This window comes from Pseudomonas sp. NMI760_13, from assembly GCF_021283245.1.
Taxonomy (GTDB): Bacteria; Pseudomonadota; Gammaproteobacteria; order Pseudomonadales; family Pseudomonadaceae; genus Aquipseudomonas; species Aquipseudomonas peradeniyensis.
Genome location: NZ_JAJSRC010000018.1, coordinates 1 through 57671 on the forward strand (window position 1 = coordinate 1; position 57671 = coordinate 57671).

At 64.9% G+C, this 57671-nt stretch carries 35 protein-coding genes (1 of these 35 running past the window's edge); 16 read left to right on the forward strand and 19 right to left on the reverse strand.

All coding sequences use genetic code 11. The features are described from left to right. Positions 1-878: type VI secretion system tip protein TssI/VgrG (gene tssI, locus LU671_RS18230; protein WP_232856452.1), on the reverse strand; the 878-nt coding region annotated here is incomplete at its 3' end. 276 nt (positions 879-1154) lie between these two features. Between tssI and LU671_RS18235 the strand changes: the two genes are divergently transcribed. Further along, the gene (locus LU671_RS18235) at positions 1155-1370 is read left to right on the forward strand and encodes a hypothetical protein (RefSeq protein ID WP_232856453.1); all 216 of its coding nucleotides are present in this window, start codon (positions 1155-1157) and stop codon (positions 1368-1370) included. Between the two features lie 36 nt (positions 1371-1406). Here LU671_RS18235 and LU671_RS18240 read toward each other — a convergent pair whose 3' ends face one another. The 5 genes from LU671_RS18240 to LU671_RS18260 form a co-directional block, all read right to left on the reverse strand. Continuing rightward, the gene (locus LU671_RS18240) at positions 1407-2039 is read right to left on the reverse strand and encodes a LysE family translocator (protein ID WP_232856454.1); all 633 of its coding nucleotides are present in this window, start codon (positions 2037-2039) and stop codon (positions 1407-1409) included. Positions 2040-2322: 283 nt separating this feature from the next. Beyond that, positions 2323-3330 carry an aldo/keto reductase gene (locus LU671_RS18245; RefSeq protein ID WP_232856455.1) on the reverse strand — a complete coding sequence of 336 codons (1008 nt, stop codon included), beginning with the start codon at positions 3328-3330 and terminating at the stop codon, positions 2323-2325. A 94-nt stretch (positions 3331-3424) separates the two neighbouring features. Further along, on the reverse strand, positions 3425-3856 hold the full coding sequence (locus tag LU671_RS18250) for a hypothetical protein (protein ID WP_232856456.1): 432 nt from the start codon (positions 3854-3856) through the stop codon (positions 3425-3427). Further along, a complete protein-coding gene (locus tag LU671_RS18255; protein WP_232856457.1) occupies positions 3853-4554 on the reverse strand; it encodes a hypothetical protein in 702 nt (233 codons plus the stop codon). The genes LU671_RS18250 and LU671_RS18255 overlap by 4 nt, the downstream gene beginning before the upstream one ends. A 228-nt stretch (positions 4555-4782) precedes the next feature. Further along, positions 4783-6315 carry an FAD-dependent oxidoreductase gene (locus LU671_RS18260; RefSeq protein WP_232856458.1) on the reverse strand — a complete coding sequence of 511 codons (1533 nt, stop codon included), beginning with the start codon at positions 6313-6315 and terminating at the stop codon, positions 4783-4785. A 182-nt stretch (positions 6316-6497) separates the two neighbouring features. Here LU671_RS18260 and LU671_RS18265 point away from each other — a divergent pair, with 182 nt between their 5' ends. The 3 genes from LU671_RS18265 to LU671_RS18275 are packed head-to-tail and all read left to right on the forward strand — an operon-like array spanning position 6498 to position 12187. Continuing rightward, positions 6498-7640 (forward strand): MexC family multidrug efflux RND transporter periplasmic adaptor subunit, encoded by a 1143-nt coding sequence (locus LU671_RS18265; RefSeq protein WP_232856459.1) that lies wholly within the window; start codon positions 6498-6500, stop codon positions 7638-7640. Between the two features lie 15 nt (positions 7641-7655). Beyond that, entirely contained in the window at positions 7656-10784 is a 3129-nt protein-coding gene (locus tag LU671_RS18270) for an efflux RND transporter permease subunit (protein ID WP_232856460.1), read from the forward strand. Then, positions 10784-12187, forward strand: a complete 1404-nt coding sequence (locus LU671_RS18275; protein ID WP_232856461.1) for an efflux transporter outer membrane subunit — start codon at positions 10784-10786, stop codon at positions 12185-12187. Before LU671_RS18270 ends, LU671_RS18275 begins: the two co-directional genes overlap by 1 nt. A 216-nt stretch (positions 12188-12403) precedes the next feature. Here LU671_RS18275 and mobA read toward each other — a convergent pair whose 3' ends face one another. The 3 genes from mobA to LU671_RS18290 form a co-directional block, all read right to left on the reverse strand. Next, the gene (gene mobA, locus LU671_RS18280) at positions 12404-12979 is read right to left on the reverse strand and encodes a molybdenum cofactor guanylyltransferase MobA (RefSeq protein ID WP_232856462.1); all 576 of its coding nucleotides are present in this window, start codon (positions 12977-12979) and stop codon (positions 12404-12406) included. A 61-nt stretch (positions 12980-13040) separates the two neighbouring features. Next, positions 13041-16163 carry an efflux RND transporter permease subunit gene (locus LU671_RS18285; protein WP_232856463.1) on the reverse strand — a complete coding sequence of 1041 codons (3123 nt, stop codon included), beginning with the start codon at positions 16161-16163 and terminating at the stop codon, positions 13041-13043. Positions 16164-16174: 11 nt separating this feature from the next. Beyond that, positions 16175-17350, reverse strand: a complete 1176-nt coding sequence (locus tag LU671_RS18290; RefSeq protein ID WP_232856464.1) for an efflux RND transporter periplasmic adaptor subunit — start codon at positions 17348-17350, stop codon at positions 16175-16177. A 158-nt stretch (positions 17351-17508) separates the two neighbouring features. Here LU671_RS18290 and LU671_RS18295 point away from each other — a divergent pair, with 158 nt between their 5' ends. Together LU671_RS18295 and LU671_RS18300 are read left to right on the forward strand one after the other, a co-directional pair. After that, a complete protein-coding gene (locus tag LU671_RS18295) occupies positions 17509-18210 on the forward strand; it encodes a response regulator transcription factor (protein WP_050705882.1) in 702 nt (233 codons plus the stop codon). Between the two features lie 6 nt (positions 18211-18216). Beyond that, entirely contained in the window at positions 18217-19518 is a 1302-nt protein-coding gene (locus LU671_RS18300; RefSeq protein WP_232856465.1) for an ATP-binding protein, read from the forward strand. Between the two features lie 108 nt (positions 19519-19626). Here the strand turns inward: LU671_RS18300 and LU671_RS18305 are convergent, their stop codons facing one another. The 7 genes from LU671_RS18305 to wecB form a co-directional block, all read right to left on the reverse strand. Then, positions 19627-25362 (reverse strand): RHS repeat domain-containing protein, encoded by a 5736-nt coding sequence (locus tag LU671_RS18305; protein ID WP_232856466.1) that lies wholly within the window; start codon positions 25360-25362, stop codon positions 19627-19629. Then, positions 25359-30788, reverse strand: a complete 5430-nt coding sequence (locus tag LU671_RS18310; RefSeq protein WP_232856467.1) for a hypothetical protein — start codon at positions 30786-30788, stop codon at positions 25359-25361. Before LU671_RS18310 ends, LU671_RS18305 begins: the two co-directional genes overlap by 4 nt. 119 nt (positions 30789-30907) lie before the next feature. Continuing rightward, positions 30908-31999 (reverse strand): GGDEF domain-containing protein, encoded by a 1092-nt coding sequence (locus tag LU671_RS18315; protein ID WP_232856514.1) that lies wholly within the window; start codon positions 31997-31999, stop codon positions 30908-30910. A 132-nt stretch (positions 32000-32131) separates the two neighbouring features. Beyond that, positions 32132-32977 (reverse strand): DUF4434 family protein, encoded by an 846-nt coding sequence (locus LU671_RS18320; protein WP_232856468.1) that lies wholly within the window; start codon positions 32975-32977, stop codon positions 32132-32134. After that, positions 32977-35979: a phage receptor gene (locus tag LU671_RS18325; protein ID WP_232856469.1), complete on the reverse strand. Its 3003-nt coding sequence runs from the start codon at positions 35977-35979 to the stop codon at positions 32977-32979. Before LU671_RS18325 ends, LU671_RS18320 begins: the two co-directional genes overlap by 1 nt. Further along, the gene (gene nfrB / locus LU671_RS18330; protein WP_232856470.1) at positions 35976-38150 is read right to left on the reverse strand and encodes a cyclic di-3',5'-guanylate-activated glycosyltransferase NfrB; all 2175 of its coding nucleotides are present in this window, start codon (positions 38148-38150) and stop codon (positions 35976-35978) included. The genes LU671_RS18325 and nfrB overlap by 4 nt, the downstream gene beginning before the upstream one ends. Next, positions 38147-39301 carry a non-hydrolyzing UDP-N-acetylglucosamine 2-epimerase gene (wecB, locus tag LU671_RS18335; RefSeq protein ID WP_203647108.1) on the reverse strand — a complete coding sequence of 385 codons (1155 nt, stop codon included), beginning with the start codon at positions 39299-39301 and terminating at the stop codon, positions 38147-38149. Before wecB ends, nfrB begins: the two co-directional genes overlap by 4 nt. A 315-nt stretch (positions 39302-39616) precedes the next feature. Between wecB and LU671_RS18340 the strand changes: the two genes are divergently transcribed. Together LU671_RS18340 and LU671_RS18345 are read left to right on the forward strand one after the other, a co-directional pair. Continuing rightward, positions 39617-40054, forward strand: a complete 438-nt coding sequence (locus LU671_RS18340) for a PACE efflux transporter (RefSeq protein WP_232856471.1) — start codon at positions 39617-39619, stop codon at positions 40052-40054. Between the two features lie 644 nt (positions 40055-40698). After that, positions 40699-41451 (forward strand): AraC family transcriptional regulator, encoded by a 753-nt coding sequence (locus LU671_RS18345; protein ID WP_232856472.1) that lies wholly within the window; start codon positions 40699-40701, stop codon positions 41449-41451. Here LU671_RS18345 and LU671_RS18350 read toward each other — a convergent pair. Then, complete coding sequence (locus LU671_RS18350; protein ID WP_232856473.1) at positions 41421-42851, reverse strand: efflux transporter outer membrane subunit; 1431 nt, start codon at positions 42849-42851, stop codon at positions 41421-41423. The two genes, LU671_RS18345 and LU671_RS18350, sit on opposite strands and share 31 nt — an antisense overlap. Before the next feature lie 16 nt (positions 42852-42867). Continuing rightward, positions 42868-43620, reverse strand: a complete 753-nt coding sequence (locus LU671_RS18355) for a helix-turn-helix transcriptional regulator (protein WP_232856474.1) — start codon at positions 43618-43620, stop codon at positions 42868-42870. A gap of 418 nt (positions 43621-44038) precedes the next feature. Here LU671_RS18355 and LU671_RS18360 point away from each other — a divergent pair, with 418 nt between their 5' ends. Then, positions 44039-50377, forward strand: coding sequence for a non-ribosomal peptide synthetase (locus tag LU671_RS18360; protein ID WP_232856475.1), 6339 nt, complete (start codon positions 44039-44041; stop codon positions 50375-50377). Positions 50378-50497: 120 nt separating this feature from the next. On the opposite strand, the gene LU671_RS18365 is transcribed toward LU671_RS18360, so the two are convergent. Next, positions 50498-51142, reverse strand: a complete 645-nt coding sequence (locus LU671_RS18365; protein ID WP_203647100.1) for a helix-turn-helix transcriptional regulator — start codon at positions 51140-51142, stop codon at positions 50498-50500. A 310-nt stretch (positions 51143-51452) separates the two neighbouring features. Here LU671_RS18365 and LU671_RS18370 point away from each other — a divergent pair, with 310 nt between their 5' ends. The 7 genes in view from LU671_RS18370 to ribD are tightly spaced (at most 56 nt apart) and all read left to right on the forward strand, a layout consistent with a single transcriptional unit that may run on beyond the window. Beyond that, entirely contained in the window at positions 51453-52496 is a 1044-nt protein-coding gene (locus LU671_RS18370) for a methyltransferase (protein WP_203647098.1), read from the forward strand. Next, on the forward strand, positions 52496-53389 hold the full coding sequence (locus tag LU671_RS18375) for a VOC family protein (RefSeq protein WP_232856476.1): 894 nt from the start codon (positions 52496-52498) through the stop codon (positions 53387-53389). The genes LU671_RS18370 and LU671_RS18375 overlap by 1 nt, the downstream gene beginning before the upstream one ends. A 56-nt stretch (positions 53390-53445) precedes the next feature. Beyond that, positions 53446-54456 carry a formylglycine-generating enzyme family protein gene (locus LU671_RS18380; RefSeq protein ID WP_203647092.1) on the forward strand — a complete coding sequence of 337 codons (1011 nt, stop codon included), beginning with the start codon at positions 53446-53448 and terminating at the stop codon, positions 54454-54456. 34 nt (positions 54457-54490) lie between these two features. After that, positions 54491-55087, forward strand: a complete 597-nt coding sequence (gene ribA, locus LU671_RS18385) for a GTP cyclohydrolase II RibA (protein WP_028691687.1) — start codon at positions 54491-54493, stop codon at positions 55085-55087. A 23-nt stretch (positions 55088-55110) separates the two neighbouring features. Then, positions 55111-56802: a WD40 repeat domain-containing protein gene (locus LU671_RS18390; protein WP_203647087.1), complete on the forward strand. Its 1692-nt coding sequence runs from the start codon at positions 55111-55113 to the stop codon at positions 56800-56802. Between the two features lie 12 nt (positions 56803-56814). Further along, positions 56815-57474, forward strand: coding sequence for an SAM-dependent methyltransferase (locus LU671_RS18395; RefSeq protein WP_203647086.1), 660 nt, complete (start codon positions 56815-56817; stop codon positions 57472-57474). Then, on the forward strand, positions 57471-57671 hold the 5' portion of the coding sequence (ribD, locus tag LU671_RS18400) for a bifunctional diaminohydroxyphosphoribosylaminopyrimidine deaminase/5-amino-6-(5-phosphoribosylamino)uracil reductase RibD (RefSeq protein ID WP_232856477.1). Its footprint extends 714 nt past the window's final position; the window shows 201 of its 915 coding nt (coding positions 1-201); its start codon is at positions 57471-57473; the stop codon falls past the right edge of the window. The genes LU671_RS18395 and ribD overlap by 4 nt, the downstream gene beginning before the upstream one ends.

Consider the following 57671-nt stretch of genomic DNA (forward strand, 5'->3'; position numbering starts at 1 on the left):
ATGCCGACTTCGTCGCGCTTGTAGCGGCCGGGGTAGTCGAAGCGCTCGTAGTCGTCGGCCTGGTGCTGCAGGTCGCTTGCGTTGAATTCCTGCTGCAGGTGGTAGGCCGGGTGGGTGAAGGAGTAGTCGCGCTGCACCTGGCGAGCCGTGCGCACCTGTTCGCGGTAGTGCAGGCGGCGCAGGCAGGGGCGGGCCTGGTCGCCACCGCTGTTGGCGTGGTAGAGCACGGCCAGCGGGTCGGGATAGTCGTCGTCGATGAAACCTTCGTCGTCGTCATCGTCCTCGGGCTTGACCAGGCTGGAGCTGATCATGCCCAGGGTCAGCACGCGGTCGCTGACGAGCAGGCGGTGGCCCTTGGCGCTGTGGACGAAACGGTAGATGAAGCCTTCCTCGGCGGCCAGGCGAGTGATGAAGGCGAGGTCGGTTTCACCGGCCTGGACGCAGAACTCGCGGGGCGCGTGGGGAAAGCTGTGGCCCAGTTCGAAGTCGGTGATGCGCTGGGCCTTGAACAGGGTTTCGAGGATCTGCGGCACGCTTTGTTGCTGGAAGATGCGCCAGTTCGAACGCAGCCCGGCGCGGGCCAGCTTGGGCTCGATCACGGCCTGGTAGCGGGTGCGGCAGTTGCCGGTGTCGCCCTGGCTGAAGGCGCTGATCAGGCCGTGTACGTAGCGCATCGGGCGCTGGCCGCGCAGGATGGTGAACAGCGCGGGCTTGTCGAGCAGGTGGCCGAAGTCGACGTTGTCTTCGTAGCTGACCAGTTCGAGCACCAGCTTGAACGGGGTGCTGAGGGCTTCGTCGAGGGTGAAGGAGACCACTTCGAACGGGTCCTGGCTGGCCAGGGGCTCGAAGCGGTAGCTCAGGTTGGATTGATTGGGCATGAGAGGTCCTTCGGATACGGCTGTCCATGAACGAGACAGTGCTCGCCGTTGCCTGGCTGTTGCGGAATGCCCCCGTCGGTTACTGCTGCATGAGGGCGTTGAGAGCCTCAGGCAGAGCGACGGTGACGCAGACCTGAAACACTAGCGAGGAACGGATTCTGGGTGGTCGACAGGGCTTCCCAAATCCGCGTAGGACGTTTCTCTGATTTTCCTTTTCAGGGCTATTTGGCAGCATTCGCTTACAGTTCTTGGGAGAACCTGCCTGAGGATGCCCCCATGCCCGAAGCCCGCGAGCAGATCGACGCCTGCATCGCCAGCCTTGCCGACTGGCGTGGTTTGCGCCTGGTCCATCTCAGGGCGCTGATCCACCAGGCCGGGCTGCCCAATGCCAGTCTCAAGGGCGACACCCGCCGGGCCATCGACCTGCATGAGGACGAGTGGCTCGACGAGCAGGCGTTCATCGCGCTGGCGCTCAGCCTGGGTCAGCCCTGAATCACCACCCAGGCCTTGCGAGGGAGCAGGTGAGCGTCACACCGCCCGGGCGTTGAGCAGGCGCACGCCCAGGCCGATGAACAGCGCGCCGGTGGCGCGCTTGAACCAGGCGGCCAGGGGCGAAGCCTTCAGGCGCAGGCCGAAGCGCCAGGCGGTGAAACAGTAGAAGGAATGCACCAGGCAGACGATCAGCGAGCCGCTCAGGTACATCGCCGCGAACTGGCCGAAGATCGGCCGCCCGGGCTCGAGGAACTGCGGCAGGAAGGCGCAGAAGAACACCAGGGTCTTGGGATTGCTCACCGAGACCAGGAAGGCCTCCACGGCGATCCGCCATTGCGTCTGGGGTGGGGTCGCGACCACCTGGGTCGCCGGGGCGGCGGGGCCTCCTTTACTCAGCAACTGGCGCAGGCCGAGGTAGATCAGGTAGCCAGCGCCGGCCAGCTTCAGCACCAGGAACGCCGTGGGCAGCGAGATCAGCAAGGCGCCCACGCCCATCGCCACGGCGGTGATCGTCAGCAGTTGCGCGGTGAGGTTGCCGAACAGGGTCATGCCCATGCCGGAGGGGCCGTAGCGCAGGGCGTTGCGCACGGTCAGCAGGACGTTGGGGCCGGGGATCAGCGAGGTGAGCAGGTAGGCGAAGGAGAAGGTCAACCAGAGGTGCAAGGCCATGGGAGCGCGTCCTTTGCGCGGGGAAAGTCGAACAATGCCAGCAATCGGGACGGACTTCCATGGGGGGCTTGCGGACACATGAGCTGTCGATCTGCTGGGGATAGCGTGGGAGCGGTGGTGCGCCGATGCGACTGGTCCCGCGAACACCCGCGAAGCGGGCGCCAGGCATTGCGCAACCTTCATCGCGGGGCAAGCCCGCTCCCACGTTCTATGCTCTACGCCCTAGACCCAGACCCAGACCCAGACCCAGACCCAGACCCAGACCCAGACCCAGACCCAGGCGTCAGCGTGGCAGGCGTCCGCTGACGAAGTGCGCCACATCGTTGAACCCGGGCGTGGAGGCATGGCCCGGTGTCACCAGCGAGTCGATGAACGCTTCGTCCTCCGCCGTGATCTTCACCTCCAGCGCGCCGGCATAGGTGTCCCACTGCGCCTCGGTGCGCGGTCCGACGATGGCCGAGCTGACCAGGCGGTTGTTCAGCACCCAGGCGATGGCGAACTCGACGATGCCCACGCCCTTGGCCTCGGTGTAGGCATGGATCTTCTGGGCGATGGCCAGCGACTCCTGGCGCCATTCCACTTCCATGATGCGCTTGTCCTGGCGGCCGGCGCGGCTGCCTTGGTCCGGGGTCGAGCCGGGTGCGTACTTGCCGCTGAGCACGCCGCGGGCCAGCGGGCTGAACGGCACCACGCCCAGGCCATGGTAGGCGGCGGCGGTCAGTTGCTCGGGTTCGGCCTGGCGGTTGACGATGTTGTACAGCGGCTGGCTGACCACAGGCTTGGCCACGCCGAGTTTCTCCGCCAGGTTGCAGATCTCGGCGATGCGCCAGCCACGGAAGTTGGACACGCCCCAGTAGCGGATCTTGCCCTGGGCCAGCAGGTCGCCGATGGCGCGCACGATCTCTTCCAGGGGGACCGTGTGGTCCTCGCGGTGCAGGTAGTAGATGTCCAGGTAGTCGGTGCCCAGGCGCGTGAGGCTGGCCTCGATGGCATTGAACAGGTGCTTGCGCGACAGGCCGCTGCGGTTCGGCACGCCATCGACCGGACCGTAGCCGGCCTTGGAGGCGATGATCCAGTCGTGGCGGTTGCGCGCCACCGCCTCGCCGACGATCTCCTCGGAACGGCCGCCGTTGTAGACGTCGGCGGTGTCGACGAAATTGATGCCCTGGTCCCAGGCCTTGTCGATGATGCGCAGCGAGTCTTCGGTGCCGGTCTGCTCACCGAACATCATGCTGCCCAGGGTGAGGGCCGAGACGTGCAGGCCGGAGCGGCCGAGGGGGCGGTAGATCATTGCGAGTCATCCTTTCCTTACAGTGTGGGTGAACTTGTTTTACACAGTTCACCCCGGTATTGAAAGCTCGCGGTGGCAAAGGCAGGGCGTGCGCTCAGCGCGTCGGCAGGCCGAGCAGTTCGCGCCTTGTCTCCAGGGCAATGGTTGCATAACCCTTGCCGGTACCCCGGTTGCGCAACCCGTGGTCATGCTGGGCCGTCACGTCCTCCCAGCATTCGATCGACAGCAGCTGGCAGTAGCTGCTGTCGGTCTCGAGCTCGAAGTCTATGAAGCGTTCGGTATCGGTCAACAGACTGCCCGTCAGGCTGGCCATGCCGGGGAAGTCGAACTCAAGGTCCAGCAGCAGGGAGCGTGTCCAGTCGATCCCGTGGCTTTCGGCGACGCGCAGCAGGGCAGGCGGTACCTCACGGGTGAGCCAGGGGCGTGCCAACTCTCTGATGCGATGGGCAGTGAGCAGGTTCTGCTCCTGCACATTGAGTTGTCGCTTCCTGAGCAGCCGCTGGATATCCAGGGAGCGCAAGTTCATCCGTTGGCCCCGCCGCGGCCCAGGGCCTGCAGAAAGTCCTGTTCGCCGTCTGCCTGCCACCAAGGGATGCGAACCTGGCCGCCTTGTTGCCGAAGTTGGCGCAGCAGTGACAGCAGGGCGTCGATTCGAGGCGCATCCCAGTCAGGCCCCATGCGATAGTCCAGTGTCAGGCCGTGCTCGCAGACCATCACGCCCAGGTCAGGGAGGGGCTGGCCATCGATGTCGATGCCCTTGGCCAGTACATGAAACGGTTCGACAACACCGTCGCTGACACGTGAAGCATCCTGTGGGCCGGTAAAGGACGTTTCGCGCCCGCTTGCCTTGTCCCACAAGCTGCCGCAGTCCACCCTCGCACCGAGGGTGAACAGGCGTGCGAATGCGCTCGGCATATCCGCGCTCCGGGCAAAGTGGAGCTCGATTTCCGGCAGTGTCCCGTCGTCATGGCTGAAGTAGTCTGACAAGGGGTGTGCTTGTGGCGTCTCTACATGCAATACCAACTCGATCGAGTCTTCACGCAACTGCGCAAGTCCTTCGCTCTGAATTCTGCTGATGACGAATCGTGAGCCAGGGCGAGTTTCGGCAGGCATGGAAAAACCGTTGGCCAGCCGCTGCCTGAGCGCTTCGGTAAAGGTGATTTGAAGCATGTCTTCATGCAGTGCCAGGAACGCCTCTCGCCGATCACAGGAGACTCGCAACATCGTGCAGGTTCCTGTGGGAGAGCGAAGCGCGAGTTGCGCGTGGGTGCCAGGTCGGCATCGGCGCATTGTCCGTGCCAGGTTGTTGAATGCCTGGGTACTGGCAAAGAGGTGGGCCTGGTGTTCGTGCCAGTCGAAGTGCACTGGGTCAATCTCCATGCGCTGGGGCGAGTCTGCGGCGTACTGTACGGCGAGGAGCGCGCGGTTGCCACTCCCGGGCAACGCCAGGTCTCAATCCGCCCAGGCATCGATCAGGTCACGCGCCTCGCGGCTCGACAGCGGCCGCTTCAGCCGCTGCGACAGCACCGCCATGGCCCGCGCATGGCCCTTGGCGATCACCGCCTCGACCTGGTCGTCCAGGCACTGCAGGGCGATGAAGTCGCCCTGTTCCGGGGTGCCGACGTACTCGATGCGGTTCCAGCCGCTGGCATGCCCGAGCACTTCGTAGGTGCGCCCGTGCTGGTAGGTCCAGAAGAACGGCACGTCGTCGTAGCGGCGGCGCTCGCCGAGCATGTTGGCGGCGGCGATCACCCCATGCTGCTGGGCCAGGCGCCAGTGCTCGATGCGCACCGGGCGGCCGGCCAGGGGAAAGGTGGCGATATCACCGGCCGCCCACAGGCCGTCGGCGGCCTGCAGGTGGGCGTCCACCGTCAGCGAACGGTCCTCGGCCAGGGGCAGGTTTTGCAGGTAGCCGGTGGCCGGGCTGACGCCGGTGCCGAGCAGCACCAGCGGGGTTTGCAGGCGCTCGCCAGTGGCCAGCAACACGGCCTCGACCCGCTCCCGGCCTTCGAAGCCGCTCACCTCGGTCGGCCCGTGGAATACCACGCCCTTGCGTTCGTGCAGCTCGCGCAGGGTCTGGCCGATGCGCTCGCCCAGCTGCCGGGCCAGCGGGATGGCGTGGCGCGTGACTACATGCACCTGCAAGCCGTACTTGCGCAGGGCACTGGCGGCCTCGAGGCCGATGAACCCATCGCCGACGATCACCACCGGCTGGCCCGGCTCGGCCAGGTCGAGCAGCTGCGCGGCATCCGTGCGCGAGCGCAGCACGCAGATGCCGGGCAACTGCACGCCGGGGAGCTCGGGGCGCCTGGGTTTGCCGCCGGTGGCCAGCAGGGCGGCGTCGTACTTCAGCTTCTGGCCGTCGGCCAGGGTGATCACGCGCTTGCCGGCATCCACGGCGCGCACCTTGCCGTGCAGGCGCTGCAGCTGGCCGCGGCGCAGGGCGTCCGGGGCCAGCAGGGTCGGCACTTCGTCCACCGGCATCTGCCCGGCGATGACGAACTTGCTCAGGGCGGTGCGATCGTAGGCGTTCGGCTGTTCCTGGTCGATCCACAGCAGGCGCCCGGCAAAGCCATGCTCGAGCAGGGTGGCGATGGCGGCCGAGCCGGCGGCGCCGGCGCCCACCACGACGAAGGTGCGGGCGTCACTGTGGCGCGGCGGTGCTGTCTCGGGCAACGGCTGGTCGTCGACCCAGACCTGGCCATCCCTGAGCTCTACGGCATGGCGGCGCAGGCCGGTCAGGGCCGGCGGTTCGCAGACCGCGCCCTCGTCCACGGCGAAGGCGGCCTTGTGCCAGGGGCAGACCAGCAGCCCGCCACAGACCGCGCCCTCTTCCAGGGGCGCGCCCTCATGCGGGCAGTTGGCCTGGTAGGCCTTCACCAATTCGCCCTGGCGCACCAGGACGATGTCCTCGGTGCCGGCCTGGACGCGCAGGGGGCGGTGTTCCTCGAGCTGGTCGAGGCTGGCCACGGCGTGCAGGGTCATGGCGGATCTCCTCAGGCGTTGTGTTTCATTTGACGCCTGCCATGGGCCTGGACTGCGACGACCCGACGATCGGAGGTGGTCATTACAACTTTTCACAAAAACTTCAAATGAGACTAAATTGACTCAAATCGAATGTGTTAGTACCATTCGCGCCAAATTTAGTTAACGGCTCGGGTGAGTTCATGAGCAATTTGCGTGCAATAGGAGTGGCCAGCTGGCTGGCAGTGGCAGTAGCCCTGGCTGGCTGCGGGGCGGCCGATGAACAGCAGGTCGGCGCTGAAACGGCGTTTCCGGTGGAAATCGTGACCGTGGCCGCCGAGCCACTGGCCCTGGCCTCGACCTTGCCAGGCCGGGTCGAGCCGATGCGGGTGGCCGAGGTGCGTGCGCGGGTGGCCGGCATCGTCCTGCACAAGCGTTTCGAGGAAGGTGCCGACGTCAAGGCCGGCGATGTGCTGTTCCAGATCGACCCGGCGCCGTTCAAGGCCGCCCTGGCCCGCGCCGAGGCCGACCTGGCCCGGGCCCAGGCCGTGCAGCACGAAGCCCAGGCGCGGGTAAAACGCTATGCGCCGCTGGTGAAGATCGAAGCGGTGAGCCAGCAGGACTTCGACAGCGCCACCGCCGAGCTGCGCAGCGCCCAGGCTGCCGTGCGTTCGGCCCAGGCCGACGTGCAGACCGCGCGCCTGAACCTGGGCTATGCCACGGTCACCGCGCCGATCTCCGGGCGCATCGGTCGCGCCCTGGCCACCGAAGGCGCGTTGGTCGGGCAGGGCGACGCCACGCTGATGGCGCGCATCCAGCAGCTCGATCCGATCTACGTCGACTTCACCCAGTCCGCCGCCGACGCCCTGCGCCTGCGCCAGGCCCTCAAGGACGGCGCCCTGGGTGGTGGCGACGACAAGGCGCTGACGGCCCAGGTGGAAGGCACCGACTACCAGCGCCAGGGCGCGCTGATGTTCACCGACGTGGCGGTCGACCGCGGCACTGGCCAAGTCACCCTGCGCGGGCGCTTCGACAATGCCGACGGCATTCTCCTGCCGGGCATGTACGTGCGCGTGCGCACCCCCCAGGGCACCGACCAGCAGGCCATCCTGGTGCCGCAACGGGCGGTGCAGCGTGGCAGCGACGGCGAGGCGCGGGTGATGGTGGTCGGCACTGGCAGCCTGGCCGAGGCGCGCAGCGTGCGCACCGGCGTGATGCAGGGTTCGCGCTGGCAGGTCGTCGAAGGCCTGCGCGGCGGTGACCAGGTCATCGTCGGCAGCCCGGCCGGCCTGGCCCCGGGCATGCCCGTGGTGCCGGCACAGGCGCAGCCGGTCGCGGCGAAATAAGGCGAGGGTAGCGAGATGTCCAAGTTCTTCATCAATCGGCCGAACTTCGCCTGGGTCGTGGCGCTGTTCATTTCCCTGGCCGGCCTGCTGGTGATCCCGGCGTTGCCGGTGGCCCAGTACCCCAGCGTGGCACCGCCACAGATTTCCATCACCGCCAGCTACCCGGGCGCTTCGGCCAAGGTGCTGGTGGAGTCGGTAACCAGCATCATCGAGGAGTCGCTCAACGGCGCCAAGGGCCTGCTGTACTACGAGTCCACCAACAACTCCAACGGCGTCGCCGAGGTGCTGGTGACCTTCGAGCCCGGCACCGAGCCGGACATGGCCCAGGTCGATGTGCAGAACCGCCTGAAGCAGGCCGAGGCGCGCATGCCCCAGGCGGTGCTGACCCAGGGCCTGAAGGTGGAGCAGGCCAGTTCCGGCTTCCTGCTGATCTACGCCCTGACCAGCAAGGCCGGCGACCGTGGCGACACCACGGCCCTGGCCGACTACGCCGCGCGCAACATCAACAACGAACTGCTGCGCGTGCCGGGCGTGGGCAAGCTGCAGTTCTTCGCCTCCGAAGCGGCCATGCGGGTCTGGGTCGATCCGCAGAAACTGGTGGGCTATGGCCTGTCCATCGACGACATCAACAACGCCATCCGCGGCCAGAACGTCCAGGTGCCGGCCGGCAGCTTCGGCAGCACGCCGGGCGCCAGCGAACAGGAGCTGACCGCGACCCTGGCGGTGCAGGGCACCCTCGATACTCCCGAGGCCTTCGCCGGCATCGTCCTGCGCGCCAACCCGGACGGCTCCAGCGTGCGCCTGGGCGATGTCGCGCGCCTGGCCATCGGCAGCGAGAACTACAACCTGTCCTCGCGCCTGGACGGCCACCCGGCCGTGGCCGGCGCGGTGCAGCTGGCGCCCGGCGCCAATGCCATCCAGACCGCGACGCTGGTCAAGGAGCGCCTGGCCGAGCTTGCGCAGTTCTTCCCCGAGGGCGTCGAGTACTCGGTGCCCTACGACACCTCGCGCTTCGTCGACGTGGCCATCGAGAAAGTCATCCACACCCTGATCGAAGCCATGGTGCTGGTGTTCCTGGTGATGTTCCTGTTCCTGCAGAACGTGCGCTATACCCTGATTCCGTCGATCGTGGTGCCGGTGTGCCTGCTGGGCACACTAATGATCATGAAGCTGCTCGGCTTCTCGGTGAACATGATGACCATGTTCGGCATGGTGCTGGCCATCGGCATCCTGGTGGACGATGCCATCGTGGTGGTGGAGAACGTGGAGCGGCTTATGGCCGAGGAGGGCCTGTCGCCGGTGGACGCGACCATCAAGGCGATGGGGCAGGTGTCCGGGGCGATCATCGGCATCACCCTGGTGCTGGCGGCGGTGTTCCTGCCGCTGGCGTTCATGTCCGGTTCCGTGGGGGTGATCTACCAGCAGTTCTCGGTGTCGCTGGCGGTGTCGATCCTGTTCTCCGGCTTCCTCGCCCTGACCTTCACCCCGGCGCTGTGCGCCACGCTGCTCAAGCCGGTGCCCCATGGCCACCATGAGAAGGGCGGTTTCTTCGGTGCCTTCAACCGCGCCTTCGCCCGCGTGACCGAGCGCTACTCGGTGATGAACAGCGCTCTGGTGGCCCGCGCCGGTCGCTGGATGCTGGCCTACGTCGGCATCCTGGTGGTGCTCGGTTATTCCTACCTGCGTCTGCCGGAAGCCTTCGTGCCTTCGGAGGACCTGGGTTACAGCATTGTCGACGTGCAACTGCCGCCGGGCGCCAGCCGGGTGCGTACCGACCACACCGCCGAGGCGCTGGAGCAATTCCTGATGTCCCGCGAGGCGACGGCCAGCTCGTTCATCGTCAGCGGCTTCAGCTTCTCGGGCCAGGGCGACAATGCCGCGCTGGCGTTCCCGACCTTCAAGGATTGGTCCGTGCGCGGCCCCGAGCAGTCGGCCGAGGCGGAAACCGCCGCCATCAACGCCCAGTTCGCGGCCAATGGCGACGGCACCATCACGGCGGTCATGCCGCCGCCGATCGATGGCCTGGGCAACTCGGGCGGTTTCGCCCTGCGCCTGATGGACCGTGGCGGCCTGGGCCGCGAAGCACTGCTGGCGGCCCGCGACCAGCTGCTGGCCCGTGCCAACGGCAACCCGGTGATCCTCTACGCGATGATGGAAGGCCTGGCCGAGGCACCGCAGCTGCGCGTGCAGATCGACCGCGAGAAGGCCCGCGCCCTGGGCGTGAGCTTCGAAGCCATCAACAGCACCCTGGCTACCGCCTTCGGTTCGGCGGTGATCAACGACTTCACCAACGCCGGGCGCCAGCAGCGCGTGGTGGTACAGGCCGAACAGGGCGAGCGCATGACCCCGGAAAGCGTGCTGCGCCTGTATGCCCCTAATGCCGGAGGCGAGCAGGTACCGTTCAGTGCCTTCGTCACCACCAAGTGGGAAGAGGGCCCGGTGCAGCTGGTGCGCTACAACGGCTATCCGTCGATTCGCATCGCCGGTGACGCCGCGCCCGGCCACAGCACCGGCCAGGCGATGGCCGAGATGGAGCGCCTGGTCAGCGAGCTGCCGCCTGGCATCGGCTATGCCTGGACGGGCCTGTCGTACCAGGAGAAGGTCTCCAGCGGCCAGGCCACGGCCTTGTTCGCCCTGGCCATCCTGGTGGTGTTCCTGCTGCTGGTGGCGCTGTACGAAAGCTGGGCGATCCCGCTGACGGTGATGCTGATCGTGCCGATCGGCGCCCTGGGCGCGGTGTGGGCAGTGATGCTCACCGGCCTGCCCAACGATGTGTACTTCAAGGTCGGCCTGATCACCATCATTGGTCTTGCGGCGAAGAACGCGATCCTGATCGTCGAGTTCGCCAAGGAGCTGTGGGAGAAGGGCTACAGCCTGAGCGACGCCGCCATTGAAGCCGCGCGCCTGCGTTTCCGCCCGATCGTGATGACCTCCATGGCCTTCATCCTCGGCGTGGTGCCGCTGGCCATCGCCAGCGGCGCCGGCGCGGCCAGCCAGCGCGCCATCGGTACCGGGGTGATCGGCGGCATGCTCAGCGCCACCTTGCTGGGCGTGGTGTTCGTGCCGATCTGTTTCGTATTCGTGCTGAAGCTGCTCAAGCGCAAGCCGGCCCCCGTGCAACACGCTGTCGAGGTGACCAAGTGATGCTCATGCGCAATCTTGCAATTCCGTTCGCGCTGGCCGTCACCTTGGCCGGCTGCTCCCTGGCGCCGACCTACCAGCGTCCCGAGGCGCCGGTGGCGACCGCGTGGGGCGATGCCGCCGGCCATCACGGCAAGGTGGTGGAGCAGTTGGACTGGCAGGCGTTCATCGTCGACCCGTCCCTGCGCCAGCTGGTGGGCACCGCGCTGGACAACAACCGCTCGCTGCGCCAGACCCTGCTGGATATCGAGCAGGCCCGCGCGCAGTACCGCATCCAGCGCGCCGACCGGGTGCCGGGCTTGAATGCCGGGGCTTCCGGCAACCGCCAGCACTTGCCGGCGGACCTGTCGAGCAACGGTCGTGAGGGTGTCAGCAGTACTTACCAGGTGGGCCTGTCGCTGCCCGAATACGAAGTTGACCTGTTTGGCCGGGTGAAAAGCCTGAGTGACGCGGCCCTGGAACAGTACCTGGCCACCGAGGAAGTTGGCCGTGCCGCGCGCATTGCCCTGATCGCCGAAGTGAGTCAGGCCTACCTGACCCTGGACGGCGCCGAGCGGCGCCTGGCGCTGACCCGCCAGACCCTGGCCAGCCGCGAGGATTCGCTGGCCCTGGTCGGCCAGCGGCGTGGCGCCGGCACGGCCACGGCGCTGGATCACCAGGAGGCGCTGGGGCTGGTCGAGCAGTCGCGGGCCGAGCTGGAAGGCATCGTGCGCGAGCAGCGCCAGGCCTACAACGCCCTGGTGCTGCTGCTGGGCAGCGCGGACGCGGCGAAGGCGATCCCGGCCGAGCGCGGCGAGGCGCCGCTGGTCCTGCAGGACATCGCCCCGGGCGCGCCGTCGGCGCTGATCGAACGTCGCCCGGACATCCTCGCCGCCGAGCACCGGCTGCGGGCGCGCAATGCCGATATCGGCGCGGCGCGGGCGGCGTTCTTCCCGCGGATCAGCCTGACCGGCAGCTTCGGTACTTCCAGCGCGCAGATGTCCGGGCTGTTCGACGGCGGTTCGCGCAGCTGGAGCTTCATGCCGCAGCTGTCGCTGCCGCTGTTCGACGCCGGGCGCAACAAGGCCGGCCTGAGCCTGGCCGAGGCGCGCAAGGATTCGGCGGTGGCGGCCTATGAGGGCACGATCCAGACCGCCTTCCGCGAAGTCGCCGACGCCCTGGCCGCCACCGACACCTTGCGCCGCGAGGAAGCGGCGCGCCGGGCCCTGGCCGACACCAGCCGGGCGACCGTGGCGCTGGCCAAGGCGCGCTACGAGGGCGGCGTGGACAGCCACCTGCGCTACCTGGATGCGCAGCGCAGCGGTTATGTCAACGAAGCGGCCTTCATCGAGGCCAGCACCCAGCGCCAGCTGGCGTTGGTCGATCTGTTCCGCGCCCTGGGCGGTGGTTGGCCGGACGAGGGCTGAAAGACTCCTTTGGTTGGGGATTCCAACCGCTCGGCCCCGGGGGATCTTTGCCCGGGGCTTTTTTATTTGGGCTTACACAATCTGTGTAGGAGCGGCCTTGTGCCGCGAAAGGGCTGCACAGCAGCCCCAAGATCTCGTGGCGAAGCGCAGATTGCCGGGGCCGCTACGCAGCCCTTTCGCGGCACAAGGCCGCTCCTACAGAGGATCGTGGACAGGTTAATCCTGCAGCAGATCCGGGCTGTTGAAGTTACTCAATCGCGGATCGTCCTCGACACACTCCAGCCCCTGGACGCTCGCCTGCAGCAACGCCTTCTGCAAACTCCGCTCCCCCGCCTGCCAGGCCTGCTCCAGCAGCGGCAGCAACCGCCGCGGCAACACACTGAACATCGGCTGCCAGTACCCACCTTGGCGTACCATGGCCGCGCTGTCGCGGGCCACCGCCAGGGCCAGCAGGTCTTCGATCAAGGCCCGGTCGATCCGCGGCGCATCGCAGGCCAGCAGCACCACCCATTCATGCCGCGCCACCTTGAGCCCGCTGATGACCCCGGCCAGCGGACCGGGAAAATCTGCTTCGGCATCGCCGACAAGCTGGTCGGCATACGCCGCATAGGCCGCCTGGTTGCGGTTGCAGGAGATCACCAGGTCATCGCTGAGCGCCCGCACGGCACGTTGCACATGGGCCACCAGCGGCTCGCCGCGCCAGGCCACCAGGCCCTTGTCGCGGCCGCCCATGCGCTGGCCACGACCACCGGCGAGGATAAGGATGGAACAGGGGGGGAGGGCGTCAGGCATGAAAAAGGGTTCCGGGCGGTCAATGCCGGGAACCCTCCCATTTACCGCGGGGCTTGTCCAGTCAGGCCTCGTGGGTAGCTGCCTCGGCCGTCCTTGTCCGGCCACGCCCGGCCAGGCGCATCACCACGACGAAGAACACCGGCACGAACACCACGGCGAAGGTGGCGCTGAGCATGCCGCCGATCACCCCGGTGCCGATCGCCTGCTGGCTGGCCGAGCTGGCGCCGCTGGCGATGGCCAGGGGCACCACGCCGAGGATGAACGCCAGCGAGGTCATCACGATCGGGCGCAGGCGCAGGCGCGCGGCCTGGATCGCCGCGTCCACCGCGTCGTGCCCCTGGTCCACCAGGTCCTTGGCGAACTCGATGATCAGGATGGCGTTCTTTGCCGACAGGCCGATCAGGGTGATCAGGCCGACCTTGAAGAACACATCGTTGGGCATCCCGCGCAGGGTCACGGCGAGTACCGCGCCGAGCACGCCCAGGGGCACCACCAGCAGCACCGCGGTGGGGATCGACCAGCTTTCGTACAGCGCCGCCAGGCACAGGAACACCACCAGCAGCGACAGCGCCATCAGCAGCGGCGCCTGGCTGCCGGACAGGCGTTCCTGCAGCGACAGGCCGGTCCATTCCAGGCCGGAACCGGCCGGCAACTGGGCGACCAGGTGCTCGATCTCGGCCATGGCCTCGCCCGAGCTGTAGCCGGCCGCCGGCTCGCCGGAGATCGACACCGCCGGGTAGCCGTTGTAGCGGGTCAGCTGCACCGGTCCGGACTGCCAGTGGGCCGTGACGAAGGCGCCCAGGGGCACCATCTTGCCGCTGTTGTTGCGCACATGGATCTTCAGCAGGTCCTCGACCTGGCTGCGCCGGTCGCCTTCGGCCTGCACCACCACCCGCTGCATGCGGCCCTGGTTGGGGAAGTCGTTGACGTAGTTGGAGCCCACCGCAGTGTCGAGCACCGCGCCGATATCGGCGAACGAAACACCCAGGGCATTGGCCTGGCGCCGATCGATTTCCAGTTCCACCTGGGGGCTTTCGGCCAGCGAGGCTTCGCGCACATTGACCAGCACCTTGCTCTTGCGCGCCGCCTCCAGCAGTTGGTCGCGGGCCTCCATGAGCACGGTGTGGCCCATGCCGCCACGGTCCTGCAGGCGGAACTCGAAGCCGGTCGACTCGCCCAGGCCGTCCACCGGTGGCGGCAGCACCGCGTAGGCGATGGCGTCCTTGAGCTGGGTGAAGGCCAGGGTGGCGCGGTCGGCGATGGACTGCGCGCTGTCGTCGCCACCGCGTTCGGACCAGTCCTTGAGCGTGGTGAAGGCCAGCGCCGCGTTCTGCCCGCTGCCGGAGAAGCTGAAACCGAGGATCAGCGTGGTGTTGGCCACGCCTGGCTCTTCGCCGTTGTGCGCCTCGATCTGCTGCGCCACCTCGATGGTCCGCGCCTGGCTGGCGCCCGGCGGCAGCTGGATGTCGGTGATGGTATAGCCCTGGTCCTCGGTGGGCAGGAAGGCGGTGGGCAGCTGGCTGAAGCCGTAGCCGAGCACCGCCAGCAGCGCGGCATACACCAGCAGGTAGCGGCCGCTGCGGGCCAGGGCGTGGCTCACCCAGCGCTGGTAGCCGTTGCTCATGCCTTCGAAGCGGCGGTTGAACCAGCCGAAGAAACCCTTGCGCTCATGGTGCTCGCCCTTTTCCAGGGGCTTGAGCAGGGTGGCGCACAGCGCTGGGGTCAGGCTCAGGGCGAGGAACGCCGAGAACAGGATCGACACCGCCATCGACACCGAGAACTGCTGGTAGATCACGCCTACCGAGCCCTTCATGAAGGCCATCGGCAGGAACACCGCCACCAGCACCAGGGTGATGCCGACTATGGCGCCGCTGATCTGGCCCATGGCCTTGCGTGTGGCTTCCTTGGGCGGCAGGCCTTCCTCGGCCATGATCCGCTCGACGTTCTCCACCACGACGATGGCGTCATCCACCAGGATGCCGATGGCCAGCACCATGCCGAACAGGGTCAGCACGTTGATCGAGAAGCCCAGCGCGTTCATCACCGCGAAGGTGCCCATCAGCGCCACCGGCACCACCAGGGTCGGGATCAGGGTGTAACGGAAGTTCTGCAGGAACAGGAACATCACCGCGAACACTAGCACCATGGCCTCGACCAGGGTGTTGATCACCTGCTGGATCGAGACCTTGACGAACGGCGAGGTGTCGTAGGGGATGTCGTACTTCACCCCGGCCGGGAAGTAGCGCGCCAGCTCGTCGAGCTTCTGCTTGACCAGGCCCGCGGTTTCCATGGCATTGGCGCCGGGTGACAGCTTGACGCTGAAGGCGCTGGTGGCCTTGCCGTTCAGGCGCGTGCCGTACTGGTACTCCTGGGCGCCGATCTCGACCCGGGCGACATCACCGACGGTAACGGTCGAGCCGTCGGTGTTGGCGCGCAGGACGATGGCGGCGAATTCCTCGGGGGTGCTCAGCTGGCCCTTGACCACCACGTTGGCGGTGATCTCCTGGGTCGGCCGGCTGGGCAGGTCGCCGATGCTGCCGGGGGCGACCTGGGCGTTCTGCGCGGCGATGGCCTCGGCCACGTCGTTGGGCGTGAGGTTGAAGCCGACCAGCTTGGCCGGGTCGATCCAGATGCGCATGGCCCGCTCCGAGCCGTACAGCTGTGCCTTGCCGACGCCCTTGATGCGGCGGATCTCGTTCATCACGTTGCGCGCGAGGATGTCCGACAGGGCGATCTCGTCGAGGCTGCCATCCTCGGAGGTGAGGGTGGCCAGCAGCAGGAAACCGGTGGACACCTTTTCTACCTGCAGGCCTTGCTGGGTCACCGGGCGCGGCAGGCGCGACTCGATTACCTTGAGGCGGTTCTGCACGTCGACCTGGGCCAGGTCCGGGTTGGTGCCGGGCTGGAAACTGGCGGTGATGGTGGCGCTGCCCAGGCTGCTCTGCGACTCGAAGTAGAGCAGGTTGTCGGCACCGTTGAGCTCCTGCTCGATGATGCTGACCACGCTCTCGTCCATGGTCGCCGCCGAGGCGCCCGGGTAGACGGCGTAGATTTCCACCTGCGGCGGCGCCACGTCGGGGTACTGGGCCACCGGCAGCTGCGGGATGGCCAGGGCGCCGACCAGGAGGATGAACAGGGCGACCACCCAGGCAAATACCGGGCGGTCGATGAAGAACTGCGGCATGGATCAGGCCCTCATTGGCCGGTGTGTTGGGCGACCGCGGAGGCGCCCGGCTGCTCGTCGACCTGGACCTGGTCCCCGGCCTTGACGTGTTGCAGGCCCTCGACCACCACGCGATCACCGGGGGCCAGGCCCTCGCTGACGATCCAGCGATCACTCTGGGCGCTGCCCAGGACCACCTGGCGTTCGCTGATGCGGTCCTGCGGGTCGACCAGCAGCACCTTGGGCACGCCGGCGCTGTCGCGCAGGATGGCGCGCTGCGGCACGCTGATGCCCTGGGGCTGTACGGCCTGGTCCAGGCGCACGCGCACGTAGCTGCCTGGCAGCAGGTCGAGGTCGGGGTTGGGGAACTCGCTGCGCAAAGTGATCTGGTTGGTGCTTGGGTCGACGCTGATGTCCGAGAACAGCAGCTTGCCGGCCAGCGGGTAGGCGCTGCCGTCATCCTGGATCAGCGTGGCCTTGACCTGGCCCTGGCCGACCTGCTGCAGCTCGCCGGCGCGCAATGCGCGGCGCAGGGCATTGAGCTCGCGGGTCGACTGGGTGACATCGGCATGAATCGGGTTCAACTGCTGGATGGTGGCCAGCGGCGTGGTTTCGCTTTGCCCGACCAGCGCGCCCTCGGTCACCAGGGCGCGGCCGATGCGTCCGGAGATCGGCGCGGTGACGGTGGCGTAGCCCAGGTTCAGGCGTGCCCGTTCCAGCGCCGCCTTGGCTTCGCCGACCGCAGCATCGGCCTGGAGGAAGGCGGCGCGGGCGTTGTCGTACTCCTGGCGGCTGACCGCCTTGTCGTCGACCAGCTCGCGGTAGCGCTGCTCCTGCAGGCGGGCCTGGTACAGGGTTGCCTCGGCCTTGGCCAGGCTGGCGCGGGCGCTGTCGAAGTCGGCCTTGAACGGCGCCGGGTCGATCAGGAACAGCACATCACCTTGCTTGACGTCGCTGCCTTCGCGGTACACCCGCTTGAGCACCACGCCGGCTACCCGGGCGCGCACCTCGGCGGTACGCGGCGCGAGGATGCGGCCGCTGAGTTCGGTGCTGATCGCCAATGGCTGCACGGCCAGGGTCTCGACCCGGACCTGGGAAGGCGGGGCTTGTTCTTCCTGTTCGGCGGCGTCGTTGCAACCGGCCAGGGAAAGGGTCATCAGCGCCAGCAGCGCCAAGGGGCGCAGGCGCGAAGGGCAGGGAATGGACATACGGATCTTCCAGGTTTGATCCAGCGTATGCTAAAGCAGCCGTTCGGGTGGCGGCTGTTAAGCTGTGTTGGGCGTGTGTGAAAAAGTGTGAACAATCGGCGGTGGCCCGCCCAGGATTCTATATCCTGCCTTACTTCAATCTTTCGTCAAATCCCCTTATGCCGAACATTCTCCTGGTCGAAGACGACAGCGCGCTGTCCGAGCTGATCGCCAGCTACCTGCAACGCAACGATTTCCATGTCCGGGTGATCGCCCGCGGCGACCATGTGCTGGACGAGTTCCGCCGGCAGAAACCGGACCTGGTGATCCTCGACCTGATGCTGCCGGGCCTCGACGGCCTGCAGGTGTGCCGCTTGCTGCGCCAGGAAACCCAGGGCCTGCCGATCCTCATGCTGACCGCCCGTGACGACAGCCACGACCAGGTGCTGGGGCTGGAAATGGGCGCCGACGACTACGTCACCAAGCCTTGCGAACCCCGGGTGCTGCTGGCCAGGGTGCGCACCCTGCTGCGCCGCAGCAGTGTCAACGAACCGCGCCTGGACAGCGACCTGATCCAGGTCGGCGGCCTGCGCATCGACCTGGCCGAGCGCACGGTCAGCTGGCGCGGCGAGGAGGTGGAGCTGTCCAGCGGCGAGTACAACCTGCTGGTGGTGCTGGCGCGCAACGCCGGCGAGGTGATGAGCCGCGACCGTATTCTCCAGCAACTGCGCGGCATCGAATTCAACGGCACCGACCGCTCGGTGGACGTGGCCATCTCCAAGCTGCGCCGGCGCTTCGACGACAGCGCCGGCGAGGCGCGCAAGATCAAGACCGTGTGGGGCAAGGGGTATCTGTTCAGCCGGGTCGAGTGGGAGTACTGACAGGCCATGCTCAAGATCCTGGTGCGGCTGTACCTGGTGATCATCGTCGCCTATGCCGGGGCGATCGCCTTGATCCCCGACACCATCGTCGGGCTGTTCCATGAGCGTTTCATGGCCTACAACCTCGAGCAGGCCAAAGGCGTGCAGACCCTGATCGTGCGCCAGTTCCAGCAGGCGCCGCGGGAGCAGTGGCCGGCAGTGGAAAAAGACCTGGCCGGGGTGTTCAAGCCGCTGCAAGTGCGCCTGCTGCGCATGGACGAGGCCGAGCTGAGCAGCGAGGAAAAAGCCCGGCTCGAGCATGGCCTGTACGCGGTGCGCATGGCCGACTGGGGCTACTACGAAACGGTGCTGGCGCCGCTGGATTCGCAATGGCTGGTGCGCCTGCACTCGCCGGACGACCCGCTGGACATCAACGTGCTGTCCTGGGGCGTGACCGTGCTGATCGGCGCGGCCATGCTTGGCTGCCTGCTGCTGTGGGTATGGCCGCACTGGCGCGACCTCGAACGGTTGAAGGACACCGCCCGGCGCCTGGGGCGCGGCGAGATGTCCGAGCGCACGTCTATTTCGCCACGCTCGAACATCGGTGAACTGGCCGGGGTGTTCGACACCATGGCCAGCGACCTGGAGCGCCAGGTCAACCAGCAGCGCGAACTGCTCAACGCGGTCTCCCATGAGCTGCGCACGCCGCTGACGCGTCTGGACTTCGGCCTGGTGCTGTTGTTCGACGAGGTGCCGCCGGCCAGCCGCAAGCGCCTGCTGGGGCTGGTGGGGCACGTGCGCGAGCTGGACGAGCTGGTGCTCGAGCTGCTGTCCTACAGCCGCCTGGACAGCGTCGACCAGGCCCGCGAGCGGGTCGAGGTGTCGTTGCTGGAGCTGGTGGACAGCGTGCTCGGCAGTTTCGCCGAGGAGCTGGACAACCGTGGCATCCGTTGGGAGGTGCGCTGCGAAACCGACCTGCCGCGCTTTGTCCTCGACCCGCGGCTGACCGCCCGCGCCGTGCAGAACCTGGTGCGCAACGCCATGCGCTATTGCGATGAAAGCCTGCTGCTGCGCCTGCGCCGGGAAGAAGACGGCGCCTGCCTGGTGACCGTGGAGGACGATGGCATCGGCATCCCGACCGAGGAGCGTGAGCGGATCTTCCAGCCGTTCTATCGCCTGGACCGTAGCCGTGATCGCAATACCGGTGGGTTCGGGTTGGGGCTGGCGATCAGTCGGCGGGCCATCGAAGGGCAGGGCGGGACACTGACCGTGGCGCAGTCGGCGTTGGGTGGGGCGCAGTTCAGGATTCGCTTGCCTGGGTCGCTGTGATGAACATCGGTGCATGAGGTGAACAACTGCCGCCGCCCAAGTGATTCGATGCGGCAGCAGTTGATAGGTCGCCAGCTTCAGTTGATTACATTCCGTCAGATCCAATGCCTAAGGGATACGCTTAGGTCTGTAGTTGCTATAGGGTTTATTACTTTTAAGTACCGATAGATAAACGCTGGAAGCGTTTCTGCCCGCCTCGCGCCCGGCCTCCATGAGTGCAGCGTCCTGGGTCATGGTTAAGTAGGTAAGTTCATTGTGTAGTGTGTCGGCTTTGTGTTCTAAGTTTGCGACTATTTGCGGGCCTTTGGGGCCGAGATCATTTATTGCAAGCTTGTGGGTAAGGTAAGTGCTCTGGGCTTTTTGATAGTTTGTATGAGTGATCGAGCGCGTTTTGATGATGGAGTCGTAGTGGCTCAGGGAGTTTTCATAGTGCATTTCAACAATGGGGAAGAAACCAGCGTTGTTTCGGTTGCCTAGCTTTTCTACCAATTCACTCGTGAAGCATCCGGGGTTGCGAGAGTCAGGTACAAGGTCCCATGTGCCGGCTGATTCGATAAAGCCTGTCGAAGTGACACTGCCTTCATAGCCTTTTATGGGCGTTCCGGAGCTTGCGTGGAGTTCCCTCATTATTGACGAGTTGCCGCCCGTCGCCGAGTCGCACATGACCAATTCAATCTCGTCGAAGTGCTTTGGGTCAAGGTTGGATCGAATAAGACGGTCATTAAGGTCGTGGCCATCCCAATACTCGCTGTGGACTTTTGGTTCAAGGGCGTGACTTGCTGAAGTTTCTGGTGACGTATCGTGTAGTAACTTATGTGCGGCTCGCTTCTCGATGCTGCTTTCTACGCGTATCATATAGCGGGCTTTATGCCCGGGGGCGCTGACATTCGCCGTGTGGCCAAAAACCTTTAGCTTCAAACTGGGCATGGTTATTTTCGGTTCAAACGATCCTATTTTATGCAGGGATGCTGTACTTGCCCCCTTCGGCTCTAACTCGAAAGCCTTTGCGCCCCAACGCCTGGCAGCTGATCTATAGCGGTTAAAGGAGGCGATCTGGTGATCAAAAACTTCTTGCAGGACATTGGCCTTCAGGAGAAGTTTTTTATTGAGCTCTTGTAGCTCGCTAACGGCTAGAGCATGCCGGCGCGCGCAACTGTTGATCAGTTCGTGATGAATTCGTGTGTACAGATCGTGGTGCGATATTCCGGGTGTATTTTTTGCTTTGTTCAAAATAAGCGCTACATCGTTGCCGTCACCGATTAGTTTTGCCAGGGAAAGCAGGTGGTCCGTTTTGTGTTGTCGTAGTGTGGCGGCGGCATCTGAGGTGAGGGTGGTTTTAAAATAGTTGTCCAGAAGTTGAGATTGTCTTAGTTCTTCACCTGTGTGTGGAGAAATTATCTTGTAGGGCGTGTTCCTCAGATCGGTTATTGCCAGTGATTCGAGGCGTGATGTTGCCGTTCTTATCTCTGTGGCAATGGCAGAGGATTGTTCCAGTGTGTCCATGAACTCAACAAGCTCGCCTTGCATAGCTTTGTGGCTATCTGGTCTGGCAATGGCCATCATTTCCTTATCGTCTGCCATGGCGGAGGTGGCACTTAAACGTCGGCCAAATGCCTGTTTTTCCGAGTTGCGGAAGAAGAATTCGCTGTGCTGTGTTCTAAGACCGACAAGCTCTTCATGAGCTCCTTTGAGAGTGGCAACTTGTTCAAATGCTTGATTGTGTTGCTGCTTCAGGGCGCAGAAGTTGTGATGTTCTGCGGTGGCGCGCAGGTTAATTCCCTGCATTTCTTTAACTTCCATTGATATCAGGGCTGCATCCTCACCAAGCGCCTGCGTGCCGCCAAGGGTTTTGGTGAATTTGTTGATCTCGTCAGATATTTTTTTCATGTCCTGAATTTCAGCAACGTTACTGGCCACCGTGTTGCCGATTCGAGACTGCTCCACAATGGCGTGTAGGTTGCCAGGGCCATGTGGATTAACGTTCAGTGGCGTGAAGAGCCTCTGCTGACCTGCCCATGTCGTGATGCCGAGTGGGTTCTCAAGTAGATGATTGACATCACCCGCCGCACTGCCCAGGTCGAACATATGGTCTACTTGATTCACAGCGTTTGCTGTACGTGATTTGCTCGCACTACTGCCAATGTTGTGCAACTTATCTAGATTATCACCACGCGATCCCAGGCGGCGAAAAGCGTTGGATAGGCCATTAAATTTAATGGCTGCCTTTATTTGTTTGGTCTGACGCGCAAGCCAAACCAATCCCTGGCCCAATTTCTTGATACCTGTTTTTGCGAGGTCGGCAAGGCCAACAGCGAGAGCCGCGTATCCCAGCGTCTTCGACAACCTGGGGTTTGTATGTCGGGTTGCCATGCTCGCGATATCCAACGCGGTACTGACGACCAGTAGCGTGAGGAGAAAGACCGCCATGGCGCCGCCTGTCATCAAGGCGGTGACGACACCTATCACGACGAACACGCCTAGAAGCACCCACTCCCACCACGCCGCTCGTTCATGAACTGGAGGAGCTGTCTTGCGAATCATCTCATCGAGGCTTGCCAGTTGGCTCGCAGCACCTTGGCGACTGATCATGAAGTGGCCACTAGGGTCCTGCCAGTTCACGGGATCACCTGAGCAGTAGCCGCGGTCATTCAGGCCGCCCAAGCCGAACGGGCTCCAGTCATCAGGTTGCTGGAAGTGCTTTTCGCTGGGGGCATAGCTTCGGTAGCCATTACCCAGGTGGTAACAGCCGGTGATCGGGTCGACGCGTTGTCCGTTGTAGCCGATACCTTCAATATTGTCGAACTGCTCGAGGCAGGTTTCACCCCAAGGGGAGAATGTTATGCCCGCCCGAACCCACTGGCCATCCTCAGCAAGGTGATACTGGTCGCCGCTGCCATCTTGAGGATCAAGCAGGTTGAACAACATCCTGCCGTTTGTGTCGCTGTCCGAGGAGTCGAAAACCTGGGCAAGTAGCCCAGTTTCCTCGTCCAGAATACGCCGCTTGATGATTGTGCCTCGCTTATCCTGCACGATCTCCATGCAAAGCCGATCACCGCTGTAGGCCAGCACATGACGCTGTTTTCGCACATGGTCCCACTGGCCGATCAGGCGATCATCGGCATCGTACTCATAGGTGGTGAGCAAGCCGGACGCATCGGACACTGAAGCCAGTCTGCCAGTCGGTGTATAGCTCTGGTTCTGGCCGCGCTCGTTAACTGACAAATTGCCATTGGCGTCATAGCCCAGTTGAACTTTGGACTGTGATATCTGCTTGCCTGCGCGGTCCAACAGCGTGATGGAGACACTTTCCCGTCGCGTCGAGTAGTGGGTGTGGTAGGTGTAGTCGCGAATTTCGGTCGTACCATCGGCCCGTTCACTGCGGCATTGGGTCAAGTTGGCGATCAAGTCATATTGATAGGATTGGCTGGACAGTACGTTTCCGCTGCTGTCCAGGACCTTGTCACCGTCCTTGGCATCAATCGACCAGCCTGTCAGCCATCCGCGTACTGCGTCGTATTTATAGGTCTGGGTGCTGGAAGGGGTGGTCCCACCGTCCCGATAAATGGATTTGCTGGTCAGCTGACCCGTCGGTGACCAAACCCGTTCATGGCGGACCACGGTTTCTCCGGCAAGGCGATACTCACGCGAGGACTCGTAACCGAAAGCATCGTATGTGCTGTTCATCTCGAGATCGTGGTCTGCGCTACTGCCTTTCACCTGCACCCTCTTGATTTCACCCAATGTTGTGTATTCGTAAAGATATTCCATACCCGCACGCTGTACGCGACGTACTTGCCCATTGGCGTTACGCCAAATCTGCTTGTGTACGCCACTGGCCAGGCGTACATGCTCAATTTCACCACGCAAGCTGCTATGAACCGTATGCCGGAGGCTTGCCCCCCGTGTCTGCTGCCGAACACTGTGTGTACCTACTACTGCAGCCGAGGTCGTCAGCTCGGTGTTGTAACCTTGATGTTCACCGAACGCATGGCGCTCCTTGCTAATTGCATGGGCGATTGGCGCTCGCTTGAAACTGAACAGCAGGGTTCTGCGTGGAGTTTTGCCGGCCTCGCACGGGTATTCGGTGAAATAGTCGACGCTTTCGCCATCTGCGTTCAGTTCTTTCACGATCTTCGAGCTGTCTGGAAGAACGGTACATTGCTCCTGGTACTTATAGGTGAGCCCTCCCTCGGTGGCAGCGTTGCCGCGGGTCATGGTCAAGACCTGCTCCCCTTTTAATCCCTTTTCTTTCAGGGTCCGGCTGCCTATTACACGGACTTCCTTGCCCTGGCGGACGGTTAGTTTTACCGGGCTCGTTGCGTACCCTTGATAGTCATATTCGATGGTCATGTCGCCAGGGCAGTGTTGTTTCGTTTTGCGGTTGAGGGCGTCATACTCCATGCGCCACAAACGGGTTGTGGGTTGAGATCCAGTTCCGTCCGCACTAGGGACCACTTCCGTCAATTCCAGCACGCGACCAAATGCATCAATTTTCTTTTTTGAGTCAATGCCTTGGGCAGTTTTTTCGGCTCCATGGCTGCTCCAGCGTTGTTGGTGCAGACTGAATTGACCATCTGCGTAGCTGGTCAAACTCTGTCGAACAGTGGAGTGTGTTTTTTGATTGATGCTGCCCAAGCTGTTCTCAGTAACTTGTGTTGTGTTACCGGTCGAATCGGTCGTGGTACTGGAGCTCTTGCCATGCCAGAACCAGTCCTTCAGGTTATTGGGCAATTGCAGGTTGCGCTGGCGACGACGCAAACCGCCAGGCAGGTAGTCATACAGGTTTTGCTCCACAATGTTGCCGCAGGCGTCATAATGGGTTTCGTGGAGCAGGCAGTAATTGTGTGCAGTCTGGTCGGCCCCAGGATACCGCTGCAGCTCATGGCGAACGGGACGCTGAAGGCCATCGTACAGCGTCCGGCCACAACGGCCATCCGGGCCGGTTACGGTTACCCAGGTCCCATTGCCCGTCTCTTCTCGGCGAACCCCTAAGTCCGTGGCTTGGCTGTTGACGCCTTCGGTAAAGGTTGTTGCGTCATACGCCGTAATGTAATTGCCGTTTTGACGACCCCTGATGTCATAGAGATGATGGAACTGCGAAACAGGGCGCCCCAATTCATCTTGGTGCGATTCACGCAGAAGCAGACCACTTAGCGCGCTGCGTACCTGCTGCGACAACACGGGTTGTAATTCAACGCCCTCTTCAACTAAATGGGTTGTGGTGCAGGACAGGTGGGTGTTACTTGCAGCATGGTGGCTGAATGTTTCATTGAGGGCGTGCGTGAGGCGTGTGCTGTTGTCGTTGTACCAGGTGGTAACCGTCTGTTGCGAACCGCTGTGATCCAACGCCCGAGTGCTTTGTTGCAGGGTAATTCGCAGACCTTCTCCGTCCTTCATCTTGCTGACGGTCCAGGGCGACGTCTTCGGATCTACTGCGATATTTTCCAGGGTAAGGACCGTGTTGGGGATCAGTATGCCTTTGCTATCGAGCGTTACCAGGTGATAACCGAACAACGTCATTTTGGCGGACAAGGCACTGCCGTTCGGCGCTCGGAAAAGCTGCAACAAACCCAGTAGTGGAGGTTGACGCGTGTCAGGGATGGACGGGCAGCAGAATTGCAAAGCATCGAGAAGCGCTGTGCCATCCGCCATTTTGAACTTGTTCAATAAACCATTGAGGTCTGGCACGGACTTGTCAGTGCCGCCGCCACCTGCGGTTGATGGCTTTAAGTAGTAGTAACTGTGGGTATCGCTTTCATCGCTGCAGGTGCGAGCAACCTGGCCCAGTGCATTGTATTCGAAGGCAGTCTTCTCCGTGACAACCGACTTTTTTTCAGTGCTCATGATTGCGGTTCCTCGTTGGCTTGCTCGCTCACATCTTCGTAAGTGATATCAGTGGCAATAGGCTGGCTCAGCAGTAACGACTTGATTTGGCTGTCGGTAGCCTCGGTGGTGTCCGGATAGGTGTTGGTGGTGGTGCGTCGAATGCTTCCGGGGGTTTCTTCCACGATCGCAAGTGGAAGCTCCATGCCGTTTTTCACGCCCCAGATTCGCTGGGTGAAGGGCGCCCCGTTCGGGGCATTCACCTCCAGTGTCTCGGTTGAAGTGAAGCGACCATTGCCATCGCGCGGGTCATAGTCGGCCCAGCGCCAACGGTGACTGATGGTTGCCTGGCCTGCCCCGGGAACCAGCGTGTGCCGCGCTACACGGGGCAGGGGTGTGGTGGGCGCCTCATTGGGCCAGAGCTGGAGATCTTCCGGGTCAGGTTCTTCGGTTCCAGGGTCACCTGATGTTCCTGTCTCCCAATCTTCTTCAGGGAGCTCTAACGAGTCATGGCGACGCCGCGGTTGTTTGCGTCGAGGCACCTGTGGCTCGTAGCTGACAACTTCCAGAGAGCCATCTTCTTCCCGAACGGAGCAGAGGACTCGATCCAGAGCTTTGTCAGGTTGGTAGCCGTATTGAACCTGTTGGATTGCCGAAGATTGTTCATCAGCCTTGCGCACGAGGGTCCTGAGCAGGCAGTCGTCTATCGTCAGCGTAACCTGATAGGCTTCATGAGTGCCTGGCCAAACATGAAAAGTGCTGGAATAACGACCTGATCTAATCGGCTGTTCGTGTACGGCGCGGAGCAAGCAGGTGGTTCCGCTCTGGACATTGAGCAGCCGAACATGGCCCTGCCAACCTTCCCATGTCAGTTCCAGTACCCCACCTTGTGGGGAGGTGATGCTATTGGTGGTGAGAATGAACGCTCTTCGTGAAAACTCCCAAAATTCTTTCTCGAGGTTGTCGCGCGAGCTCTTGAAATCGTCTTTCTGTTTGTCGGTAATTTCCTCGTTGTAGATCCAATGGTTCAGGTTGTTAAAGATACTGGATAGTTTTGCCCATACAGTCTCGCGGTACTTTTCGCCTGCCTCTTTGCCATCATGTACAGCCGGCTTGGCCAATACTTCCACGCGATGTGACAGGTAGGTGATCGTCAAACTGGACAAGCAGGTCCACTTACCGTAGAGCTTCCCGTCTGCGACACCGTGGCTGAGTCGACAGAATCCCTTGTCGAGTACCTTGTCGGGTTGAGTGCACAGCTGGTAAACGTCATCTGTTGTCAACTGGATGGTTTGGCCCGTACCGAGCGTGAGCATCCGTAGGCGGTTGTCGAACGAGGAGAAACGGAACGCCCAACCATCCCCCAGTGCGCCCTCGTTGGCGCGGCGTGCTGAATAGTGGATGTTCAGTTCCACCACGGGACCAAGTCCCTCCACACCTTGCAGCGTGGCGATGGGGTAATGGGCATGGAACAAGCCGGTTCGCGGGTCGACACCATTTTCAACGACGCCGCTGACGTCATAGACCTCCGACTGGACCGTGTTGCTGTAGTCGGCGCACAACGAGTCTTCTGGTATGAATGCCCGGCCGCGCAATGGCGTCTCGATACAGACTTGCCTGCCACCTTGGCTGAGTGCCTGGTCGGTGGTGAAGTCTGCCCACGCCAAGGGAGAGGGCCCAGTCGCTCCAAGACTGGGCCATGCCGGATAGTCAGGTAGATGCAGGCCAATGCTCAAGGCGTTCTCGCTGTCGGGTTCAACGTGACAGGAGAGTAGGCGCACGCCCGCCGCGAAAACGCCTGGCAGCAGCCTTAGCCTGAAGACCGTCTGCGATTCAGTGGTGACCACTGCAACTGAAAGTTCTCGGCCGCTGCAGTGCAGGGGTATCAGCGCGCGAACTGAATAATCGAATCCAAGCAGCCAACGATACGGCTCACTGAGCTGTTGCCCATCATCCAGGCTGAGGCGATAGTGCAGTGCGCCTTGAAGCATGCCTTCATCCAGCAGTTCCAGTGCGTCGCGTAAACGGATATCGCTATGCAGCTTTGGCAGTGGTTGCAGGCGCTCATGAAGGCCGCCGATGGTCATGGCCTCTCTTAAATTTACGAGCTTGGCATCGTCATCCATATTGCCTACCCGGTCATTAGTACGAACCAGTCCAACCAGGTCCCTGACCACCGCCTTGGATGCTTTGAAGTCCGAGCCCAGATAGGGCGTCCGTAAGGGGGCTATCCAGTTTTCCTTGTCTTGGCAGTTGAACCATTCGATGTTGCCCGCCAGAAAACTCCCTTGTTTTAGCAAGCGATCGTGGACCGGGTGAGGGTCGCTAAAGTCAGGGGTGGAAATCGAAGCGGGTGTAGTTGTGGTTTTGCTGTGCTGGAAGTACTCAAACTTCAGCATGCCAGAGCCCTGTCTCAGCCATATCTTGCAGGACTGGGGATCACTAAAGTCCCAGGTACTATGGCCGACAAGTGCAGGGCTGACGGCAATGAAGTCAAGTTCGCTCTTCAATGAGTAGCAGAACAGAACGTTGTATAGACCGCGAAGCCAACTGCGTTTGTCGGTGACGCTACCATCCGTGGCGGGTACATAAGTACATCGGCTGGGCTGACGGGCAGCAGTAGGGATAACCACGAGGGCGGTAGATGGTGACTTGTACCAGTCAGCTGGGCACACGGATGGACCACCGTACTCGCTAATGGCTTCTTCCCAATGAGAAGACAACATTGCAGGGTCGAAGGTGACGACGGTATCGGACGATTGATTTTGGAATCTAGCCGTGTAGGGGAGGTCAGTATCGGGAATATCGATGGAGATGCTATGCCCCCAAGCTACTGTCTTTAGGGCCTTGGTCAGCTCGTCGACCCATTTTGCTGGCTCTCTGTTCGTCGTTGTGCCTTTGAACTTGAAAGGTGAGCCCGGCAGCATTTGCCCTGTTGTAGAGTTCTTAGCAAAAATGAGGTACTCGCTATCCACTTTTAGCGGATTAACGTTGGCCTCTACCGGAGGCCACTGCCCCGTGTACTTCAGGGGCTTGGTCGGTACGCTGAGTAGGACAGTATCCATTTCCCCCTGGCGGGGCACCCACAATTTCCATTGTTCGAAAGGGCTGCCGGGCAGGTCCCATGCGTTCGCTTCTGGTCTATTCGCTGCAACGGCAACGCTGATGGGGTCCTGAGCACGCAGGCAGTTGTAAAGACCGCGTGTCCAGCTCTCCAGATCATGTGCCTGCCCATTGAGTTCAGGGGTGTAGGAGAGATACCTCCATGGCATTTGCGTTTTCCGGTCCCTGAGAATGATCTCCAGAGCACCGTAGGGTGCTTGGTAGAGCGAAGACAGTAAAAGCGGTTCGTCATCCTCGTTCATCACGCAGGTCCAATCCAACACGGCCCCCTGCGGGTCGTCGAACCAGATTCTCAATACCAAGTTCGGTGTCCACCACACACCTTCAGTTGCACTGTTGTCCAATACACCAGCGCCTGGTTCACTGGCGTTGCCCAGCCGAATGTAGTCCGCCAGTGGTGATGCCATCAGCGCTTTGGCGAGGGCTGCTGGCCAGGCAGTCTTGGGGCACTCCTTGACACTGGGTCTGAACACGAACGGCGATCCCGGCATCGGTTCGCCTGTGAATGGGTCGTGCACATGCAAGACCATGCGCTGTCCTGCTTCGAAGGGCTTGTTCGCTTCGAAACGAGAGTGTTTTTGCCAATGCAATGGCTGGACGGTAACGGAGAGATCCGACTCCTGGGGAATCCAGATACCGTTGTTGTTGGCACTGGGCACTATCCAGGTCGAGGATCCGAATAATTGTCCTGCCCTGAGCCAAGCACTTTGCGTATTGAGAAAGTGGCACAACGCGGGTGCCCACTGATGTGCTTCGAGAAGGAAGTCGGCTGGTGTGAAGAAATGGTTCTCCAGCAAGCGCTGGGTAGTGGCGTCGCGTACCTGTACACAAAGTCGAGTACCAGGCAGCAGGTCGGTGGCCGGTAATAACAAGGCACACACCAGGTTGGCCATGAAAGGTGCCGTAGTGGTGACACGAATGTCACTGCCGTGGCTCCAGAGTCTGCTTACCGCATTGCGTGCTTCGTCGTTCATGGCGGCAAATGCAGTGCTGTCGGGCGTGTCAGTGGCAATGCCGAAGGCACCGTCAACCTCGTTACCAATACAGATAGGTGTGTCAAAGCGGGTGTCAGCAGCGTTGATCCGTTTTGCCAGCTCGATCGGCCACTGATTGCGCAGATGGTTCTGTTTGTCGGCGGTCAGGCTGATTTGCTCCAGTACCGCGCCGGTATGGATATCCTGGGCGAATACATGCAGGGTCTCGCCGATTGCCAATGAGCGATCAGCCAGCAAGTAGCCGGGGCTGGTCCATTTATCCGTCGCCGTAGGGCGGGTGGTGTACTCGAAGCCGACCGTATCGGGCAACCAGTCATCCCACGCGTCGCTCGGGGCCTGTGTCCAGTTGAACAACAGGGGAGGCGGAGGAAGCGCCCAGCCAGGCAGGGCCTCATCCAAGAAACCCGACCGCTCGGAGTTGCGGTCTATTTGTGTTTCATAGATAAAAAGCTCGATGGACACGAGCTTGCAGTGCTTTTCAATCAGCGCAAAGAGTTGCTCGGGCAAGGTCTGAAGAACATCGGCTGCAATTTGTCCTCCATGGACAAAGCCAAGCACCTCCTCACCGGGTTTTTCCCGCAGCTGCACTTTTTTCTTGTCAGTTGAAACGTAGTACTGAAGCAAAGCTATGCCGTCGCAGCGCAGTGTAGGTGTATCGTCGGGCCAGACTGCCGGAAGGCTCAACAGCAGCATGTCTGGTTCGATTTCAAGTGCCTCCAAAGTCTGGGATGCGGTCGAGATCGTGAGTAAGACCGGCTGAGGTAAACCAGTATTAACGCTCCGCTTTTTTCCGGTGTGAAGATCAAGAAAACCGGCCCCAGGCGCCGGAAGCAGAAGCATCGATCCATGCTGCTCGATTGTCAGATAGGCATCTGCATGCAAGGTTGCCTTGAACCACGCATTGCTGTTTGGCAATTGCGTTAACAGAGAGCAAAGCGTTGCCTTGGCGAAGTATTGTGTCGGGCTGCCTTCTTCCTGGATATTGAAAGCGACCAGCCTTTTAAATGGATCGGCCAGGGAGAGCACGCCCATCCAGGCATCTCGATAAGCGTCAAGATCAAGTTGCTTAGGGTCCACATCCAAAGCCGGTTGTGCCGCATAAAGTTTATCGTCCAGATCCATCCACGGCTCTGCCTGCACGCGGCGCACGATAATGGCGACCCCTTGCATCGGAAGCGGAAGCACGAATTCATGGAATTCTAATGGCTTGGCGCTGACTGAAAGCGCATTGCTGAGCGTTGCGGCAGTATCGGTAAGCCCATGGTAGTGGGTTGCTGAGCTCGAAAACCATGCATCGTCGCTGCGGCCTGCGTCTGTTTGCTGAGTCATCACTTGCACTTCCATTAGAAAGAGACGGTGGATGACATTTCAATCGCTGCGACAGGTTGGTACAACTGACAGAAATGATAGGTGGCACGTGTTCGGGCGAATGCTGTCCGCAGATGTACTTAAAGCGTTCTTGCCATTTGGCTCGACCACAGTACAAAGCGATCCTTGCCACTGTGCTTGGCCTCATACAACGCCTGGTCGGCGCGCACCAGCGCCATGGTCAGGCTGTCTCCCTGGTTGACCCGTGCCAGGCCGATGCTGATGGTCACCGAATGCTCTACAGCGTCTTCGCGCACCCGCCGACACAAGTCCCCGACCTGCTCCTCAGCCCCTTGCTCACTCAGCCCCTGGAAGAAGATCGCGAACTCCTCGCCGCCCAGCCGGGCGATCTCGTAGCCGTTCATTGCCGCCTTGATATGTGCCGCCACGCGCTTGAGCACCTCGTCGCCGATGTCATGGCCGAAGCGGTCGTTGACCTGCTTGAAGTTGTCGATGTCGATCATCGCCAGGAACTGCCCGGCGTCCGCCTGGCGCAGCTGCTTTTCGGCCTTGGCCATGAACGAGCGGCGGTTGGGGATTTCAGTCAGGGCGTCGATGTAGGCCTGTTCCAGCAGCACCTTGGTCAGGTAGAAGTTGTGCAGCTTGGCCTGGCGGATGCGCAGGTAGCTGTAGATCACCAAGCCGCTGAGGAACACCGCGTAGCTGAGCAGCATCGCGCCCTCGAGCTCCAGGGCCTCGATACGCGTGTGGTAGAAGGGGTTGAGCATGAGCCAGGTGATGGCCATGGCGCAGAAGAACGACCAGCGCCGCACCGGTAGTACCGAGACTGCGTAGAGCACCGTCGACACCCCGAGCACCAGCCACACCGGGCGCAGGACGATGGGGATGCCCTCGATCACCAGGCGCATGGCCAGGGTGATCACTGCCACGAACAACAGGTTGAGCACGTCGAAATGCTGGCTCTTGCGGGTGAAGCCCAGGACCACGCAGAGGCTGCACAGCAGGGCGATGAATATCCCCGACAGCCAGGTGAAGCCCTGGCCGCCGAGGTAACTGACGATCAGATCGAAGATCAGCCAGATGGCGATGCCGATGCAGAAGATCAGCAGGCAGAAGCGGCGCATGGCCTCGAATTCGTGCTGGCGGAACTCGGCGCGCAGGGCGGCGGGGGCGACCTGTTGGCGGATGTGGGCTTCGAGGGTTTTGTACATGGGGATGGTGTCTGTGGCCGTGTAGGAGCGGCCTTGTGCCGCGAAAGGGTCGCGCAGCGGCCCCAGGAATTCAGCGTTCATGCAAAGATCGTCGGGGCCGCTACGCGCCCCTTTCGCGGCACAAGGCCGCTCCTACAGCGAGTCCGATTTCAGCACGTCCTTGGCCCAAGGCCGGTAGCGCAAGGCGAACACAGCCTCTGCGTGGCAACCTCCGTTCAGCGTCGGCTGCGCCGGTTCCGCGCGGAACGGTTGCCCCGGCTGGCTGACCTGGCGAAACGCCTCGCGCACGATACCCACCCGACAGGGCAGGGCCTGTTCGTAGCCCTTTCGCACCAGCGGCGCCAGGCGACCGGTGCCGGCACCATCCTGCCACCACACGTTCAGGCCAAGACTCGCCAGTTGGTCCAGCCACGCGCCATTGACCCGAGGCGACAGCTGGCCGGCGCTGAAGGCACTGATATGCAGAGGTTTGTCCAGTTGCCGGTTGAACGCCTGCAACTGCGTGTACAGCGCATCGCGCCTGGCCGCATCGCGAAAGTGCAGGTCGTCCAGCTCCAGCGGCAGGTACCAGCCGGCCACCGGCAGCGCCCAGTCGGCCTTGAGCTGCTGGTACTGGGTGAGGGAGCGGCCCAGCTGCGCCTTGAAGTAGCTGTTCAGGCCTTCGCCGTCGAGCTGTTCGAGCCGTTGGTAGTAGGCCGGGTCCATGTACAGCCCCAGCACCAGCTCCAGTCCCTGGGCCCGCGCCTCACGCAGGCTGCCGGCGAGCCAGCCGTGGGCGCCGCCGAAGTCGCTGTCGCCGTAGGCGCTCCATTGCACGATCAGGGTCTTGCCACCTTGGGCCTTGGTGGCGCGCCACAGTTGTTGCCACTGGGCCGGCGTGACGCTGGCATCGCGGTTGAGCGGCTGGTAGAACAGGCGCTGGTCGGCCTGGGCGGGCAGGCACAGGGCGAGCAGGCAGAGCGCCAGGAAGGTACGCATCAGAAGTTCATCTCTACACCCAGCAGCACACCATTGGCGCGCTCGTAGAGGTTGCCGCCCAGTGCCTGCTGGTACTCGGCGCGCACTTTCAGCGAGCCACGGTAGGCGTTGTAACGGTCATCGTCGAACCACCACTGCCAACGCACGCCGACCCCGGCGCGGGCGTCCTGGCGCCAGTCGTTGCTCGGGTCCTGGCTTGAGAACTCGAGGAAGCCGTAGGGCATGATGGTCTGCGGCGACTGGCTCGGCAGTTTCCAGGCATGGCCCTGCTGGAAGCGCGACAACCAGGCATGATCGCCGGCCCGGGTCCACCAGGCGGCGTCGAGGTAGAGGAAACGCTCGTCCCAGTCGTCCTCGTCGATGCGCCAGTCATTGCGGTACCGGCCCTGGTCGAGGAACGAGGCAGTGGCACGCAGCAGCAGGTCGTTGCTCGATTCGGCGTTGTGGCGCAGGTCGCCCCAGTTGCCGCCGACCTTGGCCGGGCTGAGCAGCTCGCCCAGGCTCAGGCCGCTGTAGTGCGTGCTGTCGATCTGGCGCTGGTGGTACAGCTCGGCGTAAAGGTTGAGGTTGGCCTGGCCGAGCGGCTTGTAGCGCAGGCCGACGCCGGTGCCCATGCTCTGGGCGTAGTCGGTGCGGCTCTGGCCACCGAACAGCACGCGGCCATACACCGACAGGGTGCTGCCGTTGCGGCTGGGCTCCTCGCCCAGGGCGTGGTCCCACATCGCCAGTTGCACGTTCTGCGATTGTGCCCGGCGTGAGCTGCCGGCGCGCGCGCCGTCGTCGAGGAACTTGTCGTTGGTCGAGGTGCCGGCCGGCGACCAGGTGCTGGCCAGGGTGATGGTATCGCGGCGCGACAGCGCTTCATGGGCACGGCGCTGACGGTATTTGCGCGCATCCAGGCTGCCGTACTCGTCGTCGCCGTCGACCAGGTTGCGTTCCACGTCCAGCACCCGGCGCAGTTCGCGGCGGGCCGAGGCGCTGTCCTCGGCCTCGTCGTAGCGCAGCGCCAGGGTCTCGCCCAGGCGGTAGTCCTCGGGGAAGTCGCGGGTGGCGCGTTCCAGGTAGGGTATGGACTGGCGTCGTTGCTGCTTGTCTGCCGAGCCGGCCAGGCGCATGCCGTAGTCGGCCCGGTAGCGCGGCTGGTCCGGCGCCAGGCGCACGGCCTCGGCCAGCCAGGCGGTGCTCTGGGCGCTGTCGCCGGCCTGCTGGGCGGTGCCGGCGGCGGCGTAGTAATGATCGGCACGCGGGGTGTGGCGCAGGGCTTCGCGCTGGAAGGCGAGGGCCTGCTGGGTGTCGCCCTGGCGCTGGGCAATGGCGGCGCCCAGGGCCCAATCGTCGGCACTGAGGTGCGCGGCCGCGTCCCAGTGACGGCGGGCGACATTGGCGTCGCCGGCGTTCAAGGCACCACGCGCCGCGGTCAGGCGAGCATTGTCGGTCCAGGCGTCGGCCGGCAGGCTGTTCCAGATCGGCAGCGCCGCCTCGGAGTCGCCCGAGGCCTCCAGCGCGTAGGCCAGGGGCAGGCGGCTGCCTGGGTCGCCCAGACGTTCGGCGGCCTGGTAGTAGATGACGGCTTCGCCGGGCTGGTCGGGCATGGCGCAGCGGCCCAGGGCGCGATACTGGCCAGCTTCGCTCGGGTTGGCCGGGATGGCCTTGCGCACCGCGTCGCACTGGCCGGCCTCGGCCAGGCGGGCGAGCAACAGGCCGCGGGTGGCGGCATCGACCTGCGGCACCAGGGCAAGCATGCGCGGGGTGTCCAGTGGGCCGTCGTTGCGCGCATAGAGGTTACCCAGGCGTTGCAGCAGCGAGGGCGTCAACCGACCCTGGCGGCGGTCGTAGGCGTTCTCCAGCAGCTGCCGGGCGTGTTCGGCCTGGCCGCGTTCGAGCAGCATGAACGTGGCTTGTTCCAGCGCCGCGAGGTCGCCGGTCTGGCGGTAGCGTTGCTCCCATTGTGCCGCCGTGCGTGGCTGCGGCGGCTGCGCGGCTTCACCGTACAGACGCTGCTTGAGGATGGCGTAGCTGCGTGGATTGTCGCTTGCCTGGCACTGGGCGAGCTGCTCGCGGGCCAGCTTCAGGTCCTTGTGCGACAGCCAGTCGACGGTCTCCAGGCACGGGCGCTGCAATTCGTTGCTCAGCTGGCGCACCAGCGCCGCGTCGTCGCCCTCGCGGGCCAGTTCCCAGAGTTGCCGGCGCTGTTCGGGATGTTGCAGTTGATCGGCGGGCAGGCTCTGCAGCCAACGCTCGGCCTGCTGGTTGTGGCCCATGGCGATGGCGCGGTTGGCCATGGCCAGGCGGGCGTGGGTCGCCGCCTCCTGGGATGGCGCGCTGGCCAGCAGCTTGTTCAGGCCCTTTTCATCGACCTGCTGGATATAGGCGTTGGCCAGGCGCTGCCAGTCCTGCGGCGGCAATTCGCCCTTGTCGGCCAGGGGTTGCAGCTGGTCGATGGTCTCGCCCCAGTTGCGCAGTTGCTCGGCGAAGTTGGCCCGGGTCATGCGCAGCACCATGCCGTCGTCGCGCACCGGCAACTGGTTGAGCCACTCCAGGGCCTTGGCCGCGCCACCGAACTTGGCCAGACTGACGCTGTACGCCTGCCACAGGCGCACGCGCTGCTGGCCCTGGCTGTCGGCCAGCCAGGCCTCCACCTGGCTCGCCGCGGGCGGGTCCTGCTCGATCCAGGTCAGGCGCAGTTCGAGCAGGGCGTCGGCGTGCTCGGGGTTGTCGTCGAGGTCCTCGGCGATGGCCTCGGCCTCCTTGTAGCGGCGCTGGTGGGCCAGGGATTCGGCCAGCAGGGCGCGGGCCTCGTTGTTGTTGGGCACGCGCTTGAGTACATGGCGGGTCAGGCGCTCGACCTCCGCCCAGTTGTCCTTCTGCGCTTCCCGGTAGCCGCGCTCCATGAACGGGTAGCTGGTGAAACGCTGGAAGTCGGTCATCGGCTTGGTCGGCGCGGCCAGGGTGGATGAGCACAGCAGCAGGCTGGCGAGGGTCAGGGAAAGACGGGGCGTCATGCCACCTCCCGGGTCAGTTCATAGGCGGCCTGCTGTTCGCTGGCCTGCTCGGCGAGGGCTTGCTGCAGCACCTCTTCGGTGATGATGCCGCGGGCGATCAGGTGCTCGCCCAGGCTCTGCTGCTCGGGGCTGAAATCGATCAGCGCCTGGTTGAACAGGGTCACTGGTACCATGCCGCGCACCTGCAACAGCGTGCCGAGCATCACCTGGTGGATGCCCACCTGCTCCAGCAGGGTAGCGTCGTCCTGATGACGTTCGAGTACCGCGAGCATTTCGCGGGTCTCGGGCTTCTGCCAGGGGCTCGGGTAGTGGTAGCGCAGGCCCAGGGTGACTCGACCTTGCGGCGCCAGGCGGGCGCGCACCGGGCGCTTGAGCTGGCGGCTGATCACGCCGAGCGAGACCTGGCTGACCGGGCTCTCGCTGGCCAGCACCAGGGTGTCGCCGTCTTCGTCCACCGGCAGCACGCCGTAGTGGGTGGCGAGTTTGCGCGGCAGCTTGGCGATCAGCGCAGGCTCAATCTTGAACGGGTTCAGCGGCGCCCAGGGCAGGTCCAGCTGTTCAGCCAGGGTCTCGACCAGTTGCTCGCTGCTCAGCCAGCCGCGCAGCAGCAGCTCGCGGCCCAGGCGCCGGCGGACCGGGCTGGTGATGGCCTGCTCCAGTTGGGTCTCGGTTATCAAACCTTTCTCCACCAGGCGCTGGCCCAGCGGTGTGCGCGCAGGCGCGGCGAGGGCGGGGAACTCGTGGGTGGTCTTGTCCCAGGCCACCCGCCGCGAATCGCCCATCTCCATCACCTGGCGCAAGGCGCGCAGGTTGGCGAAGAAGTTGACGAAGTTGCTCCACATCATCCGCGGCGCCGACAGCAGGCCCTCGAAGATGCCGTAGTAGCGGGTAACGAACCAGAACCGCTGGAACAGGCGGTTGAACAGCAGCAGGCCGTTGAGCCACAGCAGCGTGGTCAGCAGCTTGCTGTCGCTGAGGATCGACATGAAGCGCCACGACTCCGGCGCGATCACCGTGACCAGCCACATCGCCAGCAGCACCAGCAGCAACAGGTTGACCAAAAAGCTCAGCAGGTAGGCGAACAGCCCGCGACGGTCGCGCCAGAGGAAGTAATTGAGCGCGCCCTTGCGGCTCCAGCCGAGGTTGCTGGTGCCCTGGAACACGATGCCGACGATCCACCGCGATTTTTGCCGGATGGCGTGCTGCCAGTCCCGCGGGAAGTGCTCGCGCACGCAGATCACCTGGGCGAATTCGCGGCTCATGCCGGGGCGCCAGTCCTGCTTGAGGGCCAGCGCCGGGTCGGTGATGGAGTAGCGGGCGAAGATGCACTTCATGCCTTTTTGCTTGAGGCGAAAACCGATGTCGTAGTCCTCGGTCAGCGATTGCACGTCGAAGGCGATGCCGTCGCCGTCCTCGAGCAGGGCACTGATCGCCCGGCGGCTGAAACAAGTGCCGACTCCGGCGCTGGGCACCTGGCCGGTGAGCGCCTCGCGCACGATGACGTCCTTGCCGTGGTTCTCGGCGAACTCGTCGACATAGTGGCCGGCGGTGAAGCCTTTCCATTCCGGGGCGTAGGGGTACACCGGGATCTGGATCATGTCCTTGTTCGGCAGCAGGTAGTTGAACAGGCGCAGTTCCATGGGCGAGATGACGTCCTCGGCGTCATGCAGGATGAACCCGGCGAACTCGATGCGCGCGTCCTGCTGGAAGCGCAGGATGGCGTCGATGATGTTGTTCAGGCAGTCGGCCTTGCTGGTCGGGCCGGGGCGGGCGCAGACCACCTTGTGCACATTGGGGTAGTGCAGGCACACGGCGTCGACGTCGGCCTGGGTCTGCGGGTCGTTGGGGTAGGTACCGACGAAGATCTGGTAGTTCTCGTAGTCAATGGTCGAGGCGGCCAGGCGCGCCATCTCGCCGACCACGCCGACCTCGTTCCAGGCCGGCACCATGATCGCCAGGGGCTTTTCCGGCACCTCGAACAGGCGCTTCTCGTCGGCCTTCTCGAACTTGTCGTAGATCCGGAAGCGCCGGATCAGCTTGCGCCCCCAGTAGCACAGGTCGATGAACAGGTCGTCCAGGCCGAGCACGAACATCAGTGTCGCCAGGATGATGGCAAGGATCTTCAGGCCGAACAGGACATAGGTGAGGAAATCGATGAAGACCAGGCTCATGCGTTGTCCCGTGCGGCGGATTGCTCGGCGAACCAGCGGCTCAGGCGTTCGGCGATGCGCTCGCTGGCGTGGCCGTCGCCGAAGGGGGTGAACACCTGCGCCATGCGCGCGTAGGCGTCCGGGTTGTCGAGCAACTGGCTGGTCTCGTGGACGATGCGCTCGGTCAGGGTGCCGACCAGCTTGACCGTGCCGCCCTTGAGCACGGCGGGACGCTCGGTGACCTTGCGCAGCACCAGCACCGGCTTGCCCAGGGCGGGCGCCTCTTCCTGCACGCCACCGGAGTCGGTGAGGATGATATGGGCGCGGTTCATCAGCCAGACGAAATGCGGGTAGTCCTGGGGCGCGACCAGGTGGATGTTGTCGCGGCCGGACAGCACGCTGTACACCGCGTGCTGCACCTGCGGGTTGAGGTGCACAGGGTAGAGGAATTGCACATCCGGGTAGCGCAGGGCGAGCTCCGCCAGGGCCAGGCAGATGCGTTCGAAGCCGCTGCCGAAGTTCTCCCGGCGGTGGCCGGTGATCAGCACCATGCGCTGGTCGTCGCGCAGCACCTTGAGCGGGGATTCGGGCGCGGGGCGCCAGTTGTCACGGTGCAGCTTGTCGCGCATCCACAGCAGGGCGTCGATCACCGTGTTGCCGGTGACCTCGATATGCTCGGGCGGCACGCCCTCGCGGATCAGGTTGGCGTCGGAGTCGCGGGTGGGGGTGAAGTGCAGGTCGGCGAGCACGCCGGTCAAGCGCCGGTTGGCTTCCTCGGGCCAGGGCTGCTGCAGGTTGCCGGTGCGCAGGCCGGCCTCGACATGGCCGATGGGAATATGCCGGTGGAAGGCCGCCAGCGAGGCGATGAAGCTGGTGGTGGTGTCGCCGTGGACCAGGACGATATCGGGCTTGACCTGCTCGTAGGCGCGGTCGAGCTTGTCCAGCAGGTCGCGGGACAGGCCGTTGAGGGTCTGGTTCTGGGTCATCACCTGCAGGTCCTGGTCGACCGTGAGGCCGAAGGCGGTCAGGACCTGCTCGAGCATTTCGCGGTGCTGGCCGGTGGAGCAGATATGCAAGTCGACCTCAGGCCAGTCGCGCAGGACGCGGGCCAGCGGGGCCATCTTGATCGCTTCAGGGCGGGTACCGAATACCATCATCACGGTGTAAGCCATCGTGTAGTTCCTCGTTCGATTCCCTGGACGAAGTTGTACGACGTGTCGCCGCTTGCCAGTCATAGATACAAGCAGTCGATCACGGGGTTGTCCAATGCGCGGCCTGCGCCGGACGGTGCGGTGCAGGCGCTTGCGGAAGTGCCACGGAGGCGGGGGTCGTGTCGGCACTTGACGGGCCGGACGCCAGGGAGGGGTGGTGCGGAAACGTTTATGCTAGCTTTTCTTGATTGAACGGTCAGTCAATAAAGTATTTCCGGCTTTTTCTTACAGCCTTCTTCTTGTAGCTTTGTAGGTCTTTTCTTCGGGGAGCTGAACATGCAAGGCAAGGCGCGCAAGGTCGTCCAGGCCATCCTTTACGAGGCCATCGCCGTGGCCTGCGTGGCGCCGGCGCTGGAGCTGGCATTCGGCGCCGGCATGACCCAGTCGACCGTGCTGTCGATCCTCATGTCGGGCATCGCCATGAGCTGGAACATGGCCTACAACTGGGCGTTCGAGCGTTGGGAGGCACGCCAAAGTCAGCGTAGCCGCACCTTCCTGCGGCGCCTGCTGCATGCCCTGGGCTTCGAGGGTGGGCTGGTGCTGATCCTGCTGCCGCTGGTGGCCTACTGGCTGGATATCGGGCTGTGGGCGGCGCTGGTGACCAACCTGGCGCTGTTCGTGTTCTTCTTTGTCTATGCGTTCGTGTTCCAGTGGGGGTTCGACAAGGTCTTCGATGTGCCGGTGTCGGCGCAGGAAGTGGCCAAGGGGTGTTGATGGCGGGGATTGTGTAGTGGCGCAAAGGTGTTTGGCGACAGGATTGCAGCGCCTATGAGATCGAGCGCCGCCCGCGCGGCGCATCGCGCCGCAAGGCCGCTCCCACATTTGTTTCGGGCCAGTCAATCCTGTGCCATCACCTGGTCCGCCTTGTCGGTCCGACGCAGATTCGGCGTGGGCACCACTGCCGCCCCGCACGACTTGAGACATGCACCAAGGCGGGCGCCGCCTCATTCACAGGAATAATTGGCCCGAAACAAATGTGGGAGCAACTGTCTTGCTCAATTTTTAGAATCTGGCGCGATCCCTGTGGGAGCGGGTTTACCCGCGAAGCAGGCGACGCGGTGCCTGGCACCGGCTATGCCGGTGTTCGCGGCTGAAGCCGCTCCCACAGCGACCGCGCGGCCCTCAAGCCACGCGCCACGCCTGTGGGAGCAACTGTCTTGCTCAATTTTTAGAATCTGGCGCGATCCCTGTGGGGGCCTTGCGTCGCGATGCACCGCGCGGGCGGCGCTCGATCTCAAGAGCGCTGCAACTCTCCCGCCGAACACCCCGAAACACCCCACCATCCCCAATTCCCCCGATTTCCCCTTCACCCCCCACATCGCCATAATCCCCCCTCCACCCTAGCCAGACCCGCACCAATGCCGCGCCCGATCATCCTGCCGCTCGCCGAGAACTACCGCCATGGCGAGCACATCGCCCCGCACTGCCATGACCGCGCCCAGCTGATCCACGCCATCAGCGGCGTGGTCACGGTCAGCGCCCGTGAAGGCAGCTGGGTGGTCCCCCCGGGGCGCGGGGTCTGGGTGCCGGCGGCGGTCGATCACGAGCTGCGCATGGCCGGCGTGGTGCGCATGCGTACCTTGTTCGTCGACCCTGGCGCGCGCCCGGACCTGCCGCGCCAGTGCCAGGTGATCGAGATATCGCCGCTGCTGCGCGAGCTGATCATCCGCGCCATGGACATCGCCCCCGACCACCCGGCCCAGGGGCGCGAGGCGCGGATCATGCAACTGATCCTCGACGAGCTGCGCGTGCTGCCGGTGTTCGCCCTGCATGTGCCCAGCCCGCACTCGACGCATCTGCAAGGCCTGTGCGAGGCCCTGCGCCAGGCACCGTCCGAGGACTGGAGCCTGGCTCGCGCCGCCGCCCACAGCGGCCTCAACCCGCGCACCCTGACCCGCGCCTTCCAGCGCGAGACTGGCCTGAGCCTGGTGCAGTGGTTGCGGCGCATGCGCCTGCTGGCCAGCCTTGATGCCTTGGCGGCCGGGCAGTCGGTGCTGGAGGTGGCGCTGGACCTGGGCTACGACAGCCCCAGCGCCTTCAGCGCGATGTTCCGTCGCACCCTCGGGGTGTCGCCGTCAGTCTACTTCGGCAGGGCCGCGGAGCGCTGGTAGGCCAGCCCCGGCGCCTCGTCCCAGCCGCCGCCCAGCGCGGTGAACAGGTTCACCTCGGCCAACAGCTGTGCCAGGCGGTCGCTGATCAGGCCCTGCTGGGCACTGAACAGCGAACGCTGGGCGTCGAGGAAGGTCAGGCTGCTGTCGATGCCGGTGCGGTAGCGGTTCTCGGCCAGGTCGTGGTAGCGCTGGCTGGCCTCCACCAAGGCGCGTTGGGCCTGCAACTGCTGCTGGTAGGTGCTGCGCGCCGCCAGGCCGTCGGCCACTTCCTGGAAGGCGGTCTGGATCGACTTCTCGTAGCGTGCCACCTGCATGTCCTTCTGCAACTTGGCGTAGTCGAGGCTGGCACGCAGGCTGCCGGCGTTGAACAGCGGCAGGTTGACCTGCGGCTGGAACAGCCAGGTGCCGCTGCCGGCATCGAACAGGTCGGCCAATTCGCGGCTGCTGCTGCCGGCGTTGGCGGTCAGGCTGATGCTCGGGAAGAACGCCGCCCGCGCCGCGCCGATATTGGCGTTGGCGGCCTGCAGCTGGTACTCGGCCTGGCGGATGTCCGGGCGCCGTTGCAGCAGGTCGGCGGGCAGGCCGGCGGGCACCCGGGCGATCTGCTCGTCGGCCAGCGGCAGCGCCGGCAGGCGTTCGTCGACCTGCGCGCCGACCAGGCGCTGCAACTGGTTGAGGTCCTGGGCGGCCAGGCGGGTGTAACGCGCCACGGCAGCACGGGTGCTGTCGACGCGGGTGGTGGCCTGGATCTGGTCGAGCGCCGACAGGGTGCCGGTGCGGCGCTGGCGCTGGGTCAGGCGCAGGCTCTTCTCGTCGGCCAGCAGGGTCTGGCGCGACAGGGCCAGCAGCTCCTGGTCGGCGCGCCAGGTCAGGTAGGCGCCGGCGACACTGCTGAGCAGGCTGAGCTCGGCGCCACGCCGGGCCTCGTCGGTGGCCAGGTAGTTGAGCAGGGCCTGGTCGCTGAGGCTGCGCAATCGACCGAACAGGTCCAGTTCATAGGCGCTGATGCCGACGGTGGCCGATTGCTGGGAACTGATCATGCCTTCGCCACCGGTGCGCCGCCGTGGCAGGTACTGGCGCGTGCCTTGGGCGTTGGCGGCGATCTTCGGCAGCAGTTCGGCGCGCTGGATGCGGTACTGGGCACGGTAGGCCTCGGCGTTGAGCACGGCCACGCGCAGGTCGCGGTTGTTGACCAGCGCGGTGTCGAGCAACTGGCGCAGCACCGGGTCGCGGAACACCCCGCGCCAGTCGCCGGTCACGTCCGTGGCGGGTGGCCCGCCCCGGTAGGCGACACCCATGGGGTACTGCTCGGCGCTGGGCGAGAGTGGGCGCTGGTAGTCGGGGGCGAGGCTGCAACCGGTCAAAACGAGAGCAAGCAAGGGCAGGGTGATTCGCGGCATGACAGGGTCTCTGGGGTCAGGTGCCGGCCATCCAGCGGGCCAGGCCATGGCGTCCGCTGACGCCGAGCTTGGCGGTGGCGCGTTTCAGGTAGGTCTCGATCGAGCTGTTCTTCACATTCAGGCGCTGGGCCATCTGTGGCACGGTGGCTCCGGTGAGCAGGCCGATGCACACTTCCTGTTCGCGGGTGGACAGGCGGATTGCCTCCTGCTCCAGGCGCTCGGTGAAGACCTGGCGCAGCGAGCCGGCCTCATCCGCCTGCAGGCTTCCCGGGCGGCGCTGGGCGGCCTGCAGGAACAGCTGGGCATGGTGCTCGACCAGAGGCAACAGGGTGTCGGACAGGCGCTTGAGCAGCGACAGTTCGGCCAGGGAGAACATCCGCTCGCTGCGCTGGCGATGACAGCAGATGACCCAGCGCCGGTCGCCGCTGCGCGACACCAGGTTGCACTGGTGCACGGGGGCGTTTATCTGGATCAGCAAGGGGTCTTCCATGCGCATGATGCTTTGCAGCAGGGGATGGCGCAGCTGCGCCTGCGCGGGCGTCGCCTCGGGCAGGCCGGCGCTGCCCAGCACCTTGACCTGGCGGATGCTGGCCTGGTCGCTGTCGAGGGTCCATTCGCTGAGGTCGAGTCGATGGATCGGTACCTGGTCGTCGATCAGCTGGAACATCTGTTCGGCGAAGGTGGCATCGCCGGTGCTGGCAACCAGTGCGCCCAACTGCAGGTACAGGTGCGGGTCGTGGCGGTGTTCGAGGCTGTCGATCAGCTTCATGTCGTTGTCTTCCTTGATCCGGTAACGCGGTGGGTCTCGCGGTCGAGTCCTCTCTGTGCTGGGGCTTGGCGCTATTGAATAGCAGGCTCCGAGCCTGCGTCTGTAGCGGAAAGCGGGGACAGGAAATGCCAAATTATCCGACAAGAAAAGTCGGTATTTCCCCGGGCTCATGCAGCTTGAATCGATGGATTGTCGGACAATTGGCGCCAGAAACCGACCAGATCGCCGGCGATTGCCCCGCCGGCTGACAGGGGTAGGCAGGTACCGGCTGCCGACTATCGTCAATTTCCTACAAAAGATTCAGCAGGCTCAGGCGGAGCGAAAAGGTAATGGCCAATGTCCGGGTTTGGGGGGCCATACAGGGCGCGGGGTGGGTGCTTGAATCCGCGGACGATCCCGTTTCAAGGAAGACCCGCCCATGTCCGTCGCCGATAGCTTCCCCCTGACCTGCGCCCAGCGCGACATCTGGCTGGACCAGATCAGCCATGGCGACTCGCCGCTCTACAACGTCGGCGGCTATCTCGAATTCGACGGCGCCGTGGATAGCGGCCTGCTGCGGCGCGCGCTGGCGCATCTGGTCGCGCTTCACGACGGGTTGCGCACGGTGCTGGTGCGCAAGGCGGGGGACGATGGCGTGGCCCGCCAGCGCTTTGTGGCCGGTTTGCAGGTGCCGCTGGACGAGCACGACCTGCGCGGGCAGGCTGAGCCGTTCGCCGCTGCACAGCGTCTGGCCAAGACCTTGCTGCAACAGCCCTTCGCCCTTGAAACCGGACCGTTGCTGCGCATGGCATTGCTGCATGTGGGCGGCGGGCGCAGCCTGCTGATGTTGCAGGCCCATCACCTGATCCTCGACGGCTGGGGCCTGGAGCAGTTGCTCCACCAGCTGGGCCAGTACTACGGTCTGCTCGAGCAGGGCCTGGCACTGCCGGACACAGCCCCGTCCTACCGGACGTTCATCGAGGATGACCTGGCCTACCAGGGATCGGCCCGCCAGCAGCGCGATCTTGCCTATTGGCAATGCCGTTACCCGCAACTGCCCGATGCGCTGCTGCGCCCCAGGGAACAGGGCCTGCCGTCAGGTGCCACGCCCAGCCATGCGCTGGAGCGCAGTTTCGATGGCGACCTGCTGGCGCGCATGCGGCAACTGGCCGACGAGCTGCAGGGATCGGTCGCCCATGTGCTGCTGGCGGCCTTGCACGTGTGCTGTGCCCGGGCCTGGCAGCGGGATGACTGGGTGGTCGGCCTGCCGGTGCGCAACCGTGGCAATGCGCGGGCCAAGGCGACACTGGGTATGTTCGTCCAGGTCAATGCCTTGCGCATGGACTTCGGCCGGAGTTTGAGCTTCGCCGAGCTGGTGCGCGGTATCGGCGATGCCCTGCGGCGCGACCTGCGCCACCAGCGCCTGCCGCTCAGCGACCTTAACCGGGCGCTGGGGCTGTCCCGGGAGGCCCGGGGGCAATTGTTCGAGATCACCGTGTCCTACGAGGAAGAGGGCCACGACCTGCGCTTTGGCAGCCTCGGCGCCCACAGCGTGAAGGTATGCAACGATCACGAGCCGACGCCGCTGTCGATCTACCTGCGCAGCAACCCGCACAATGGCAAGGCCTGGCTGCACCTGGTGTACAACCAGGCCTGGCTGGCCCCCGAAGAGGTCGAGGTGTTCACTGCGCGCCTGCTGCATGTGCTGGCCCAGGGGCTGGAGCGGCCGCAGGCGGCCATCGACGACTACGACCTGCTGTTGCCCGACGAGCACCAGCGCCTGCGGCTGTGGAATGCCACGGCCAGCGCCGCCCAAGGCCCGGCCCTGATCCATCGGCGCATCGAGGCCCAGGCCGCGCTGCGCGCCGAGGCGACGGCCGCCGTGCACGAGGGGCGCCACCTGAGTTATGCCGAGCTGAACAACCGCGCCAATCACCTGGCCACGCAACTGCAGGCCTTGGGCGTGGCGCCGGAGCAGCGGGTGGCGGTGGTCGCCCGCCGAGGCCTGGACACTCTGGTTGGCCTGTTGGCGGTGCTCAAGGCTGGCGCGGCCTATGTGCCGATCGATCCGGCGCACCCGGGCGAGCGTCTGCGCTACCTGCTCGACGATTGCGCACCAAAGGTGGTGCTGACCCAGTCCGTCCTGCGCGAGCGCTTGCCGGCCATCGATGTGCCGGTGATCGAGCTGGACCGCTTGCCATTGCCCACGGCAGTGCTTGATGACCTCGAGGTGCCTGGGCTATCGGGCGAAAGCCTGGTCTATGTGATCTACACCTCCGGCTCCACCGGCCAGCCCAAGGGGGTGATGATCGAGCAGCGCATGCTCGCCAACCTGGTCGACTGGCACTGCGCCGCCTTCGACCTGCAGCCTGGCAGCGCCACCTCCAGCCTGGCCGGCTTTGGCTTCGATGCCATGGCCTGGGAGATCTGGCCGACCCTGTGCGCCGGCGCCACCCTGCACCTGGCGCCGGTGGGCGAGAGCGGCGAGGACATCGACGCGCTGCTGCGCTGGTGGCGCGCCCAGCCCCTGCAGGTCAGCTTCCTGCCCACGCCGGTGGCAGAGCACGCCTTCGCCCAGGGCGAGGCGCATCCTACCCTGCGCACCTTGCTGGTCGGCGGTGATCGCCTGCGTCGCCTGGCCCGGGAGCAAGGCTGGCGGATCATCAACAACTACGGGCCGACCGAGGCCACGGTGGTGGCCAGCGCGGGCGAGGTGCGCCCGGGCCAGGTGCTGCACATCGGCGCGCCGGTGGCCAATACCCGCCTGCATGTGCTCGATGCCCAGGGCCGGCAACTGCCGATAGGCGCCGTCGGTGAGTTGTACATCGGCGGTGCGGGTGTCGCCCGCGGCTACCTGAATCGCCCCGACCTGACAGCCGAGCGCTTCCTCGACGACCCGTTCACCCCGCAGCACGGCGCCCGGATGTACCGCACAGGGGACCTGGTGCGCTGGTTGCCCGACGGCACCCTGGAGTACCTGGGGCGCGGCGACGACCAGGTGAAGATCCGCGGCGTGCGGGTCGAGCTGGGCGAGATCGAGAGCGCGCTGGCCAGCCACCCGGCCGTGCGCGAGGCGCTGGTGCTGCTGCGCGACGGCCAGCTGGTGGCCTGGTACCTCGGCGAACAGGCATCGACCCCGTTGCAGTTGCACGAGCACCTGCGCAGGCGCCTGCCGGCCGCGTTGCTGCCGAGCGCCTTTGTGGCGATGACGGCCTGGCCGTTGACCGCCAATGGCAAGCTCGACCGTCGCGCCTTGCCCGCGCCGGGCAGCGAGGCCGCGGTGCGGCGCGCCCATGAGCCGCCCCAGGGCGAACTGGAGTTGCGCCTGGCCGCGCTGTGGGCCGAGCTGCTGGAGGTGGAGCAGGTCGGACGGCACGATCACTTCTTCGAGCTGGGCGGCCATTCGCTGCTGGCGGTGCGCCTGATCGAGCGCATGCGTCAGGCGGGGCTGCAAGTAGATGCACAGGTCCTGTTCGGTCAGCCGACCTTGGCGAGCCTGGCCGCATCGCTCGGCAGTACCCCCGCGCAGTCGGTACCGGCCAACCACGTGGCCCCGGGTAGCCAGCGGATCACCCCCGAGATGCTGGCCCTGACCCGCCTCGATCAGGCCAGCATCGACCGCATCGTCGGCATGGTTCCGGGTGGCGCGGCCAATGTGCAGGAGATCTACCCGCTGGCACCGCTGCAGGAAGGCCTGCTGTATCACCACCTCACCGAAGACCGTGACCCGTACCAGCAACAGGCGCTGTTCGCCTTCGCCAGCCAGGCTGCGCTGGAGGCGTTCAACCGCGCCTTGGCCGGGGTCATCGAGCGTCACGACATCCTGCGTACCAGCCTGGCCTGGGAAGGCCTGGCGCAGCCGCAGCAAGTGGTGTGGCGCCAGGCCTGGTTGCCGCTGAGGGTGCTTGCGCCCGGTTCGGGCGACGCGGCCACCCGGCTGCGCGAAGAGGCCCTGCGGCTGGACCTGCGCCAGGCGCCGATGATGGCCCTGGCCTGCGTCGAGGACAGCGCGCGGCAGCGCTGGCTGGGGCTGCTGCACTTCCACCACCTGGTCAACGACGCGGTCTCGGTGCAGGTGCTGCTGGCCGAGCTGGCGACGCTGATGGCGGGCGAGGGACACACGCTGCCAGCGCCCGTGCCGTATCGCAACTACGTCGCCCTGAGCCGCGACGAGGCCAGGCAGGCGGGGCATGAAGCCTTCCTGCGCGGAGCCCTGGCCGGGGTGGAAGCGCCCCCTAGGCTGGCCGGCATGGGCGAGGAGGGCCAGGCCACCGTCGAAACCTGCGCCCTGACCGTTCCTGAGGGCTTGGCCACGACCTTGCGCCAGCGCGTGCGTCAGCACGACGTCGGCCTGGGCAGCCTGATGCACCTGGCCTGGGCCCAGGTGCTGGGAGCCTTGGGCGGTCGCGACGAGGTGCTATTTGGCACCGTGCTGCTGGGTCGGGTGATGGCGGGCGAGGGTGCCGAGCGGGCGCTGGGCATGTTCATCAACAGCCTGCCGCTGCGGGTGTCGCTGGCCGGTCGTGATGTGGGCCAGGCGCTGGCCGGAATCCACGGCCAGCTGGCGGCACTGCTCGGGCACGAGGATGCGCCGTTGGTGCTGGCCCAGCGCTGCAGCGGCTTGCCTGCCGGGGTGGCGTTGTTCGACAGCCTGCTCAATTATCGGCATGGCGCCGCGCACGACAGCGTGGCGCTGCCTGGCGTGACGTTGCTCGATGCCAGCGAGGTGCACAGCCACGCCCTGGTGCTGACCGTGGACGAGCAGGGCGACAGCCTGCGGCTGAGTGTGCGGGCGCCTCGCGAGCTGGGCGCCGAACGGGTGCTCGGGCATGTTTGCTGCGCCCTGCAGGCGCTGGCCAATGCCCTGGTCAGCGAGCCGCCAGTGGCGCTCCAGTCGCTGTCGACCTTGCCGGAGGCGGAGCGCGTCTATCTGCTGGAGACCCTCAATGCCACCGAGGTGGCGCTGGATCCCGCCTATCCGCACCTGCCGGCGCTGTTCGCCGCCCAGGTGCGACGCACGCCGGATGCCGTGGCGCTGCAGAGCGAAGAGACACAGCTCACCTACCGCGAGCTCGATGCCCTGGCCAACCGGCTGGCCCATCACCTGATCGGCCTGGGCGTGCGGCCCGACAGCCGGGTCGCCGTGTGCCTGGAGCGCGGCGCCTCGCTGATTGTTGGCTTGCTCGGCGTGCTCAAGGCCGGTGGCGCCTATGTGCCGCTGGACCCCGGCTACCCCGACGAACGCCTGCACTACATGCTTGCCGACAGCGCGCCCCTGGCACTGCTGGTGCACGGAGCCACCCGCGGCCTGTTCGAGGGCCTGTCGACACCGCTGGTGGACCTGGATCACGGTGACTGGCAGGGGCATGGCGACCCTGCGCCCGAACTGCCGGAACTGGGCGGCGGGCACCTGGCCTATGTCATGTACACCTCGGGCTCCACCGGTACGCCGAAAGGGGTAATGGTCGAGCATCGCGGGTTGTGCAACCTGATGCGCTGGGGCAGCGAGCTGTGCCCGCCACAGGCCGACGACGCGCTGCTGCAACGGGCGCCGTTCAGCTTCGACGGCTCGGTGTGGGAGTTGTTCTGGCCGCTGTGCGCCGGCTTGCGCCTGGTGCTGGCGCGCCCCGACGGGCACCGCGATCCGGCCTATCTGGTGCAGCTGATCCAGACGCGCCGGGTGACTACCGTCAAGTTTGTCCCGGCCCTGCTGCAGGCGTTTCTCGACACCCCGGGCGTCGAGCGTTGCAGCAGCCTGCGCGATGTCTTCTGTGGCGGCGGCGAGCTGACCCTGGCGCTGGCGCAACAGGTGCGCCAGGCCTTGCCCCAGGTGCGCCTGCACAATGTCTATGGCCCCACCGAGGCCACCGTGGACAGCACCGCCTGGACCCTGGAGCCGCGCCAGCCGTTGCCCACCGTCGCCCCGCCGATCGGGCGGGCGATCGGCAATACCCGCCTGTACGTGCTCGACGCCCATGACCGTCCGGTGCCCGTGGGTTGTGCTGGCGAACTGCATATCGGCGGCATCGGCGTGGCCCGCGGCTATCTGGGCTTGCCGACGTTGCAGTTCGAGCGCTTCATCGCCAGCCCGTTCGTGGCCGGCGACCGCCTGTACCGTACCGGCGACCTGGTGCGTTATCGCGCCGATGGCGAGCTGGAGTTCATCGGGCGCAATGACTTCCAGGTCAAGCTCAACGGCCTGCGTATCGAGCCGGGCGAAATCGAGGCGCTGCTGGCCGCCCACCCGGTCTTAAGCCAGGCCGTGGTACTGGTGCGCGAGGAGCGGCTGGTGGCCTATGCCAGCTGTCGCGACGGCCATGTCGCGCCGACGCTGGAAGCGCTGCGTGCGTACCTGTCGGCGCGCCTGCCGGCCTATATGGTGCCTTCGGCCTATGTGCTCCTGGCCGAGCTGCCGCTGAGCCCCAACGGCAAGGTCGATCGCCGCGCCTTGCCGGCGCCGGGCGCGGAGGCGGTGATCAGCCGGGCCTATGAGGCGCCCCGCGACGAGCTGGAGCATGCGCTGGCGCAGATCTGGACGGAGGTGCTGAAGATCGAGCAGGTCGGCCGTGACGACAACTTCTTCGAGCTCGGCGGACACTCACTGCTGGCGGTCAGCCTGGTGGCGCGCATGCGCCAGGCGGGGTTGCATGCCGATGCGCGCCTGTTGTTCAGCCAGCCGACCCTGGCGGGCCTGGCGGCCAACACCCGGCGTGAGCAGGAACAGGTGGCGATTGCGCAGACCACCATTCCGGCGCTGAAGGGCAGGCGGCGGATCTGATGAGTCACGTTGACCTGGCGAGGGGGCGTGGGAGCGGGCTTGCCCCGCGAGGCGCTGCATGGCACCGGCTTGGCCGGTGATCGCGGGGCTAGCCCGCTCCCACGCTGGTAGGTCGGCGGATTATTTCGGCGAAATGCGATAGACGCAGCGCCGATCCCCCGAGATCAGGTGCTCGCAACGTTCCACCAGCCCCTGCTCGCCGATCGCCGCCTGGAACACCTGCAGCTCGCTGCGGCAGAACCCCTGGCAGCGGGTGGCGGCGATGCAGATCGGGCAGTGGTTTTCGACGATCAGCCAGTCATTGCCGTCGGCCTGCATCTCGGCCATGTAGCCGGCGCGCTCGCGCAACTGCACGAGGATGCGCACCTTGTCTTCCAGGCTCTGGCCATCGGCGCAGGCCTGCTGGTACTCACGGCTGTTGCTGTCTTCCATGCGGCTGATCAGGCGGTCGACCCCGTCGCTGCCGAACACCTGCTCGACGCTCTCGATCAGTTGCAGGGTCAGCACGCTGTGGGAGTCGGGGAAGCGGCGCTGGGCCGTGGCGGTCAGCGCCCATTTTTGCGAAGGGCGCCCGGCGCCCTTGGCCGGCACGCTGATGCCGCTGATCAGGTCGGACGCCTGCAGTTTCTGCACCTGCTGGCGGGTGGCTTCGAAGGTGATGGCGAGCAGCTGGGCCAGGTCGGCGGTCTTGAGCGGCCCGCGGGTCTTGAGCAGGAACAGGATGCGGTCGGCGGTGCAGTTGGTATCAACGGTGGTCGAGGTCATGGAGCGCTGGAAACCGGGCGTGAATGAACGGATCGGGCACTCTCCTGGGCCATCCTTTGCGCAGGCAAGTGGGCGAAGGATAGCCCGGATTCGCGGTGAATTGTGCAAGATGAACGATTATCGATAAGAAAATTTATATGCGATAAAAATATAAAAGGTATTAGTTGTATTTATTGGGTCTGCGTCTAGGCTCAATTGCGGAGCCTGTGCTTGCCGGTCCCAGGGAGGGGTGCGTGCAAGTCAATCGACACCTTGCTGGTAGATGCCGGGCATGGGCTCACCCACAATAACTCGACAGGGATGTGAGTGCATGAATGCCCAGAAACCCGTGACCATCTACGAACACGCCGACGAACTGAACAGTCTGCAAGGCGTGGTCGACCTGGTGAAGCTCTCCGACCAGTACCGCCAGTCCGCCATCCTGCATTCGGCGCTGGCCCAGCGTGTGTTCGACCACACCCGCCAGCCGGTCAGCGCCCAGGCCCTGAGCGATGCGCTGGGTTGGGTGCCGAACAAGGGCCGCATCTTCCTCAACGCGCTGGTAGCCATGGGCCTGCTGAAACGCACTGCCCAAGGTTTCGAGAACCTGCCGCTGAGCCAGCGTTTCCTGGTCAGCGACAGCGCCGAGTTCATCGGCCCGATCATCGATCATCAGCGTCTGCAGTGGCATAACTGGCCGCGCCTGGACGAAGTGCTGCGCAGCCGCACCTCGCTGGATTTCCAGCAGGAAAACCGTTTCAAGCACGACCTGGCGGCTCGCGATGCCTTCAACGATGCCATGGTCCGCTTCAGCCAGCCCATGGTCGACGTGCTGCGTGACCTGCCGCTGTTCGACAAGGCCCGGCGGGTGATCGACCTGGCCGGTGGCCACGGTACCTACCTGGCCGAGATCGCCAGCCGAAATCCGCAGGTCAAGGGTGAGGTCTGGGACCTGGAGCCGACCCGCGAGGCGGCTGCGGCCACCTTCGCCAAGTACCGTCTCGACGACCGCCTGGGCTTCCATGCCCGCAACCTGCTGGACCTGGCGCAGTACCAAGGCGAGCGGGCCGACGTGGTGATGCTCAACGACTGCCTGCACTATTTCACCCGCGAGCAGGTGCGCACCCTGATCGCCGGCGCCGCCGGCATGGTCGAGGGTGACGGCGCGCTGCTGGTGCTGAGCATGGCCCTGGAGGATGACGAGATCCATCCGGCGCTGTCGGCCGACTTCTCCCTGCACATGATGCTCAACACGGTCAACGGCGAGCTGCACTCGACCCGCTACCTGATCGACAGCATGGCGAAGGCGGGGCTCACCGTGGAGCAGGAGCCGATCGGCCGCTACACCCTGCTGATCGGACGGAGGGCTGTCTGATGCTGCGCTTGTTGGCATTGCATGCCGCGCCGCTCGGCGACGCGGCGGCCCAGGCCCTGGACAGCCTGGGCAGCGCAGCGGCGGCGGCGGGTTTCAGCCTGCAGGTCAGCCAGAAGCCGGCCGGCCAGGGACCGGTGGACGCGGTCTGCCTGCTGCTCGACAGCGCCACGCCGCCGGCGGCGTTGAACACGCTGCTCAACGAGGCCAGCGGACTGTGCCGCAACACCGTGCTGGTGCTGGTCCGCGTGCAGGGCGCACTGGCGCAGTTGCCTTCCGCCAGCGGCGTGATCGCCCAGTGGCAGCAGGCGAGCCAGGGCTTCCTCTATCCCTACTCGCTGGATATCGGTGCCGGGCAGGCGCCGGAGCTGGCGATCAAGGACTGGCTGGCGGGCTTCGCCAAGTTCGCAGCCGCGACCAAGCTGTGGCGCTCGCTCGACGGCCTGGGGCTGGACGAAGCGGCGCGGGCCGCACAGCGCCCCGAGATGAACCACGTCAATATCCTCACCCGCGACCTTGAAGCCTCCAAGGCGTTCTACAGCGACATCCTCGGCGCCAACTACTGCTACAACCTCGGTCCGCGCAAGGCCGTGATGGAGCTCAACGGCTTCGACTTCTTCATCGAGCAGAGCGAGTCGTTCAGCTACCCGACCGGCTACCACATCGGTGTGCGGGCGCTGCCCGAGGACGTTCGGCGCATCGCCGAGCAGGTCAGCGCCGCCGGCACCATCAAGCTGGTCAAGGGCAACGGCCCGGCGCCGGGCTACCACCATGGGCCGGACAACGTGCGCAGCGCCGTCTACTTCGAGGACCCGGATGGTCTGGTGATCGAAGTCTACAGCGCTGAAGTGGAGATGATCGAAAGCAACCCACGGTTGCTCCTCGACCGCCTCTGATCCCACGTCGTCACAGGCCTGCCATCGGGCAGGCCTGTGCCCAGGCAGGTATTTGCATGAACAGCTACAAACAGTGGCATTGGCCACGGCTGCCCAGCCCGTTGCCCAAGGATGTCAGCGACCGGGCATTGATGGGTTACCCGCAGCATTACCAGGAGCACCCATTGCAGACGCAGGTCGCCACGGCGCTCGACGATCTGCTCCAGGCGCCGCTGGACGGCCTGCTGACGCTGCTCGAGCAGCCGCGCCAGCCGTTGGCCCGGCGCATTGCCGCCGGCGAGGTGCTGGCATTGCGTGGCGACCCGCGCATCGACACCTTCGCCCCGCAGATGATCGACATTCCCGCCGCGCGGGTGCACATCGGCCTCGATCCGCGCGCGGTCGAGCAGGTGATGGACCAGTTCGACGGGCTCGGCCTGGACCGCAGCTGGATCGACAAGGAGACCCCGCGCCACGCCGTGGAGCTGGCGGCATTTCGTATCGCCCGCTTTCCGGTGACGCACCAGGAGTACCGCCAGTTCCTGCTCGACAGCGGGCATGCCGGCATCCCTGACGGCTGGGCGTTCGGCCGCTACCCGCGGCATCACGCCAACCATCCGGTGTACAGCGTCTCGGCCAGTGACGCCGACGCCTACGCCCGGTGGCTCAGCGAACGCACCGGCCGGCGTTTCGCCCTGCCCAGCGAGGCGCAATGGGAGTACGCCGCCGCCGGCCCTGAAGGCCGCCAGTTCCCCTGGGGCGACGCCTACCAGGTCGAGCAGGCCAACACCGCCGAGCTGGGCTACCTGGACAGCACGCCGGTCGGCGTGTTCATCGACGCCGCCTCGCCCTTCGGCGTGTTGGACATGGCCGGCAATGTCGAGGAGTACGTGGCCGAGGACTACCGGCCATACCCCGGCGGACCGCAGATCGAGGACGACCTGGTGCTCGATGTCGGCACCCACCGCGTGGCCCGCGGTGGCAGCTTCACCCGTTTCCGCGACCTGGCGCGCACCGCGCGCCGCCACGGGCGTTACCCGCGACCGATCTACGTCATGGGTTTTCGCCTGGTTGAAAACCACAACTGAGCTGTTCCGTCTTCCGTGCAAGAGGTCTGATTCCATGAACAAGGATGTTTCGCTTCACACCATCGTGCCGATTTCCATTCTCGGCGGCGACGTCGACGCCCATTTCTTCGGCTTCCACGGCTTCGAGCGTGACCAGGAGCACTTCGCCGTCGGCATCGGCCGCGAGCAGTGCGACGTGCCGCTGGTGCGGGTGCACTCCGAGTGCATCACCGGCGATGTGTTCGGCTCGCAGCGCTGCGATTGCGGCCCGCAGCTGCAGGAGGCGCTGCGCACCCTCAAGGAGGTGGGCGGCTACCTGATCTACCTGCGCCAGGAAGGGCGCGGCATTGGCCTGTACTCCAAGTTCGAGGCCTACCTGCTGCAGGACAAGGGCCTGGATACCTACGAGGCCAACCTGCGTCTGAACCACCTGGCCGACTCGCGCTCGTTCGACCCGGCCGTGCAGATCCTCCGCGCCCTGGGCGTTGACCAGTGCCGGTTGCTGACCAACAACCCGGAGAAGGTCGCCCAGTTGCGCGCCGGTGGCATCGATGTGATCGAGCAGGTGCCCACCGGGGTGTTCCTGACCAATCACAACCGCAACTACCTGCAGGCGAAGGCGGTCAAGTCCAGCCATTCGATCAAGCTCTGACTCCAGCGAAAAAGGATCTTTCGATGAAACACATTGGCCCTATCAGCGGTATCGCCGCCCATGCCGCGCGCTTCGTCGCCACCGCCGGCTACGACAACCAGGTAATCCTGTGGAACGCCGCCACCGGCGAGCCGATCCACCGCGTGCACCACGACCACCTGGCCAACCAGTGCGCGTTCAGCAGTGACGGCAAGCACCTGGTCAGCGCCAGCAGCGACTACACCGCGCGCATCTGGGAAGTGCCGAGCATGCGCCTGAAAGCCGTGCTGCAGGGGCACAACGACGACGTCGAGATGGCGGTGTTCTCGCCCGACAGCCAGCGCGTGGCCACCTGCTCGCGTGACCACGTGCTGCGCATCTTCGACCTCGACGGCGTGCAGCTGCAGGCGTTCCATGGCCACCAGGCCGACGTCATCTCGGTGGTCTGGTCGCCGGACGGCCAGCGCCTGATCTCCAGCAGCGACGACGGTACCGTGCGCCAGTGGGACACCCGCACCGGCCAGCAATGCGACGAGGTGGACATCGGCGGCGTGGAAACCGACACCATTGCCATCACCCGCGAAGGCGTGGTGTTCGCCGGGGACGACGAGGGGCGTATCTCGATCATCGCCCAGGGCCAGGTGCAGACCGTGCCGGCCCACGCCGCCGGGATCAAGCGCATCGTCTGGAACGACGACAAGCGCCTGCTGGTGAGCCTGAGCTACGACCGCTCGGCGATCCTCTGGACCTTCGACGCCGGGCGTAACCTGGTCAAGCGCCGCAGCACCGCGCTGCCGAGCATCGTCTGGCCGCGCAGCTGCGCCTTCGTCGGTGACGAACAGCTGGTGTTCGCCACCTTCGGTTCGCGCTACGCCACCTGGAACTACGAGCAGGACCAATGGCAGGTGTCGGGCATCGAGCCGGCGGTGAGCATCAACGCCGTGGTGCGCAGCGACGAGCGCCAGTACAGCATCGGCGACGCCGGCATCCTGCACCGTGATGACCAGCCGGTGACCAGTGTCGGCAGCCTGTGCAACTTCCTCCTGCCGTTCGGCCCGCTGCTGCTGACCGGCGGCCAGATGGGCCAGGTGTTCGACGGCCTGTCCGGGCGCATGCTGTACCAGCACCGTTCGCCGCTCAACTGCGGCGCAACTTTCGTCAGGAACGGCGAGGACCTGGCGCTGATCGGCACCTACACCGGCGAAGGCCTGGTGTTCGGCCATGACGGCCAGGGCGGACTGCGCCTGGTGGCGTCGATCCCCATGCACGACAACGCGATCAAGGGCGTGGCCGCCGACGAGCGCCACCTGTTCAGCGTCTGCGCCTCGGCCGATGCCGCGCTGCACAGCATCGAGGATTTCAGCAGCGTGCGGCATATCGAGGGGGCGCACACGCGTATTTCCAATGGCTGCTGCCCGATCACCGGCGGCTTCGCCAGCATCGGTCGCGACCTCAAGCTGCGCCTGTGGCTGGAGACCGGCGACGAGGTGTTCGACTCGCCGCACCAGCACTCGATCAAGTGCATCGCCGCCTCCGGCGATGGCCGGGTGATCGCCACCGCGGCCTACAACGGTACCGTGGCGCTGTTCGACCTGGCCTCGCGGCGCTGGCTGCCCATGCAGCGGCCGACCGCCAGCGGTATTTCCTGCCTGACCCACGACGCCGTCAGCGACGCCTTCCTGGCCAGCTCCTATGACGGGCGCATCTACGGTATCGACGCCCGCCTGGCGTCCTGAAGGAGCAGCACGATGAGCAAGCAAGCAAGCGACTTCATGGCCCAGGGCGATTACCGCAAGGCCCTCGACACTTCGTTCGTGCACCGCTACAGCCATGGCGAGGACGAGTGGTCGTGGGATATCGGCATGATCCAGGCGGCCCAGGCCTTCCTTGAACGGCTCGACCCGCGTGCCGACCAGCATGTGCTGGACATCGGCGTGGGCCGTGGCCGTGACGCCTCCACCTTCATCCTCGCCGGGCACCGGGTCACCGGGCTGGATATCGTCGAGAACTCCAGCTGGCCGTTGCTGCGCAAGCGCTGGGGCGATCGACTGGACCTGGTGAACAAGGCCATGCAGGACTGGCAGCCGGCGCCGGGCACGGTGTTCGACGCGGCCCTGGACAATGGCTGCTTCCACCACCAGCACCCGGATGAGTGGGCTGCATACCTGGGCCATGTGCGCCGCCTGCTGCGCCCCGGCGCGCTGGTGGGGCTGAACGTGTTCGGGGTCGACGCGGCCCATCCGCAGCCGGGCTGGCGCGAGATGGACAACCAGCGCCAGGGCTACTTCTTCACCGACGACGGCATCCGCCAGACCCTCGAGGGCCATGGCTTCACCTGGCAGGGGCTGGAGGTGATCGAGCGCCAGCACGGCGAGGCTCGCTACCTGCTGGCGCTGGTTCGCACGTGAGTGCAATTGATCGCCACTACCTGGACATGGCCCTGGCGCTCGCCAGCCAGGGCCTGTACAGCACCATGCCCAACCCGCGGGTCGGCTGCGTGATCGTCAACGCCGGGCAGGTGGTGGGGCGCGGCTGGCATCAGCGCGCCGGCCAGGCCCATGCCGAAGTGCACGCCCTGCGCGAGGCGGGCACGGCGGCGCGGGGT

Coding starts and splice junctions, on each gene's coding strand:
- LU671_RS18380 (WP_203647092.1), top strand. CDS start 53,446: ATGAACAGCTACAAACAGTGGCATTGGCCACGGCTGCCCAGCCCGTTG.
- mobA (WP_232856462.1), bottom strand. CDS start 12,979: ATGCCTGACGCCCTCCCCCCCTGTTCCATCCTTATCCTCGCCGGTGGT.
- LU671_RS18240 (WP_232856454.1), bottom strand. CDS start 2,039: ATGGCCTTGCACCTCTGGTTGACCTTCTCCTTCGCCTACCTGCTCACC.
- LU671_RS18250 (WP_232856456.1), bottom strand. CDS start 3,856: ATGAACTTGCGCTCCCTGGATATCCAGCGGCTGCTCAGGAAGCGACAA.
- LU671_RS18325 (WP_232856469.1), bottom strand. CDS start 35,979: ATGACGCCCCGTCTTTCCCTGACCCTCGCCAGCCTGCTGCTGTGCTCA.
- nfrB (WP_232856470.1), bottom strand. CDS start 38,150: ATGAGCCTGGTCTTCATCGATTTCCTCACCTATGTCCTGTTCGGCCTG.
- LU671_RS18275 (WP_232856461.1), top strand. CDS start 10,784: ATGCTCATGCGCAATCTTGCAATTCCGTTCGCGCTGGCCGTCACCTTG.
- LU671_RS18270 (WP_232856460.1), top strand. CDS start 7,656: ATGTCCAAGTTCTTCATCAATCGGCCGAACTTCGCCTGGGTCGTGGCG.
- LU671_RS18305 (WP_232856466.1), bottom strand. CDS start 25,362: ATGAGCACTGAAAAAAAGTCGGTTGTCACGGAGAAGACTGCCTTCGAA.
- ribA (WP_028691687.1), top strand. CDS start 54,491: ATGAACAAGGATGTTTCGCTTCACACCATCGTGCCGATTTCCATTCTC.
- LU671_RS18395 (WP_203647086.1), top strand. CDS start 56,815: ATGAGCAAGCAAGCAAGCGACTTCATGGCCCAGGGCGATTACCGCAAG.
- LU671_RS18290 (WP_232856464.1), bottom strand. CDS start 17,350: ATGTCCATTCCCTGCCCTTCGCGCCTGCGCCCCTTGGCGCTGCTGGCG.
- LU671_RS18370 (WP_203647098.1), top strand. CDS start 51,453: ATGAATGCCCAGAAACCCGTGACCATCTACGAACACGCCGACGAACTG.
- LU671_RS18365 (WP_203647100.1), bottom strand. CDS start 51,142: ATGACCTCGACCACCGTTGATACCAACTGCACCGCCGACCGCATCCTG.
- LU671_RS18255 (WP_232856457.1), bottom strand. CDS start 4,554: ATGTTGCGAGTCTCCTGTGATCGGCGAGAGGCGTTCCTGGCACTGCAT.
- LU671_RS18355 (WP_232856474.1), bottom strand. CDS start 43,620: ATGAAGCTGATCGACAGCCTCGAACACCGCCACGACCCGCACCTGTAC.
- LU671_RS18375 (WP_232856476.1), top strand. CDS start 52,496: ATGCTGCGCTTGTTGGCATTGCATGCCGCGCCGCTCGGCGACGCGGCG.
- LU671_RS18260 (WP_232856458.1), bottom strand. CDS start 6,315: ATGACCCTGCACGCCGTGGCCAGCCTCGACCAGCTCGAGGAACACCGC.
- LU671_RS18285 (WP_232856463.1), bottom strand. CDS start 16,163: ATGCCGCAGTTCTTCATCGACCGCCCGGTATTTGCCTGGGTGGTCGCC.
- LU671_RS18320 (WP_232856468.1), bottom strand. CDS start 32,977: ATGCGTACCTTCCTGGCGCTCTGCCTGCTCGCCCTGTGCCTGCCCGCC.
- LU671_RS18235 (WP_232856453.1), top strand. CDS start 1,155: ATGCCCGAAGCCCGCGAGCAGATCGACGCCTGCATCGCCAGCCTTGCC.
- LU671_RS18300 (WP_232856465.1), top strand. CDS start 18,217: ATGCTCAAGATCCTGGTGCGGCTGTACCTGGTGATCATCGTCGCCTAT.
- LU671_RS18350 (WP_232856473.1), bottom strand. CDS start 42,851: ATGCCGCGAATCACCCTGCCCTTGCTTGCTCTCGTTTTGACCGGTTGC.
- LU671_RS18310 (WP_232856467.1), bottom strand. CDS start 30,788: ATGACTCAGCAAACAGACGCAGGCCGCAGCGACGATGCATGGTTTTCG.
- LU671_RS18245 (WP_232856455.1), bottom strand. CDS start 3,330: ATGATCTACCGCCCCCTCGGCCGCTCCGGCCTGCACGTCTCGGCCCTC.
- LU671_RS18360 (WP_232856475.1), top strand. CDS start 44,039: ATGTCCGTCGCCGATAGCTTCCCCCTGACCTGCGCCCAGCGCGACATC.
- LU671_RS18295 (WP_050705882.1), top strand. CDS start 17,509: ATGCCGAACATTCTCCTGGTCGAAGACGACAGCGCGCTGTCCGAGCTG.
- LU671_RS18345 (WP_232856472.1), top strand. CDS start 40,699: ATGCCGCGCCCGATCATCCTGCCGCTCGCCGAGAACTACCGCCATGGC.
- wecB (WP_203647108.1), bottom strand. CDS start 39,301: ATGGCTTACACCGTGATGATGGTATTCGGTACCCGCCCTGAAGCGATC.
- LU671_RS18315 (WP_232856514.1), bottom strand. CDS start 31,999: ATGTACAAAACCCTCGAAGCCCACATCCGCCAACAGGTCGCCCCCGCC.
- LU671_RS18340 (WP_232856471.1), top strand. CDS start 39,617: ATGCAAGGCAAGGCGCGCAAGGTCGTCCAGGCCATCCTTTACGAGGCC.
- LU671_RS18390 (WP_203647087.1), top strand. CDS start 55,111: ATGAAACACATTGGCCCTATCAGCGGTATCGCCGCCCATGCCGCGCGC.
- LU671_RS18265 (WP_232856459.1), top strand. CDS start 6,498: ATGAGCAATTTGCGTGCAATAGGAGTGGCCAGCTGGCTGGCAGTGGCA.